Origin of the sequence: Psychrobacillus sp. FSL H8-0510, from assembly GCF_038008345.1 — a bacterium.
Taxonomy (GTDB): Bacteria; Bacillota; Bacilli; order Bacillales_A; family Planococcaceae; genus Psychrobacillus; species Psychrobacillus psychrotolerans.
Genome location: NZ_JBBOYZ010000001.1, coordinates 980,414 through 1,038,084 on the forward strand (window position 1 = coordinate 980,414; position 57,671 = coordinate 1,038,084).

Genomic DNA, 57,671 nt, shown 5'->3' on the forward strand with positions numbered 1-57,671 from the left:
GAACAAATAGACATATTATCAAACGATGAAATAGGAGAAGTATCAAAAGCGATGAATGAGATGAGAGCTAATCTTATTAACATCGTAAAAACGATCAAACTTACTGCAGAAAATCTAAGTGCCAATAGCGTAAAGCTAAAGGGATATTCTAAGAATACGGTCGATAGTACAAATACCGTTAAACTAGCTATCCATGAAACTGGTGGAAGCATGCGCAATCAAAAAGAAGCTTCTATCGGTATCCGCTCCTTTCTAGAGGAATTCTCCCATACTTTTGATGAAGTAACAGAGAAGGTTATTAAGTTAAACGGGGATTCAGCTATTGCTGTACAAATGGCGGATGAAAGTGCATTGGCATTGAGAAAAACGGCTGTAGAGTCTGCAAGGTTACGAAACTTATTTAAAGAAGCAGATCAAGAAAGAAAGCTACTTCAAGAAAGAACAGAGGAAATCGCTAGAATGACCACAATTGTACAGGCGATTTCAAAACAAACAAACCTATTGGCACTGAATGCTGGCATAGAGGCTGCTAGATCAGGTGAAGATGGTAAAGGATTTGCTGTTGTAGCTGCAGAAGTGAAGAAATTGGCAGATGAAGTATCTGGTACAGCAAATACTATACGTCAAATATCCAATTCGATTACTCAACAAGGTACTCAAATGGCAAATGTGTTTGTCGAAGGAATGGAAACTTCCAAAAATAATGCTGCAACGTTTAAAATGTTACATCAAAAGATGGATAAAATAGTTTCCTACATAAGAGATTCCAAGTATCAAAACGACCATATGAAAGATTCTATGTTAACTATTGAAAAAGAAAAGAATACTTCTGAGAAACTCATTTTTGCATTAATAGAATCGATAGAATCTAACACAGTACAAATGGAACTAACAGATGACATGCTTCTAGCTAATGTTCAAAATATCGAAAAGCTATCTAAATTGATAAATGATGTGAATGAGCAGGCAATTATTTTGGAGAATTCAAGCACAAGATTTGTAATATAAACTCTACCTAACAAGTAATATTTTTTATACTTGTTAGGTTTTTTATATGCAAACCCTTGGAGAATATAGCTTTTCTTTGTAACACAATTGTTACATAACTGTAAAATTAAAAAGGTTTAAAGAATGGTAACATGAGTTTAGAGAAATAATCAGAAAATTTAAGACCTTGGGGGAACACGATGAATTTGAAATCTATGTCGCAAAAATTCACGGCTATGTTACTATTATCTGTTCTCTTAGTAACAGCACCATTCGCAGTAAATACGCAAGCCGCAAGTTCTGTTAACTCATCTGAATTAGTCGCAACAGCTAAAGATTTAATTGGAACAAAATATCGTGGTGGCGGTACAACAAAAGCAGGTTTTGATTGTTCAGGATTCGTAAGTTATGTGTATAAAGATTTAGGAGTAAGCCTTCCGAGAACATCTTCTGGAATGTACGCTTCGGGTTCTAAGGTAGGTAAAAGTGATTTAGCTTCTGGTGACCTAGTATTCTTTAATACAGCTGGTAAAGGTGTATCGCATGTTGGTATATATATTGGAGACGGAAAATTTATCCACTCATCCTCTTCAAAAGGTGTGAAAATCGATAAGTTAAGTGATCCTCATTATTGGGGAGACCGCTATGTAGGAGCTAAACGAATTGCGGATGTAACAGTAGCGATAAATAAATAAAACATATACATGTCTGTTCTATCGTATAATTTACGGTAGAACTTTTTTGTTTCTGAAAATAGTGTAAATTATCTCATATCATTTGATAATTCTTTCCTCATTATGCATAATGAAGAAATATAAAATTTAAAAATATCGGAAGGAGAGGTGGATTTGAAGTATAATCGCAATGAATATTTTCGTTATACATTTGAAGAACCCTGTGACGCAACCTTTCGTCTAATCAAGCAAAACGAAGGCAATGTTGGTGTGGAGTTATCAAACAAAGGTGCCTGCAAAATCATAGACATAAGTCCGAATGGCTTGAAGTTGTTTAGCGATTTATTTATCTCCATAGATCAATTACATCATGTGGAATTGAATTTCACGTTAGATACAAATCCTATTTCCATGGTTGGGGAATTTGTATGGTCCCACCGAAAAGCATGGGGCCATGAGTATGGTGTTAAGTTGGTTGGAGATAGTGAAAGTGAACAAATGATTATTGGAGAGCTAAAAAAACGTAGACGGAAAGAAATGGAACTTAAAAAGTAAAAAATATTACAAGTTTCGACAAAAAATAAATAAAAACTTTAAAATAAGAAGGATATTTTAAAGGTGGTGTTGAAATATATATATAGAGTTAAATTAAAGGAGGAGTTTTCATGCTAAACTTTAACATTCGTGGAGAAAATATTGAGGTGACTCCTGCAATACGTGAGTACGTTGAAGGTAAGATTGATAAAGTAGACCGTTACTTCAACGAAGAGATTCAAGCGACTGCAAACGTTAACTTAAAAGTGTATAACGACAAACAAACAAAAGTGGAAGTAACAATTCCTATGAAAAACTTAACACTACGAGCAGAAGAACGTAATGCAGATATGTATGCTGCAGTGGACTTAATCGTAGATAAACTAGAACGTCAAATTAGAAAATATAAAACAAAAGTAAATCGCAAGTTCCGTGAGCGTGAAGGTGTAGCTACATTTTTTGCTACAATCGATCCACCTGAAGGAGTAACTGATCATTCCGAAGAGGATGAATATAATATCGTCCGTACAAAACAGTTCGACTTAAAACCAATGGACCAAGAAGAAGCGGTATTGCAAATGAACATGCTTGGTCATAACTTCTTCATCTTTACAGATGCTGAGTCTAATGGTACTCATATCGTTTATAAACGCAGAGATGGAAAATACGGCTTAATCGAAACTAACTAAGCCTTTAAAGACTTATATCCAACTCTCCTCGTAATTGCGAGGAGAGTTTTTTGATTTAATAATGGACCTTATTTGCGTGCCTTTAGAACGAATGGTAAAATGTAGAGTAAGATATTAAATGGGAAGTGAAAATAGATGCTGGGTGTATTAAACAAAGTGTTCGATTTGAATAAACGTGAACTAAAACGCTTAGAAAAAATTGCGGATAAAGTAGAAGCATTAGAAAGTACAATGGAAGCCTTAACTGATGATGAACTTCGTGGGAAAACAGACGAGTTCCGCGGACGTTATGCAAAAGGAGAAAGCATAGATAGTTTATTGCCAGAAGCATTTGCAGTAGCACGTGAAGGATCTAGACGTGTACTTGGAATGTTCCCTTTCCGTGTTCAAATTATGGGAGCAGCTGCTCTAAACGAAGGTAATATTGCGGAAATGAAGACTGGGGAAGGTAAAACACTAACTTCTACATTATCCATTTATTTAAATGCAATCACTGGTCTTGGAGCGCATGTTGTTACGGTCAATGAATACTTATCTAGTCGTGATGCTGCGGAGATGGGAAAATTATATAATTTCCTAGGTTTAAGTGTGGGATTAAATTTAAATTCCATGTCCAAAGAAGAAAAACGTGAAGCTTATGCTGCGGATGTTACGTATTCGACGAATAATGAGCTTGGATTCGATTATTTAAGAGATAATATGGTGTTATACAAAGAAGATAAAGTGCAACGTCCACTTCACTACGCTGTAATTGATGAAGTTGACTCGATCTTAATCGATGAAGCTAGAACGCCTTTAATCATTTCTGGACAAGCCAATAAAGCAGCACTTCTTTATAAACAAGCAAATGCATTTGTACGTACCTTAACAAAAGAAGTAGATTATTCTTATGAAGAATCTACAAAAGGTGTAACACTAACGGATACAGGTGTTGAAAAAGTAGAAAAAGCTTTCAATATAGATAACTTATTTGACTTGACTCATGTGCGTTTAAACCATGCAATTAATCAATCACTTAAAGCCCACGCTTCTATGCATTTGGATGTCGACTATGTCGTTCAAGAAGGGGACATTGTAATCGTCGATTCGTTTACGGGTCGTCTGATGAAAGGTCGTCGTTACAGTGATGGTCTTCATCAAGCGATTGAAGCAAAAGAAGGCTTAGAAGTTCAAAATGAGTCAATGACAATGGCTACAATTACGTTCCAAAACTTTTTCCGTATGTACGATAAGCTATCAGGTATGACAGGTACGGCAAAAACGGAGGAAGAAGAGTTCCGTAACATATACAATATGAACGTTATTGCGATACCAACAAATCGTCCAATAGCAAGGGATGACCGTGCAGATTTAATCTATGCTTCTATGAATGGTAAATACGAAGCAGCAGCGGCTGATATTGCAGAACGCAATAAAAATGGTCAACCAGTTCTAATAGGTACTGTTGCCATTGAAACCTCTGAAATTATTTCTAAATTGTTAACTAAACATGGCATTAAGCATAATGTATTAAATGCCAAAAATCATGAACATGAAGCAGAAATTATTGCGACTGCGGGACATTTAGGTTCTGTAACGATTGCAACAAATATGGCTGGTCGTGGTACAGATATTAAATTAGGTGACGGTGTCATTGAAGTTGGTGGATTAGCGGTTATTGGTACAGAACGACATGAATCTCGTCGTATAGATAACCAATTACGTGGACGTTCTGGTCGTCAAGGTGACCCAGGGGTAACACAGTTCTACCTATCGATGGAAGATGAGTTAATGCGCAGATTTGGTTCCGATAATATGCGTGCCATGATGTCTAAGCTTGGTATGGATGACTCACAGCCAATTCAATCTAAAATGGTATCTCGTGCTGTGGAATCAGCACAAAAACGTGTAGAAGGAAATAACTTCGATTCACGTAAGCGTTTATTACAATATGATGATGTACTACGTCAACAACGTGAAATCATTTATAAAGAACGTAATGAAGTACTTGAAACAGAGAATATGCGTGTACTAGTGGAGTCGATGCTATTTGGCGCAATTGAACGTTTAGTTTCTACTCATACAAGCTCTGAGAATAAGGCAGACTGGAGCTTAAAAGGAATTGAAGATTATGTTCAAGCGAATTTGTTGCCAGAAGGTGTCATTACACAATCAGAATTAGAAAGTTTATCTTCTGAAGAAATGATCGAAAAAATCAAACAAGAAGTTATAAGTTTCTACGATGCGAAAGAAGAAGAAATGACTGCCGAACGTATGCGCGAGTTTGAAAAGGTAGTATTACTTCGTTCTATTGACTCTAAGTGGATCGATCATATCGATGCAATGGATCAACTTCGCCAAGGAATTCATTTGCGTGCATATGGGCAAACGGATCCACTTCGCGAATACCAAAGTGAAGGATTCGCTATGTTCGAAGCAATGGTCGATTCCATCCAGGAAGACGTTGCAAAATACGCGATGAAAGCAGAAATTCGCAATAACTTAGAACGTGAAGAAGTAGCAAAAGGGCAAGCTGTAAATCCAAAAGAAGACAGCGGCCCAGTGAAGAAAAAACCTATGCGTAAAGAAGTTTCTGTCGGACGAAACGACCTATGTCCATGTGGTAGCGGTGAAAAGTTCAAAAACTGTCACGGTGCAGTAAAATAAATATAAATAGCGCAAGACGCCTGTAACCCTCGACCGGACTTGGAAAACTTTATCTTAATCGTAAAGCGACTCGAGAGGTTGGCGTCTGTAGCAAGCCACTAAGAAATGCAGAATACGTTCACATGTCGTTACTATGTTATTGTAACGACAAAGTTTGAACTATAACTAGACACCAGAAAGTCGGAGGAATACAAATGATAGAAATTGCAACAGTACGTAATGAACTAGATAGAACTTCAGGAAAGTTAAAAGACTTTAGGGGGTCTCTTTGACTTAGAAAACAAAGAGGTTCGTATTCAAGAATTAGAGGAGCTAATGACATTTCCTGATTTTTGGGATGATGCACAAGGAGCTCAAAAAGTAATAAATGAAACTAATGCTCTAAAAACAATAGTAGAAGAATATCGTTCTCTTGAATCTACGCAAGAAGATTTGGAAATGACTTTGGAATTGATCAAAGAAATGCCAGATGAAGAGTTGCAAGAAGATCTTGGGAAAGAACTCAATGAGTTTACAAACAAGCTGAGTGACTTTGAATTACAAATGTTACTTAGTGAAGAATACGACAAGCATAATGCAATTTTAGAATTGCATCCAGGTGCAGGTGGTACTGAGTCTCAAGATTGGGGTTCTATATTGCTTCGTATGTACCAACGATGGGCAGATAAACGCGGCTTTAAAGTAGAAACGATTGATTATTTACCTGGAGATGAAGCTGGTATTAAATCGGTAACTCTACTCATTAAAGGACATAATGCATATGGCTATCTAAAAGCGGAGAAAGGCGTTCATCGTCTTGTACGTATTTCACCTTTCGACTCATCAGGGCGCCGTCATACTTCATTTGTATCCTGCGAAGTAATGCCAGAGTTTACAGATGAAATTGAAATTGATATTCGGACAGAAGATTTGAAAGTTGACACTTATCGTGCAACTGGCGCTGGTGGACAGCATATTAATACAACTGACTCAGCTGTTCGTATTACGCATTTACCAACAAATACGGTTGTTACTTGTCAGTCAGAGCGTTCGCAGATAAAAAACCGTGAGCATGCGATGAAATTATTAAAATCAAAATTATATCAATTGAAGATCGAAGAACAAGAAGCACAGTTATTAGAAATCCGTGGGGAACAAAAAGAAATCGGATGGGGAAGTCAAATACGTTCGTACGTATTCCACCCATACTCCATGGTAAAAGACCACCGTACAAATGAAGAAAGCGGTAATGTTCATGCCGTTGTAGACGGTGAAATTGATCCGTTTATTCACGCTTATCTACGTTCGAAAATAAACTAATAGACGTTTTAGAAACCGATGTTATAATTATATAGCATCGGTTTTTTAATTTTCAGAATATAAAAGACAGGGGAAAGAGTAATGAATATTAATGAGTTGAAAAATGAAGACTTACAAAGAAAAAATGTCATTTTATTTTTAGCTTATGCATTAGCAGCAGGTTTAGGATTACTTGTACAAATTATTATTCAACAAGCAGTAGTTGTCATTATTTCAATTGGAATTCCATTTGTCATATCCGTAATTATGTTTATTATCGCTCGAAAGTCGATATATTTCGCTCGTATATTCCCGTATTTTGTCATACTAGCGGGGGCTATTACAGCCGTCAGCATGAGTTATTTCAATGAAGTAAGCATCGCTACAATCGTTTTAGCACTTTTCATTCTAATTCTAAGCAGTTTACATTCAAAGCAGAGTATTTTTGTATACGGTTACATTTTATGTGTGTTCGCAATGATATTAAATGTAATGTGGGATGATTCAGGTATATTTGAAGGACGAACTGTGAATATTTTCTTCATTCAGTTCATAATGGCACTAGGTATCTTCTTACAAGTAAGGCAAAGTAAGAATCTATTCACGAAAGTTGAAAAACTTTTAGAAGATGCTAAAGTTAAATCTGATGAAGAAACATTTCTACATCAAAAACTGGAAACTGCAGTGTCTGTCATTACATCTAATTTGGAGCAAATTCGTACGAATACATTTAATACAAACAATGCACAGGCAGAAATGCTTGTTGCGGTAGGGGAAGTAAGTATTGGTTCTCAAAAACAAGCAGATCATGTAGTGGATATTGTTAAATCTACTGAGGCCACTTCTGATTCAGTAAAAGAAATGGCTGGACATTTACATGAAATCGTCAAACAAGCTGAATTTGCAGAACAGAATGCTTCGGACGGTTCTATAGTGATGGAAAAGATGAAAAATGAAATTGATGAATTCACCGTATTTTTTGTGGAACTCAATAAAACATTTAACGGTCTTTCCGAAAAAATTAATGAAACAAATAATTTTGCGAGTGATATTCGTCAAATAACAGCACAAACTAATCTTCTAGCCTTGAACGCATCTATAGAAGCAGCTAGAGCTGGAGAACTTGGAAAAGGGTTTGCCGTTGTGGCAGAAGAAATCCGAAAGCTTGCTGGTGTCACTGATCAGTCTCTAGAAAAAATAGATGATAATTTAAACCAATTAAACAAATACAATCAAGAAGCTCTTAAAAAGTTAGAAAATGGAGTAAATCAAATTTATGCACAAGTTTCAACAGCCGATAAATCAAATAAATCATTTAATAAACTTCATGAAACAATGAAGAAACTGCAAAACGAGTTAGCTAAGTTCTTAAAGGATGTAGATATTATCTCCAATAATACAGAATCCATTAATATTAGTACGAGTGAATTTGCGGCTATTATTGAAGAAAGTACCGCGACTGTAGAAGAATTCAATGCAACACTTGTGCAAATAACAGAAGATCAGCAGGCAATTGCCAACTATATCGATGAAACATATAAAGAAGCCCAAAGCATTAATACAAAATAGTTACTTAAAGAGTGTGTCTTAGGACATGCTCTTTTTAAATACAAAGTATATAAAATATAGAGTAAACACTCCAGTTTTGTTCATAGAATACTGATTTCCATTTCAGGCGGATGCTTTCCGCGGGGTCTCGACTTTCTCGCTTATATGCTGGAGTCGCCACCTTGCACTCCAATCAGTAAGTGAGTAGTCATTAACTATTAATTAGAAAATGAGCTTATCTAAACACCATAAAAGGTAAGGTTACAGTAACTAACATATTTGCCTAGAATGTTAGTTATCGATTTATATGCATACTGTCCGAAGGCAGTCAATTTAATAGTTACTTATTTTAATAAAAACACAAATATGGTGAACTTTGTTGATTGGTGCGGAGGGAGTACTCCAGCGGTAGCATGAGTTGAAAGCCTCACAGGAACGCTTAAGAGGAACTAAGGCTAAGAACGCCACTTCGTGTGGCAACGCCTTCGTGACCAACATCCTGTTGGCCTGAGGAGATTGAAGCCGTGCCCGCGGAAAGCGTCCGCCCAGAGCAGAAATCAACTTTATAAATATATTTTTAATCACTTATCCATGAACTTGAAACAATTGTATGTATAACTCACTGTTTTGGAGAGATAACATCTATATAAGACAATCCACAACTCTCCTTTTCATCCACTTCACCTCGTCAACACGCTATCTTGTTGAAGTTCACAAATTACTTTTCACTTGTTATACTAGTGCAGGCAAACAAAGAATGTGGATGAAAGAGGAATGAAATGGAAACTAATATTAATCGTAGACAATATAAAGAACCACACCCCATTATTAAAAATTCCAAGGATTATGTTTATGTAATCATTGGTGCAGCTATTATTGCGATTGCATTCAACGTTTTTTTGTTACCGAACCAAGTAGCTTCTGGTGGAGTTAGCGGAATTAGTACAATCTTAAAAGGAGTCTTTGGTTGGGCGCCTGGACTTGTGCAATATGCATTTAATATTCCATTGTTTATAGCAGGACTTATATTTTTAGGCGCAAAATTTGGTATTAAATCGTTTGTCGGTACATTAGTGCTACCAGCAGTTGTACTATTGACGGCTGCCTGGGAACCATGGACGATGAATCCATTACTTGGTGCATTGTTTGGTGGAATTAGTGTTGGTTTAGGTTTGGGTATCGTTTTTAGAGGTGGCGCATCTACAGGCGGAACTGATTTAGCAGCACAAATTATTACGAAGTATACGGGATTCTCTCTTGGGACAAGTGTGCTGTTAATAGATGGATTGATCGTACTTAGTGCAGCTTTTGTTTTTGATATTGAAAGGGCCCTTTATGCGTTAATAGCATTATTTGTTACCACTAAAACGATTGATCTCGTGCAACTAGGTTTTAGTCAATCAAAAATGATTTATATTATTACGAATAAACAGGATGAAATTAGAGATGCTATATATACCGAGATTGATCGCGGTGTAACGAAACTTCCAGCTTATGGTGGGTATACGAATGTGGAAAGACCAATTTTAATGGTCGTGGCTTATCAGACAGAGTTCACAAAGTTGAAACATATCATTAAAACTATTGACCCTGCTGCTTTTGTCATAGTTTCGGATGCCTATGAAGTACTGGGAGAAGGTTTCAAAAGATCATAAGTAAGGTATAATGAGTATGCAGATTAAATTTAACTTAGGGAGGTAATAACATGAATAAGAAACTCTTAGCTTTAATATTTGGAGCAGGATTAGTACTTGCTGCATGTGGTGGCGGAGATGATAAAGCTGATAAAGATACATCAACAGACTCTGGCACTACAACTACTGAAACAGCTTCAGTTGACGCAGAAAAAATTGTTAGCGCAAAATGTATTAGCTGTCATGGTCAAAACTTAGAGGGACAAGGTAACTTCCCGGCCCTTAATAATGTAGGTTCACGCCTATCACAAGATGAAATTTTAAATGTAATTGAAAACGGTAGAGGCGCAATGCCAGGAGGTATTATTTCTGGAGATGACGCAACTGCAGTAGCAGAGTGGTTAGCTGCTAAGAAATAATCTTTGAAAGTTAACAAACGAAATCAGCTGCTCTTTGAGTAGCTGTTTTTTTATTGAAATAAAAGAAGGAATCTTCTCACATAATGTAGAATATGGGGTAGTGGGTACAAGGTATGTAAGTGAAATTTACTAGTTAGGATAAAACGTAGATTCGACTTTAGACAATTCCCCCTATAATTACCTATAAAATGAAATCTAATTGTAACAAATAAAAGCGTATCTAATGTTATAATAGGCGTGTTGCATTTTATGACGAATCTAAATAGGTGGTTTATTAATGATAGAAATGATAAATGTCTACAAGAAATACCCAAATGGTATTGTTGCCGCAAACGGTATTGATGTAAAGATTGAACAAGGTGACTTTGTCTATGTAGTTGGACCAAGTGGAGCAGGAAAAACGACATTCATCAAAATGATGTATCGAGAAGAACGCCCAACCTCAGGAGATATTTTAATAAATGGTATCAATTTAGCTACTCTAAAAAATAGTAAAGTTCCACTTTTAAGACGCCAAATCGGTGTAGTGTTCCAAGATTTTAAATTATTACCACGTTTGAGTGTTTATGAAAATGTGGCGTTTGCATTAGAAGTTATAGAAGAAACACCAAAAGTGATACGACAAAAAGTTATGGATGTATTAGAACTGGTAGGGTTGAAAGGCAAAGCAAGAATGTTCCCAACGGAGCTTTCAGGTGGAGAACAACAACGTGTGTCAATTGCAAGATCCATCGTCAATAGACCCAAACTTGTTATAGCAGATGAACCTACAGGAAACTTAGACCCAGAAACCTCATGGGAAATTATGAATATATTTAAAGAAATTAATGCTCGAGGAACAACAATTATTATGGCAACTCATAATAGAGAAATTGTTAATACTATTAGACACCGTGTTATTGCAGTTGAGGGTGGATTAATCACTCGAGACGAATACGGAGGAGAATACGGTTATGAAGGGTAGAACATTAGCAAGACACTTTAGAGAAAGCTTAAAGAGCATCAGTCGTAACGGATGGATGACATTTGCTTCGGTTAGTGCGGTAACAGTTACATTATTACTTGTCGGCGTTTTCGTCATGATTATGATGAACTTGAACAAAGTAGCAGATGACTTGGAGAAAGACGTAGAGATTAAGGTCTATGTCGAATTAACAGCAGATGAAGCAGCTATTACAAAGCTAGAACAAGATATTAAAGACACAACTGGAATTGAAGAAGTTACATATTCTCCAAAAGGAGAAGAGTTAAGTAAGTTAGTAGTTGATTTTGGAGAAGATTTACGATTATTTGAACAACAGAATCCACTACATGATGTGTTTTATGCTAAAGCTACCAACCCTCAGGAAACAGAAAAAGTGGCAGCAAAATTAGATCGTCTCGATAATACGTTTGAAGTTAAGTATGGGGAAGGTAAAATAGAAAAACTATTCTCCTTCTTGAACACAGGGAGAAATGTTGGATTAGTGCTAATCTTGGCATTACTATTTACAGCAATGTTCCTAATATCTAACACCATTCGTATCACAATTGTTGCAAGAAGAAGAGATATCGAAATTATGAAACTAGTAGGAGCAACGAATTGGTTTATTCGTATTCCATTCATCTTAGAAGGTATGTGGCTAGGGATTTTAGGAGCTATCATTCCTATAACATTAGTTACAGTACTCTACTCTAATATCTATAAATTGTTAGAGCCAAAATTAGAATCAGGAAACTTATTTAAACTGCTCGAATTTTCGCCATTTATTTATCAAGTAAACGCATTAATATTATTAATGGGTGTACTTATTGGTATCTGGGGAAGTTTCATGTCGGTTCGTAAATTTTTACGGGTATAATTGGTAAATTGAAGGGAGCAAGATAGGTTTTGAGAAAACAGTCTAAATGGATGCTAAGAATTATGGCTATAGCTACTACTGGGGCGCTTTTAATAACGACTCCTAGCGCTTTAGCGAATACTCTAGATGATTTAAAACAGGAACAAAAACAATTAGAGCAAAAGAAAAATAATATTGACTCAACTATCAAACATACAGAAGGTAAGATCGATCAAAATGTATCGAAAATAGATCAAATTATGGCTCAAATTAAAGAGTTAGATACTAAGATTATTAATACAGAATCACAGATTTCGGAAGTATTAAACCAAATAAAATTAACAACTACTGAAATTGAAAAGTTACAAGCTTCTATTAAAGAGCTTGAAAGAAAAATTGAAGAACGCGATCAACTACTAAAAGAGCGTATTCGTGCTGTTCAAGTAAGCGGAGGATCTGTAAGTTACCTAGATGTTTTATTAGGGGCAAATAGTTTCATCGATTTTATCGACCGTTTTTCTGCTGTCAACACGCTGATGGATGCAGATCGTACTATCTTAGAAGAGCAAGCAAATGATAAAAAACAATTAGAAGAACAACAGGCAAGTTTAAACAAAAAATTGCAACAGCAAGAAGATAGCAAAAATGAGCTTTTAAGTTTAAAGGCCTCCCTGGATGGACAAAAAGCTTCTAAAGGTAATTTAGTAGACCAACTAGAGGTAGAACAAGCAAAATTACATGAAGAAAAAGAAGTTTTAGAAACGGAATATGACGAAATTCTAAACTTAAGTCAAGAAACACAAAACAAAATAGTTTCTGAACAAAAAAGATTAGCAGAAGTTGCAAGAAAAGCAGCTGAAGAAAAGAAACGTAAAGAAGCAGCAGAAAGACAACGTCAGCAAGCAGCTAGTGGTGGTGGCGGTGGTGGTGGTTCTTCAATAGCCATTCCAAATGTCTCTGCTGGGGCATGGACAAAACCAGCATCAGGTCGATACACTTCTGGATATGGTAGTAGAACACACCCAATTTCAGGAGGAATAAAAACTCACTACGGTATTGATATTGCGAACAGTACAGGTACACCAGTACTATCTGCTGCTGATGGAGTTATTTCTTATGCTTCTCCACTGAGCACATACGGGAATGTAATCATGGTGACACATTCTATTGATGGCCAGACATTTACTTCTTTATATGCGCATTTAAGTAGTATTAAAGTTGGTGTTGGACAAGTTGTATCAAAAGGTCAGATTATTGGAGCGATAGGTACTACCGGTAATTCTACTGGACCTCATTTACATTTTGAGATTCATATTGGAAACTGGGAAGGTATGGCCAAAAACTCTGTTAACCCACTGAGATATATTTCATTATAATAGTAACCAACGCTTTTCCATTCGTGGAGAAGCGTTTTTTTATTGTAGATTTCATAATAGAATTCAAGATAGCTTATGGAAAGGTACTACTATGATTTACGTTCCGTGCGTACGCTTTCCGCGGGCGGTCCGTGAGCCTCATGCAGAGTCTCACCTGGACACGCTGTTGCCGTGGAGTCGCCGAACAGCACTTCAATCAATAAGTTAGTAGGTATAAACTTTAAAACTCAATTGATTTAGTAGTATAAAAACGATGAATTGGAAATTTTAAGATTGAAGGAAAAACACTAGCTAGATTATTCAGCAAATAACCGATAGTAGTAAGTAACAAAAGGCAGTTACTACTGTGATTTCCGTTCTGTGCGGACGCTTACCGTGGGCGGTCCGTGATCCTCTTGCGGAGTCTCACCTGGACACGCTGTTGCCGCAGGAGTCGCCGCACTGCACTGCACTTCAATCAATAAGGGAGTAGTGTTAACTTTGAAATTGAATCGATTTTAGTAGTATAAAACGATGAATTGGAAATTTTAATATAGATGGAAAAAACACTAGCTAGATTATTCAGCAAATAACCGATAGTAGTAAGTAACAAAAGGCAGCTACTACTGTGATTTACGTTCCGTGCGTACGCTTTCCGCGGGCGGTCCGTGAGCCTCTTGCAGAGTCTCACCTGGACACGCTGTTGCCGCAGGAGTCGCCGTACAGCACTTCAATCAATAAGTGAGTGGGTGTTAACTTTGAAATTGAATCGATTTTAGTAGTATAAAAACGATGAATTGGAAAAGGTTAATTAAGAGAAAATGATTCAGATCTATAGAAATTAAATCCAGTATCATCAGTGGTACTTAGGATGTGCGGCCAGCACGCATCCGTTTAGAGAACATTTTCATTAGCATAAATATCATTTACTCATTCAGGAACGTTAAATACAAGCGGAACTGATTCAAATACTCCCACAATTCACTAGATACTGGCGTTCACAATGGGTTTACACACCCTGCATACTCGCGAAACGGAAAAAATTGTCATAAATTAGCAAGAATGATTACTTTCTAATGATTTGTCTCTTTAGAATAATCTTCTCTATGTCATCAGCAGAAACTAGGAGGTGCGCCTTCCAAGCTGCATGAGCGCGAAGAATGAAACTTCCCAAAGGATGAAGGAGCTGAAAGCGACCATCCTAGAAGGCTCATGCGTAGCTGCGACCAGCGTACATCCGTTTAGAAGACATTTCATTAATCATTTACTCACTCAGGAACGTTAAATACAAGCGGACCTGACACAAATACACGCACAATTCACTCGATACTGGCGTTCACAATGGGTTTACTCACCCTGCATACTTATTTACTCGCGAAACGGAAAAAATTCTCTAACAGCGGAACATAATTACTTTCTATTGTTATATTGTCCCTTTAGAATATATTCTCTATGTCATCAGCAGAAACTAGGATGTGCGCCTTCCAAGCCGCATGAGCGCGAAGAATGAGACTTCCTAAAGGATGAAGGAGCTGAAAGCGACCATCCTGGAAGGCTCATGCGTAGCGTGCGGCCAGCGCCCATCCGTTTAGAAGACATTTTATTAATCACTTACTCACTCAGGAACGTTAAATACAAGCGGACCTGATTCAAATACCCGCATAATTCACTAGATACTGGCGGTCACAATGGATTTACTCACTCTGCAAACTTATTTACTCGCGAAACGGAAAAAATCCCCATAAATTAGCGAAGAATGATTAATTTCTAATGATTTGTCGTTTTAGTATATCTTCTCTAATGTCATCAGCAGAAACTAGGATGTGCGCCTTCCAAGCCGCATGAGCGCGAAGAATGAGACTTCCTAAAGGATGAAGGAGCTGAAAGCAATCATCCTAGAAGGCTCATGCTTAGCGTGTGGCTAGCGCACATCCGTTTAGAAAATATTTCATAAGCTTACTTTTCACTACATAGTCACAATTGCAACTCTTTTAATTCGTATTTTAGGCAACGGATAACATATAATAAGGGCAGAGAAATATATCGTTCCAAGTAGGAGGTATTATATGAAAAAGAAAATAATTGCGCTAGTAGTTATTGCTGCTCTAATAGCAATAGCCACAATATCGTTTGTTAGAGGTAATATCGATGAACAAGAAGCATTTGCAGGGGAGCAGTTGGGCACAGATTTGGCAAACAATCCTGCCAACGAAGGTTTAGGTCAAGGGAATGTGGCACCTAACTTTACACTTACGACATTAGCTGGCGAGGAAGTTACGCTCTCAGATTATAAAGGGAAGAAAATTGTTTTAAATTTGTGGGCAACTTGGTGTGGACCATGTAAAGCAGAAATGCCACATATGCAAAACTATTACGAAGATATGGCAGAGAAAGAAAATGTAGAAATTTTAGCTGTCAATTTGACAAGTAGCGATGTTGGAATCGATAAAGTGAAAGCCTTCCAAGATGATTATGCACTTAGCTTTCCTATACTTTTAGATGAAGATGGAGTAGTTGGAGAAACCTATCAAGCGATTACAATACCAACGACGTATATGATCGATACGACAGGGACCATCCAAAATAAGATTGTTGGTCCAATGGATGAGCAAATGTTAGCAGACTATATAAGTAATTTAAAATAAGAATCGATTTTTGGGGCAAGTATTAAACTCCTCTTTTCACACATATATTAGTGGAAAAGTAGGAGGTTGAACTTGCGCAAAAGTCGATTTTTTCTTTATGGATTGCTAGTCGTTGTTGTTTTAGGTATCGGGTATATGTGGTTGATGAAACCATCAGCTACAGAACAAAAAGATGTAAGCAATAGTCAAGTCATTGATGAAGCGTTTCAATTGATCAAAAAAGAAGCAGTATTCTCCAAAAATGACAGTCTGCTCGTTGAAGGAGCCATTCGTGGTATGGCTGAGGCATTAGAGGATCCGCATAGTACGTATTTAACTATGGAAGAAGCAGCGAATCAAGAAGCATCACTAGCAGAGGAAAGGGTTGGAATTGGAGCGGAGATTATGCTTTCGGCAGGAAAGTTTGTCGTAGTAGCACCTTTAAAAGATTCACCTGCTTTTAAAGCTGGCTTAAAGCCTCAGGATGAAATCGTTCGAGTAAATGAAGAAAGAGTAGAAGGAAAGTCAATGACGCAGTTAATGCAGTTATTAAGCGGTAAAAAAGGTACTAGTATCAAAATGACTGTATATCGGTCTAGTGAGAATCGCCATGTCGAATTACATATGAAACGGGACACGATTGCGATGCATACGGTTTCCAGTGATGTTTATGAAGTAGATGATTATTCACTAGGCATTGTCAATATTTCATTATTTGGAGAGAAGACTGGAGAAGAATGGGAGAAACAAACGAAAGCTTTAGTAGAACGAGGAATAGATGGACTTGTAATTGATGTTCGAGGAAATCCGGGTGGCTATTTATATAGTGTTTCGACAATAATCGGTACTTTACTACCGAATGGTTCCACTTTTGCTTATATGCAAGATGCCAAAGGGGTTTTGGAAATGCTAAATACTGAAAAAAAAGACAATCAGTATTTAAACAAGCTCCCGGTGGTGTTGCTACAAAATGGCGGTAGTGCTTCAGCAAGTGAAGTATTAGCTGGGGCTTTAAAGGATAATAAGCGTGCAATGATTGTTGGCGAAAAAAGTTTTGGTAAGGGGACAGTGCAAGAAACACACCCACTTCAAAATGGAGGGAAGCTTAAAATCTCCACTCATAAATGGCTTACTCCGAAACAAGAGTGGATCCATCACAAAGGAATTCAAGCAGATTTACAGGTCGAGCCAGATGAATTATATATGATGGATATAAAATACTATCAAGGGAATTTTCATGTGGGAGACTTCGGGGAGGAAGTAAAGTATGTTCAACAAGTATTAGGGGCAATTGGTTATAATATCAGTCGTCAGGATGGATATTTTGATGAAGATACACAGGATGCTATTGAAAAGTATCGACAAGAGAGAAGCCTAGACGAGTATAACGAGATTGATGATGTATTATTTCAGTCATTATCAAAAACTATTCTAGATTATAAAACTAGTAGAGAAAACGATAAACAGTTCCAAATGGGAGTAAGTTATTTACTTCACGATATCAAATAACAAAGTATATACGAAAATCCTATACGCAAAGCCCTCTACGTTTGTTACAATAATAGGAAGTATAGTTGTAAGTGAGGGGATGCGTATGGTGCAAGAAGTATTAATCGAATTGGTTAAAGGAATTGGACGTTTTTTCCTCCATCCAGCAGTATATGTTACGCTTCTCTTCTCGATATTAATCGGATACGTTCGCGTTAAAAGAGAAAGAAGACAATTTCGCACGAGGCTACTATGGGGATGGACCGAGGCAAAAGGGTTCTTGCTAGATGGTATCATTTGGGCACTTATTTTATCAGTTATTAGCGTAGCTATCGGATTAGTTATTCCTAATTCATGGCTATTGATATATAGCATGTGGATGCTATTATTTATACTATTGTTTACGTATCAGTTTGGTTCTGCTATTTATACAATTGCATTAGGTACGGCAACTGCCTATGCTATGTATACATTTAACTGGAGTTTAGACGTATTTACTTGGACTGTTTCTGGACTCGATGTTCTTCAGGCAGGAATTGTGCCAGTTGCTATAATTGCTGGATTGTTACTCATTGTAGAGGGCGTCCTTATTCAAAAGCATGGGTCAGCTCAAGCTTCACCAAAACTGGTTACTACTCATAGAGGTATCGAAGCGATTGTATATCATGTGAAAAAATTATGGTTATTACCTATACTACTGGTGATTCCGGGGGATGTTATTCCTACGTATTTACCTTATTGGCCACAGTTTACACTAGGAGAAACTGCTTTTTCTTTCGTTGTATTTCCATTTGTAATTGGTTTCCAACAAAAATCTCAACATTCTCTACCGATTCATTTTTTTGCTGGGTACGGTAAAATTGTTTGGCAACTAGGAATTGTTATTACAATAATTGCAGCGATCGGTTATTTTGAGCCATTAGTAAGTGCAATTGCTATACTAATAGGTGTCATCGCGAGATTGCTAATAACTATTATAAAATACCAACAAGAAAAAACAGGGAACTATGCTGTATCGCCACAATCGAATGGTGTTATGATTGCAGGTGTGCTTTCTGGATCTCCTGCCGAGAAAATGGGTCTTTTAATAGGAGAACGTATTGTTAAAGTGAACGGACAGAAAGTTGAAAACGAACAGGAATTATATGAAGCAGTTCAAATAAATGCTGCTCATTGTCGCCTAGAAGTGCTGGATTCAAACGGAGAATTACGTCTTCGTCAGCACATACTATTTAGACATGATCATTATCGACTAGGTCTAATCTTAGTTAGATAGGAGAAGCTATGGAATCACTATCAATCACAACTCAAATAATATTGGCTATTTTTGCTCCGGGATTAATGGTCGTGTTATTTACACGTATCACTTTCAATCATTATGTTGCGCTAGTATTAACCGTAGCATTATTCGCAGCATCGGTCTACGCAGGCTATACACATAGATGGTGGATTTATGTGATTGACGCTGCATCCCTTACATTAGGATTTTGGTATAGTACCAATATGAAAACTAGTAATAATAAAGAAAATCCGCCTCTGTAAAGAGAGCGGATTTTTTGTTCTAAAAACTATGTACAAACAAACGGATTAAAATATCAAGCTATATACGGCTAAAACTCCAATTGTTCCAAGAACTACAATCATCACATTTGAAAATAGAAAAGCTAAACTAAACGCTACGGCCGCTCCTATTAAACCAAATAAAAGATTGTCTTGTTGGACGTATAAAATAGCTGGGAATATTAAAGCTCCTAATACTGCATAAGGAATATTACGCAATACCCCCGATACGACTGGAGGCAATTCTTTCCCTTCTAAAAAGGTAAGAGGAAATGCCCTTGGAATATATGTCACCAGTGCCATTCCAAGCAAAGTCCACCAATACCACATCCCCATTTTGTTAAGCCCCTTTCGGTAAGTTTTTCCCTCTTTTTGCATAAATGATTTCAATTAAAATAGAAGATACCAATGTAGCAACTAAGATGGACCAACCAGTTGATAATAGCCCGGTCCAATAAAAGAAACCGTTAATTACGGCAGCTACAAGCGCAAGCATTACCACTTTACGATTTCCACGCATGGATGGAACAAGCAATCCAACAAACATCGCATACAAAGCAATGGACATTGCTGCTTGTAAAAATGCAGGGAGATTTGCGCCAATGACATGTCCAACTGCGGTAAATATAACCCAGCTGCTATATGCAATTACAGCTACGCCAAAAGCAAAGGGGGTAGCTATTTTACTTTCTTTTTGTGTAGCTAATACTGAAAAACTCTCATCTGTAATGCCAAAAGCATAAATCCCTTTGACCCATCTTTTTTCACTTTGCATCTTTTCATTCAGTGCAGCCGTCATTAAGAAGTGACGAATATTAACGACAAATGTATTTAAAACGATTAAAATAGGGTCAACCCCTTTTGAAATAAGTGTGAGGGACATATATTGAGCCGCTCCTGCATAAACAAAAATACTCATCGCGGTTGCTTCCCAAATAGAAAGTCCGGTCGTTTTTGCTAGCAAGCCAAATGTCAGTGCAACTGGAAAGTAGCCGATCGCTATACTGACTCCAGCTTTCAAACCCGAAAAAAACGAATTTTTATTCACAAAATGTTCACCACCTAAATGTATAATCATCAAATTATACTATAATTAGAGAGTTTTATGTACAGCAAAAATGGGAATAGTATAAATATACATATTTGGAGGAGAGCCAAATGCCGGAATGGTTTTCATTAGAAACTTTAACTAACTTAACACATGATTATCGAGCACTTGGACCGCTAATTGGTATCTTATTACCTTTTTTGGAAGCCTTTCTTCCATTTTTACCTTTAGTCGTTTTCATAGTAGCAAACGTCAATGCCTATGGATTATTGTTTGGATTTTTAATATCCTGGATAGGGTCTGTAGCTGGTTCCTATGCAGTATTCCTAGTCATCCGAAAATATGGACGAGCTCGCGCATTAGGTTTTATTACAAGACATATTAAAATTCAAAAATTAATAAAATGGGTAGAGCGAAATGGATTTGGACCACTCTTTTTACTCGTTTGTTTTCCATTTACACCTTCTGCTCTAGTTAATATTGTTGCAGGTCTTTCAGATATGAAGAAAAACACATATTTCTGGACACTGGCATTAGGTAAACTCATTATGATTTTCGTTGTTAGTTTTATTGGATCTGACATCAAAGCATTAATCACTCAACCAATTAGAACCGCTATTGTTATTTTTGTCATTGCAATCCTATGGTTTGTAGGTAAGGCAATTGAAAAGAGATTAAATAAAAAAGTAGAGGCTGATTTTAGATTGATCAGCAGCGAACGAAAAAACAAAAGAGGAGAAAGTCTTGAATAATGTGAAAAAAGAAATATGGGAATGGTTGGCAGCACTTGTAATAGGTATTTTAATCGTGACACTTGTCAAAGCATTCCTTGTGACAAATTATGAAGTAGCGGGCCAGTCAATGATGCCCACATTAAACGATAAAGATAAGGTAATAGTTAGTAAAATGACAGAAGTTAAACGCATGGATATTGTGATCTTCCATGGTGATCAGCAAGAAGATTATGTAAAACGTGTAATTGGTCTGCCAGGTGATACGATTACCTATGAGAATGATGAGTTGTTTATAAACAATAATAAAGTAAAAGAACCTTATTTGCAGTCTTATAGTGCTTTCAATAATCCAAATGAGAACTTTACAGGTGATTTTGAATTAGAGGAACTAACAGGAAGTCAAAGGGTTCCGTCTGGAAAGTTATTTGTTCTAGGCGATAATCGTATTTCTAGCATGGATAGTCGATATTTCTATTTTGTAGATACTGAAGAAATTGTTGGTACGGTAAAAGCACGCTACTGGCCAATATCACAAGCTACATCCCAATTTTATTCCGAATAATTTCCCTCTCTGTAGTATGTTTTGTACAATAGAGATAGGAGATTATTCGGTTTTTTAATATTCCACAAAATATTGAATAACTCTAGCATTCACAAAAATTATATTCAGCATACTAAGCAAATTAATAGATTGTTCCTAGAAGGATATGGGCTTTACGCTACATATGAACCTTCAGGAAGTCGTTAAAGCTCCTTCATCCAGGATTATTTATCCGTCCTGAGAGAAAATGAGTACCGAGAGCAAGTAACGAATAGCAAGTGCGAGTAACCGGTAAAAAGATTGAGATTCCATCATTATTTTAGAACCTATAAGATATTAACTCACTAGAAAGGAGATTGAAATCCAATGTCGCTACGAATAGTCAGTGGCCGATCAGGCTCTGGAAAAACAACTTTTATCCACGAAGAAATAATCACAGCTCTACAAAAAGCTCCTATAGGAGACCCAATATTCTACATAGTACCTGACCAGATGTCCTTTTCCAGTGAATATGACCTTGCAGCCGAATCCGGACTACCTGGGCTAATTAGAGCACAAGTAACGACATTTAAACGACTAGCATGGCGCGTTCTCCAAGAAACAGGAGGAATAGCTAAAGAAGAAATAAGTGGCTTCGGTTACCGAATGCTCATTCGTAGCCTACTTGAAAACCACAAAGACGAATTTACACTATTTAAACGAGCAGCAACCAAAAGAGGATTCACCGATCAAATTGAAGTGCTACTAAAAGAGTTTAGTAGATACTGTATGGATTATTCCACAATGGCAAATGCCCTAAACAATTTAGAAAATGTAAATGCACCCAAAACACTTATTGATAAATCCTCTGATATCATGCTGATGCTTGAAAAGGTAGAGCAAAAATTAGGCGTTAGCTACATTGACGGAGAAGGATACTTAACCTTATTAGCAAATAAAATAAAAGACTCTAACCTCCTTGCAAATACAGATTTATATATAGATGGGTTTACTTCATTTACGCCGAGAGAATTAGAGATTATCGAGCAATTAATGAAACAAGTAAAACGTATTACCGTTGCCCTTCCTATGGAATCATTACAGGATGCAGTAGATGAACAATCTCTTTTTTATCAGCCTGCTAATACATGTGCAAGATTATTAGAAATAGCGCAGATGGAAAAGGTGGAAATTGAAGAGACTGTACATCAATCTGAACAGAAACGATTTAGGTCACCAGAAATTGCTCATATAGAGGCAAATCTTGATAAGCTTCCTCCTTTGCAAGCAAAATCAGCAGGAAATATTCACATAACGGAAGCTGCCAATCGTCGTGCGGAGATGCATGCTATAGCAAGACACATACGTGAGCTCATGCAACAAAAAAGTATTCGGTTTAACGAAATGGCTATTTTGCATAGAGATGCTGATACATACGAAGGTTTAATCGAGACTATTTTTCCACAGTATGATATACCGTTTTTCATAAGTAAAAAGAAACCGATGTTACATCACCCGCTCATTGAACTTAGTCGAACTATTCTTGAGATAATCCGAACAGACTGGAAGTATGAACCAGTTTTTCGTGCAGTGAAGACGGATTTGTTTTTCCCATTAGATGCTTCTAAAAAAACTTGGAGAGAGCGTGCCGATCGTTTAGAAAATTTTGTGTTGGCATTCGGAATTTATGGAGATAGATGGCTAGATGAGAGACGCTGGGTTTATAAAAAATATCGAGGCTTAGAGTTTTATTCCAAAGTCCAAACAGATGAAGAGAAGAGTATTCAAGCTGATATGCATACAATGAGAGATTTAATCGTCAAACCAATAAAACTTCTTTCCGATCAGCTGAAACAAAGTAGAACTGGTAAGGATTTTGCAATAGCTATTTATACATTTATAGAGGCACTTAACGTATATGAAAAGTTACAAAGCTTAAAGCAAGCGGAAGAAGAAAATGGCCAATTGCTTCTAGCTTCCGAACATGAACAAGTGTGGAACGAATGGGTAAATGTAATAGACCAATTTGTCTTGATGTTTGGTGAAAAGGAAATGTCCTTGGAGGAAGTAGCGAAAATTTTAGACGAGGGTTACGACCAACTTGCTTTTTCGGGCATTCCGCCGACGATTGATCAAGTAATAGTTGGAAATGTAGATATTATTCGGCTCACAAATATTAAAGCAGCATTTGTAGTAGGTGTTAACGATGGAGCATATCCAAAACGGATGGACCATGAAGGGTTATTAACAGATACTGAGCGTGAATGGTTCACGCAAATTGGCTTTGAACTAGCACCTACATCGAAAATGCGTTTAATGGATGAAAACTATTTAATATACAAAGCACTCGTAACCGCATCTCATTTCCTATACGTATCGTATCCGATGGCAGATAACGAAGGGAAAGCACTGTTGCCTTCCTTGTATATAAAAAAACTTCATCAGATGGTAAGCGACTTACCGGTCGAAATAGCTGTTGTGGATCCAAGTGATATGCTCTCGGATGAATTAGACTTAACTTCCATTAGTCATCCACGCCCTACATTACCTTATGTGGTTATGCAACTTCGAGGAGCACTAGCAACAGGTAAGTTAACTGAAGTGTGGCAGTCCGTTTATCAATATTATTTAGAGGATCCATATTGGTCCAAATTATTGAAGAGAATTACAAAGCCATTAATCCATGGCAATAAAACCGAAAGATTAAATGAAGAAATGACTGCTGCTTTATACGGAGAAACAATGATTTCTAGTGTGTCTCGGGTAGAGAAATACTATAGTTGTCCGTTTGCGCATTATGCATCCTATGGCCTAAAGTTAGAAGAACGTGCGGAGTATAGATTAGAAGCACCACAAATGGGAGACTTATTCCATGCGGCGTTAAAATGGATTGCGGATGAAACGAAGCGTATAGATATACAATGGTCTGATTTAACCCGCCCGCAATGCCACCAGCTTGCTAGACAAGCGGTCGATTATATTGTGCCTGTTTTTGTCCACCAATTGTTATTAAGTACAAACCGCTATCGATACATTCAACGAAAATTGGAACAAATCGTTGCTAATACGTTAATCGCTTTAAGTAGACATTCTAAAGGATCGGGCTTTGTCCCGATAGCTATAGAAGCAGGGTTTGGTCCTGGAGAGGTATTACCAGCTTTAGAAATTCCACTGAAGCGGAACCGGAAAATGCAATTGCGCGGTCGAATTGACCGTGTTGATGCAGCTAATATTAACGGCAATATGTTTGTTCGGATTGTCGATTATAAATCTTCTAAAAAAGGGATTGATTTGAATGAGGTATACCATGGTATTTCTCTTCAAATGTTAACTTATTTAGATGTCGCTGTTGAAAATGCTGATGTGTGGCTACATGAAGATGCTGATCCAGCAGGAGTTTTATATGTGCATATGCATAATCCATTTATCCAATCACAAAAAGAAATGGAAGAGGAAGAACTTGAGGATGCTATTTATAAATCATATAAAATGAATGGCCTTCTACTTGATGATCCAGAAGTAATTATGGAAATGGACGATCAGATCTCAGGATTTTCAAAGGTTATTCCCGTACGCATGAACAAAGACGGTAACTTATCGAGATCATCGTCCAAAGTAGTAGAACCGGAGCAAATGAGATTACTGCAGTCCTTTGTTCGTAAAAAGCATGAACAAGCCGGAAACGGGATGAATGCTGGCGATACTCGAGTATTACCCTATCGAATAAAAGATAAAATGCCATGTAATTATTGCTCGTTCCGTAGTGTTTGCCAATTTGATCCCGCGGATCCCGCACAACAAGTACGTGCATTGAAAGTGGAGCAGCCTGAAATAATAGCTGAAAAAATACGTGAGGAGATGAGTCCACATGAACATTCCTAATATGCCAGCAGAGTTAACATGGACACCTGCACAATGGAAGGCTATCTGGGCAACAGGTGCTGATGTACTTGTATCCGCTGCTGCAGGCTCGGGAAAAACCGCTGTTCTCATCGACCGACTCATACAAAAAGTCATTGCAAAAGAACAGCCGATCAATGTCGATGAGTTATTGGTTGTTACTTTTACTAATGCTTCGGCAGCAGAAATGCGTCATCGTATGGGAGAGGCCCTTGAAAAGGCTATTGCAAATGATCCAACATCGAATCACTTACGAAAGCAACTAAGTCTATTAAACAAAGCCCAAATTTCTACATTGCATTCATTTTGTTTAAATATTGTTCGACAATACGCTTATATGCTTACGATAGATCCAGGATTCCGTATTGCAAATGAAACAGAAGCTGCTATTATGCGTGACGATATGTTAGCAGAAGTGCTAGAAGAAGCTTATCATGTCGACAATCCAGAGCCTATGTATCGATTATCGGACAGTTTCACATCCGATCGTGATGATCAATCCATCGAAGTGATGATTGAAAAGCTCTATTCTTATTCACGCGTTCATCCCGAGCCAGAGAAATGGTTACTGGCAATTCCTGAAGCATATAATCTTTCGGAAGACATGACGATTGATGAGTTATCATTTATTGGCTCATTGAAACTTGCGATCATACATCATTTAGAAGAGGCAATCGCCGTAACTGAAGAGATTCGTCGACTTGCAAACGAACCAAATGGGCCAGCACCTCTTGCAGATACTGCGGTAATCGACCAGCAAATGATTCAAGAGGCAGTAGACTTGATGAAGAATAGCTCTTGGCAAAGTGTTTTTCATTATTTCCAGGGCATTAAATGGGGAAGAGCGGCAGCGATAAAAAAAGACTCTTGCGATGAAGGGTTGAAAAACCAAGCGACTAACAAACGTACGAAAGTGAAGAAAATCATCAATGACTTAAAGGATAATTATTTCACTCGAACACCTGAAAGATTGTTAGAGGAAATGCGTTTAATGGCCCCACAGCTGCAAAAACTAGTGGAATTGACTATAGCATATGGGGAACGTTATACCACAGCTAAAAATGAAAAAGGTCTAGTCGACTTTTCAGACTTGGAACATTACGCATTAGATATTCTATCGGAGCAGGGTGAAAATGGTGAACTCATTCCTTCCGAAATAGCGAAGGAATATAAGGCTCGTTTTAAAGAAGTGCTTGTGGATGAATATCAGGATACAAATTTACTACAAGAAACCATTTTACAATTTGTGAAAAGTGGAGATGAAAATACTGGTAATATGTTCATGGTAGGGGATGTAAAGCAATCCATTTATCGTTTCCGTTTAGCGGAGCCAATGCTATTTTTAGGGAAATATCTCGCTTTCAACGATCTTCCAATCGATTCTGGTATCAAAATCGATTTAAATGCCAATTTCCGTAGTAGAAAAGAAGTATTGCATGCAACGAACTATATTTTCAGTCAAATAATGGGTGAACAAGTTGGGGAAATCCAATACGATGAAGCAGCTTCGTTAAAAGCTGGAGCACCATATGAAGAAATCGAAACTCCTGTTGAACTGGCACTGTTATATGAAGTGGAAGACGGTAGTGCTGAACCAAATGAAGATGACGAAGAAACAATCGAAGTAATGGCAGAAGAAGAACTTAAAAAGTCACAAGCTGAAGCACGGTATATTATTTCAAAAATAGACGAACTGATTCAATCCGAAGCAACTGTCTACGATCCATGGAAAAAAACTCATCGCCCCGTCCGGTATAGCGATATGGTCATATTAATGCGGTCGATGACATGGTCAGGAGAGGTTACAGAGCAATTTAAAGAAGCGGGTATTCCACTATATGCAGAACTTTCGAAAGGATATTTTGAAGCAATTGAAGTGCTGATCATGCTACATACGTTGCGTACAATAGATAATCCTTATCAAGATATATCACTTGCATCTGTTCTTAGGTCGCCGTTTGTTGGTCTTACAGAATCTGAGCTTGCACTTATCCGATTATCTGCTCCAAAAGAGCCTTTCTACGATGCGATGAAAACCTTTGTGTCTACCGGAGGAGCTGGACTATCGTCTGATACTGCTGAGAAGCTACAAAGATTTTTACTTCAATATGAAGATTGGCGCGATTTAAGTAGGAGAGGCTCACTTGCCGATTTAATATGGCAGATTTACCTAGATACGCATTACTATGAAATAGTAGGTGCGATGCCAAATGGTAAGCAAAGACAAGCAAACCTTCGTATTCTACACGACCGTGCAATCGATTATGAGAAAACTTCTTTTCGTGGGCTGTTCCGCTTTTTACGTTTTATCGATCGTATGCGTAAACGAGGGGATGACTTAGGGGCTGCACGTTCTATAGGAGAAAAGGAAAATGTTGTTCGTTTAATGACTATTCATTCTTCTAAAGGATTGGAATTTCCAGTTGTGTTCTTAGCGGGAATGGGTAGACCCTTTAACCAAATGGATTTTAATGAAGCTTATTTATTTGACCAATCTTTTGGACTTGCAGTAAAAGCAATTGATCCTGACAAGCGAATTTCTTACACTTCATTGCCATTTTTGTCTATGAAGGAACAAAAGCAAATGGAATTGAAAGCTGAGGAAATGCGAGTTTTATATGTAGCAATGACACGTGCGAAAGAGCAATTATTCCTCATTGGGTCTATAAAAGATTTAGCAAAAACGTTAGAAAAATGGGTCGATGCCCAAAATGTTTTGAGTGAAGAAATGTTACCGGGTTATATGCGTGCGAAAGCAAAAGGGTATTTAGACTGGATTGGTCCAGCTTTAGCAAGACATACAAATTTCAGGCAGCTATCGGAAGTAAATGAAGCAAATCTCGTAGATAGCGAATCAAAATGGAAGATTGTTGCTAAATGTGTAGATGATTTAAAGCACGCTGTACAAGAGGAAGAAAAAGAGGCTGTTTTACTTGAGCAGCTAATAGATCCATCAAAAAGTATCTATTCACAGGAAATTAAGGTCCGTTTTGATACACCATATGTCCATGAAATTTCTACTCATAAACGTTCAAAGCAAACAGTTAGTGAGATGAAGAAAATTCAGCAGCTTATGGAACAATCGGACGATGACTATTTTAAAATGTCTGGGCCTACTAGTCTAAATAAGGTTGCGAAGCGTCCTTTCTTCCTTCAGCAGGAAACAGCTTTGACAGGTGCAGAAGCAGGTACTGCGGTCCATGCATTTATGCAAAATGTCGATCTTCAGGAACAAAAAAATGAAGAGCAGGTTCTCCTTTTTGCAGAAAGGCTGGAAGAACGTGAAATTTTAACTAAAGCTGAACGAGCTGCTATAAAACCTAAGCAAATGGTTTCCTTCTTCCAGTCTGAAATGGCAGAACGTCTACGAAATGCGAAAGAAATTATGCGAGAATTTCCTTTTACGTATGCATTAGAGGACGCAGATGGAGATAAACAGATTATCCAAGGGGTCGTAGATTGCTTGTTTTTGGAAGAGGATGGTCGTTGGGTTTTATTGGACTATAAAACAGATAAAGTAAAGCATTTAGTTAAGGACGACTCCATATTACAAAAAGAGATGCAACAACGTTATCAGCTGCAATTGTCTCTTTATACACAGGCAATTGAGGCAATATTACAAGTAGAGATAAAAGAAAAAGTACTATACTTATTTGACGTAAATAGAACAGTGTCATTTTAGGGGGAAAAAGCTTGTCTATTAAACCAACAGGAGTCAATGAACGAATTATTTCGATAGATGTCATGAGAGGTTTTGCTCTACTCGGCATATTTGTCGTTAATATGCTATTTTTCCACTCTCCATATATTTATATAAATCCGTATACTTGGTTTCAAAACCCAAGTGATTTTGAAACGTTTAAAATGATTGACATTTTTGTACAAGGAAGTGTATATCCACTGTTTTCCATGTTATTTGGTTACGGTTTGGCTATGCAATTTCTGAAGTCTACGGCTAACGGCGGTCCATTTGCCAAATTTGCCGTTCGACGATTGACTATATTGTTAATAATCGGATGTATTCATGCGTTTCTTATTTGGGCCGGTGATATTTTGATAACTTATGCCCTAGCAGGATTTGTATTAATACTGATGATTAGATTAAAGCCAATTTGGTTACTACTCATTAGTATCTTCTTATTCTTAATACCAAATGGATTACTTTATGGTTTATTATATTTAGGATCTTTGTTAGAGCCAAATGCCACTATTATTTATACTGGCATTCAGGAAATTGAAGCATCTATTGTTGCATATGGCCAAGGATCATGGGGCGATATTTTCTCTCAACGATTAGCAGACTGGTTATATATGAGTGGAAATGGACTCATCGTCATTTCGATGCTATTTACTATCGTTCCCTTCCTACTACTAGGTGCAGCAGCAGCAAAATGGAAGCTTATCGAAAGAGCAAGAGAATTAAAAGTATATTGGATGATTACAGTGTTAGTAATGTTAATAGTCGGTACTGTTATTAAATGGCTTCCATATTTACTAGAAGCAAACTTATTTACTATGGGTATCCAAGATACTTTTGGAGGACCACTTCAAGCAATAGCCTACGCAGGTATAATTGCATTAGTTTGCTCGATTCCTTTCGCAGCAAAAATACTTTCACCAATTTCAAAGGTTGGTAGAATGTCGATGACGACCTATTTAATGCAATCTATTATTGCGACTACTATTTTTTATGCTTATGGATTCGGATTATACGGGAAAATCGATTTAAGCACAGGAACGTGGATGGCTATAGGGATTTATGCTTTTCAAGTAGTCTTTGCAGAGATTTGGTTTACGAAATTTAAGCAAGGTCCGGTAGAAATGTTATGGAGAAAACTGACTTATTTGAATAATTAGTCGAAAATAGATGAAAATGAAGTTAATTTGTAATAGACTAAGAGATAGATTAAAACTTTTAAGGGAGTGTCCATCAAATGAAACTGTTATCATACCGTTTAAACGATAAAATTTACTTCGGACCAAAAGTAAAAAAAGAAGAGGCAGTATGGGATGTATTACACATTCAGGAGACGCTCCAAGTATTACCCAAATTTCCCACTACGATTATAGATGGAGTAGGTTTAGGGATGGATTTTCTCGAACAAATCCGTAAATTAGTAGAAGCGGCATCAAAGGCTGAACAGCCAAATAACTTCAAACGTTCCTTTACAGAAATAGAGTGGCTTTCACCAATTCCAAGAACACCAAAAAATATTATGGCAATTGGTAAAAACTATGCAGATCATGCAAAAGAAATGGGTGGAACGGCAAGTCAATTTGTTGTATTTACGAAATCTCCCACTTCCATTGCAGCAGATGAGCAAACTCTATCATTACACGCAGATATTACAAATTCCTTCGATTACGAAGGCGAGCTAGCTATTGTAATCGGTAAACAAGGAAAAAATATTCCAGAAAAATTAGCTTATGATTATATATTCGGTTACACAATTGCCAATGACTTAACTGCGCGTGATCTACAAACGAAGCATCAGCAATATTTCTTAGGGAAAAGTCTTGAAGGGTCATGTCCTATGGGGCCTTATGTAGTAACGAAGGATGAGTTACCAAATCCACAGGAGCTAGTTGTTGTGACTAAGGTAAATGATGAGATTCGTCAAAATGGTAAAACTTCCGATATGGTGTTTTCAGTGGAACAAATTATTGCCGAGATTTCTAAGTCTGTTACCCTCGAGCCAGGTGATGTTATATTAACTGGAACACCGGCTGGGGTCGGCAAGGGATTTAATCCACCACGTTACTTAAAATCAGGAGATGTAGTAAAAATATCTATTGAAGGAATAGGTACATTAGTGAACAAATTCGAGTAACATGGTACACTAAATAGGATAGTAGTAAACTACAAGTATATTGAGGTGGAAAAAATGGATTTTCTAGCAAGAACAGATTTACACATTACCACTTGGGTAGTCGCACTAATCCTATTTTTTGTAGCATTAGCGATTGCTAAACCTAAAGTAGTTCATATGATTTTACGTTTGTTCTACATCCTAATCATCATTTCTGGGGTTGCTTTGTTCATCAAGGGCATGGACTTTGGTGAAGGAATGCTTTACGGATTTAAGTTCCTAGCAGGCATATTAGTAATTGGAATGATGGAAATGACTTTAGTGAAAAAGGCAAAAGGGAAACCGTACACAACTTTCTTAGTGTTAGTATTTGTTTTCTTCTTGATCGCACTTTTCCTTGGGTTCAAATTACCAATGGGTATCAACTTTTTAGCATAGGTTTTGGGAAGCTTTCACTTAGTGAAAGCTTCTTTTCATTTTATTGATATTGTGCTATTTTGAGAGAATAAGAGAGGGGGAGCTTTAGGTGGGAATAACATTGCTAATATTAGTCATTGTTCTAATGCTTGTTTTTGTAGGTGCGTCAGTTGTCATTGCAAATCTACAAAAAAACAATACTGATTCTCCTGGTGAACTCCAATCACATATCCTTCAAGAATTTCATAAAATTGAGAAACCACCAGAGTGATTGGTGGTTTTGTTTTTTATAAAAGTGTACTGCGGACAAGGGAATTGGAAAAAGGAACAGATGGTGTTTTCAGCCTATCAACATCTCAAAAAGTCACTCGGTAGTCGTAATGTAAAACATTGTTATAAAGCACTAGAAATACTTTTAGTATAGCTGTCACAGTTTGGACGAAATATAATAGATATTTAATGCTTTAATGGCGAAACAATAGCGATTAAAACAGAGCTTTGTTAAAATGAAATGTATATGCGTCAAAGGAGGATTTACCTTGAAGTTTACAAAATGGATTATAACTGGATTGCTGATGAGTAGTCTTTGCCTTACAACAACTCAGGTGAGCAGTGCAGAAACGAATAACTCTATACATAACGAAAGTATTTATGATCTATATGTAGATCGTTACTTCAATAAATTAGGAACGAATGATTATGAGGTCAATCCCAAAGATCCCAATGCATTCGCAGGTGGGGACTTTCTAGGTGTTTTAGAAAAGATGACACATATTAAAGATATGGGTTTCACTACAATCTCTATTGGTCCTGTTTTTTCTACTGAATCTTATGATGGAAAGCGAATCTTGGACTTTGAAGAACTAGAGAGACACTTTGGGACAACGGAAGAATTTAACGAGTTATTAGATGAATCACACAAAAAAGATATGAAGATTATGGTTGAATTTCCTCTAAATAACTTTAGTGACCAACATATTTGGTCAACCGACAACAAAAAGAGTGATTGGGTACTATCAACAGAAAATGGTCAGATGCAATTGGATTTGACTAATAATGATGTACAACAGGCTCTTATTGATACCATCGTAAAATTTGCAGAAACCTACAAAATTGATGGAGTTAAATTGTCAGAGTTGGAGGGAGCGCCAACTGCATTTATTAATGATTTAATCGCTGCTGTAAAAGAAGTTCGTGATCCTATGTATGTCATCGCACTCGAAGAGTCAGAAGCGAATTTTGACTTGGACTATTCAGAACAGCAAATGATAGATTTCCGGGATACTTTCAAAAATACAGATTTACCTTCAGAGTCTATTTCTTCCACAAATGAAGATAGCCTTGTAATGGTGGATAATTTGTTAACAGAGAGAATTACGTATCATAGTGCAGTGGAAAATATGTTCCCGCCTACTCGCATTAAGATGGCAATCGGTACAATTCTTACATTACCGGGAGTGCCGTATATGACATATGGTACGGAAATAGCGATGAATGGTCAAAAACCACAAGATAGCCACCAAATCATGAATTTCCGGGTAGATGAAGAGTTAATTGAATACTTAAAGGATATGGCCTCTATTCGCACAAAGTCTGAAGCAATGCGAACTGGTAAAATGGAATTATTAGAAAACAAAGATGGTTATGCAGTATACAAACGTTCTTCGGATGAAGAAACATTTTATGTGGTAGTGAATAATACAAGTGAGACCAAAAGAATAGATCTTTCTAGTGATGAAATCGGTGAAGATAAAGAACTGCTTGGATTATTTGAATCGGATATAGTCCGTGCTACCGATGATGGTTCTTACCGTTTAGTATTAGATAGAGAGATTGTCGAAGTATATCAAGTTAAAGATGATACAGGACTAAATAGTGCTTATATCGCTGCAATGGTCATTGCTTATCTACTGTTTATGTTATTTTTGATCATTGTTTGGCGTAAAGGGAAACAACGCCGAGTAGATGAAGAAAAAAGTAAATAACTAAAAAAACTGTCCACCTGTATTTACGGGTGAACAGTTTTTTTGTGGGACTGCGAAAAACTATTTTTTACTAGGGAAATTATGAAGAGGTGGAGATACCAACCACCCTTTACTTTTGTTTAAGCGTAGAATTTTTGCACCAATTTGAGTTTTAGCTATATGAAATTGTCCGTAAAGCATAGCAATATCTTCGCGGATACTTTCACCCATTACTTTGCTACATGCTACTAGTCCAGCAGCTGAATCCATGGCTAATGCCGCTCCAATTTCAGGGTCATTAAATCGTGCACCAACCGGAATATCTTCAAGTCGAGCATCTGCGCGAGCAGGGGGTGCAGGTGGTAAACCAACGGAATTTACTTTTAATATCTTCTCAATTTGTTTATTTTCTTCTTCCATAGCTTTATAGCACTCTTCTATCAACTGTTTTAGTTCATCATCACCTGCATGATTATAAAAAGTTTGATATGCGGCGATTAACCCGTTATTAATTACTAAGTTTGACCACAGAGCATATACTTCACCGTAATGTAAAGGTTCTTCTTTTGGATTACCACTCAAAATTCCCATTGTCTCACTCCTAGTTTATATTTTCACAGAATTTCTCCATGTAAATGGTAGTATGTGAAGTAAATGAGAAAGTATTCTCCAAAAAAAATAAGATCTACATAAACTATAGATCTTACTTTAACTTTTATGGTCGTTTATTTAAGAAAAACAGTCCCATTGTTCCTGGACCAACGTGCGCACCAATAGTTGAACCGATGGAATATATTTCAATATTCTTCGGATTGAATCTTTCTACAATCATTTGCTTTAAATCTAGTACTGTCGCTTCATCATCACTATGACAAAGAGCGATTGTCTGTTCACTTATAGTATCTCCTCGTTCATCCATCATATCAAGCATACGCTTCAACACTTTTTTACGTCCACGGATTTTCTCTAAAGGCACGAGCTTGCCATCTTCTACGTGGAGCAGTGGTTTAATATTAAGTAACCCTCCAACAAATGCGCTCGCTTTAGAAACTCTCCCACCACGTGCTAAATAATCTAAATCCTCCACGGTAAATAAATGTTCCATATGCTCGGCATGAAAATGTGCTTTTTCAATAATTTGAGCCGCATCCATTCCTTCATCACGCAGTCTAACTACTTCTTTAACGACCAAACCATATCCTAGTGATGCACATTGAGTATCGATAATCGTCAGTTTTAAATCTGGATACGTTTCTAATAATTGTTCCCGCATCATCATAGCTGTGCTGTAGGTTCCGGAAAGAGCCGATGAAAATGCAATATATAATCCTTCTTCTCCTGACTTTGCAAGATCTTCAAATAAGCGCAAAAATAATTCAGGTGAAACTTGTGAAGTTTTTGGATGCTTCCCTGCACGTATTGCAGCATAAACTTCCGAAGAATCAATACTAATAATATCCTCGTATTCATCTTCCTCAATATGAACTCTAAGTGGTGCTAAAAGAACGTTATTTTCTTCAAAAAAACTCTTAGGTAAATCTGAAGCACTATCAGCAAATATTCTCATTTCCCATCCTCCTGTAACTCTGTTTATTTGTATTAATTTCATAATTACTTGTTTCAAATATAATATAACTTTTGCGTGGCATCATATTTTTAATCATTTTTAGAAATTGTTGATTTTGGTTGTTGGAGGGTAAAGCGTCCGCCTGGAGTGAAAAACAGCAGAATCTATTTAGTTAAGTTTAATCTTTCTATTAGGAATTCTGCAATACCATCTTCATTATTCGTTAAAGTTACTTCATTGGCGATGGATTGAAGGGGACTAATTGCATTACCCATAGCTACTCCAACACCAGCATATTCTATCATTTCTAAATCATTATCTTCATCACCAAACGCAATAATACGTTCCTTTGGTATGTTTAAGAACTTGGATACTTGGGAGAGTCCAACCGCCTTATTTAAACCATGGCGTACAATTTCAATAACATCCCAAGGTGCACCCCAACGACGATGATCGATTACTTCCGCGTGAACATCTCTTAAATGCTGGCGTACTAAATCGACCGAGTCTTCTTCTGCGTGGATTAGTAAACTAGTTGGGTCTGTTTTCAAAAGGCTGCGTAAATCTCCGGTAGTTACCTGTGGATTCCCTAATGAAAATGCTGAGAGTATTTTTTCATCGTGATAATGTAAATATACATCATCTAATACCTCCGCGAGCATATTTTTGATGGAATAACCTTCTACCGCTTCAACTACTTGTTTGACAACCTTTAAATCTATCGGTGTATGTACAGTTTTCCATGAGGATCTTCCAGGATGATGAACAAATGCTCCGTTAAAGTTAACAATTGGTGTACTCAAACCGAGCTCTTTATAATACATTTCACTGGATCTATAAGGTCTACCAGTGGCAATCATTACTTCATGTCCCTCATTTTTTGCCTGCTGAAGTATATTTTTAGTTTTTGATGAAATTACTTTTTCATCGGTCAATAAAGTACCATCTAAATCTAACACGATTAAATGTGGTTTCATAAAAAAACTCCCTTCTATCTTACTTTAAAGTGTATCGTTTTCAATGAATAACGTCAAAATGTAAAATCAGCCTCTTTGAACTCTTAAGATTACTTTGGTAGAATAATGATAGAAGAAAGGCGGGATAGCAATGATAGTTACTACCGAGGCATGGGGAAACATTCCGTTATTACATATTTTTAAAGAAGAAACAAAAAAGGATGCTCCAATTGTCATCTTTTTACACGGATTTGAAAGTGGAAAAGAGCATAACCTACATTACGCTTACCAACTTGTACAACAAGGCTGTCGCGTCATTTTACCAGATGCACATCTACATGGAGAACGAGATGAAAAATTAGATGAAGTAGAAATAAGTCTTCGTTTTTGGGAAATTGTTTTAACTTCTATCGAAGAAGTTGGGCATATTAAGCTTGAGTTAGAAAAACGTGGCTATTTCACAGGTCAAAAAATTGGTATAGGTGGAACGTCAATGGGTGGTATTACTACTCTAGGCTGTTTAACAGTCTATCCATGGATTGACGCTGCTGCTATTATGATGGGTACGCCTGGTTATGTAGAACTTGCGAAAGGACAAATTGCTTCCGTTGAACAAAAAGGATTCAAAGTACCATTGAATGCGGTTGAACGAAAAAATATGTTCGACACATTAGCTACTTTTGACGCATCAAACTATCCTGATAATCTTATTGAAACGCCATTATTCTTCTGGCATGGAGAAAAGGATCCTGTAGTACCATATGAACCAACTGCCCAATTTATCGCTTCGCTTAGAAAGCGATATGATAAAAAGAACATAGTCTTGATGAACGAGAAGTCAGCTGGACATGCAGTATCACGAAAAGGATTGCTAGCTTCTATGCAGTGGCTTGCGGATAGTTTGGCATAAACTGTTGAGTTTGATATGATTGATATATAGCCTGTTAAGCGGGATAAAATAGAGGAGGTTTTCAATATGAGTCAAGATGAAGAACAAGACATGAAGGATAGTATGATGGCCGCTCTGGAAAATGTTATCGACCCTGAACTAGGCATAGATATTGTCAATTTAGGTTTAGTATATGATGTGCAATTAGCAGATGAAGATATTGCAAAAGTTACCATGACATTAACATCAATCGGTTGTCCAATGGGTCCACAGATTGTAGATCAAGTAAAAACAGCACTTAGTGAACTACCTGAAGTAAAAGGAACAGATGTGAATGTTGTCTTCAATCCACCATGGTCAAAAGACAATATGTCCCGCTACGCTAAAATAGCACTAGGAATTAGATAATAAAATACATCGAGTAAAAAGTCGAATCATAGTAGATTCGACTTTTTATTATTAAGCTCCACAATAGTGCCCTGAGTTAAACACGATTCCACCTAAGTTTCACCTTTCAAAATCCAAACAAAAAAGCCGCTGAATTAGCTCAGCAGCTAGTCAATTCGACAAATATGCAATGGACAGTTATCACACTCAACTTCTGTGCGTAAAAAAGGTAGATTATGAATTGTAATCATACCATTATCTAACGATAGAACCCTTTTTTTCTTTAAGTCATTTAAAATCCGATTTACAACTTCTCTGCTAGTAGCACAAAAGTTGGCCAACTCTTGATTGGTCAATGCGCGATCTATTAGTATACCACCATCCTCTTGTTTTACCCCATACGTATTTGTTAATCGTATTAATGTGGACAATAACGCACCTTTTTTCCCATGGAGCAATAAATCTCTTAAGCGAGTTTCGTTTTTTAAATTATGCACTTGTAGGATTTGAAGCCATTCTTTCATAAGAGTAGAATCATCCGATAAGTATTTTTCCAATGTAGAACGAGATAATACTAATAAGTGGGTAGGTTCTATTGCATTTGCCGAAACGGAATGATACAAAACTTCGCAAAAAATAGAAGTTTCTCCTATAATCGTATTATTTCCAGTAATTCTCAAAGTTAATATTTTTCCGCTTTCTGTATCCTTACTTATGCGAATGGTACCTGTTTTTACAAGAAAAACATCTTCTGACCTTTCACCTTCTAAAAAAATGGATTGATCTTTATCTACTTTTAAGTTGACTCCATATTGTTCGAATAGTGCATGTATACCTTGTGAATTGGAACTTTGTTCATTCATAATTATTACTTCCTTTCCGATATTCACATTTGTTTTCATATGTGCACTTTCATATATAATAGCATATTTAGGTAATTTACTTAACCAAATATCATGCCATATTTCTTTACAAAGGTTATAGGAAAAACGTATACTTATATTAGTCAAAGAAGGTCAAACTATTTCGCGAGGAGAGGTTTGTAAAATGCAAATGAAACAGCAAGATGAAAAAAGTCCTTTAGAAACGTACGGTAGAAATCTAGTAAATGCAGTCAAAGAGGGGAAAATGGATCCTGTTATTGGGCGTGATCAGGAAATAAGGGATGTTATTCGAATCCTATCGAGAAAAACGAAAAATAATCCTGTATTAATAGGCGAACCAGGGGTAGGGAAAACGGCCATTGTAGAAGGACTAGCCCAGCGAATTGTACGTAAGGATGTACCAGAAGGCTTGAAAGAGAAACAGATTTTTGAGCTTGATATGAGTTCGTTAATCGCTGGTGCAAAATATCGCGGAGAATTTGAAGAACGCCTTCAAGCCGTTTTAAAGCAAGTGAAAGATAGCGAAGGACAAATTATTTTATTCATCGATGAAATTCATACGATAGTTGGCGCAGGGAAATCTGATGGTGCAATGGATGCCGGTAATATGTTGAAACCAATGTTAGCGCGCGGGGAATTGCATTGTATTGGAGCTACAACACTCGATGAATATCGAATGTATATCGAGAAGGACCCAGCACTGGAAAGACGCTTCCAACAAGTAATGGTCAGAGAACCTTCTATAGAAGATACAGTTTCTATTTTACGCGGACTGAAAGAACGCTATGAACTACATCACGGGGTGCGAATCCATGACCGAGCAATTGTAGCAGCGGCAGAGCTTTCAAATCGCTATATAACAGAACGGTTTTTGCCTGACAAAGCAATCGATTTAGTTGATGAGGCTTGCGCGATGATTCGGACAGAAATCGATTCAATGCCGCAGGAACTCGACGAAGTTACAAGAAAAATGATGCAGCTTCAAATTGAAGAACAAGCGTTAATGAAAGAAAAGGATGCCGCAAGTCAAAAAAGACTAGAGCAATTGCGTAAGGATTTAAAAGAATTAGAGACTTCAACAAGTGAAATGCGAACAAAATGGCAGCTAGAAAAAGAGGCTATTCAAGTAATTCAACAAAAACGAGAAGTACTGGATCTCTATCGCCGAGAATTAGAAGAGGCGGAAAATCAATACGATTTAAACTTAGCAGCAGAGCTTCGCCATGGTAAAATTCCCACACTAGAAAAAGAGCTTCAAGTGTATGAAAACCAAGTAAATGAAGATACAGAAACTCGTCTATTACGAGAAGAGGTAACAGCAGACGAAATTGCCTCTATTGTTTCAAGATGGACTGGTATTCCTGTAACAAAGCTGGTAGAGGGAGAAAGAGAAAAGCTTTTACGCTTGAATGAAACATTAGGAGAGCGAGTAGTTGGACAAGATCAAGCTGTTCAGTTAGTGACAGAGGCGGTTTGGCGTGCAAGAGCAGGTATTAAAGATCCTCATAAACCAATTGGCTCTTTCTTATTTTTAGGACCTACGGGAGTTGGTAAAACGGAACTTGCTAAATCATTAGCGGCAAATTTATTTGACTCTGAGGAGCATTTTATACGTATTGATATGTCGGAATATATGGAAAAGCACAGTGTTTCTCGTTTGGTTGGAGCACCTCCAGGATATATCGGGTATGAAGAAGGTGGTCAATTAACAGAGGCTGTTCGTAGAAATCCGTATTCAGTCGTGTTGCTCGATGAAATAGAAAAAGCACATCCAGATGTCGCAAATATTTTATTGCAATTGATGGATGATGGACGAATAACAGATAGCCAAGGTAGAATTGTAAACTTTACAAATACAATTGTCATCTTAACTTCTAATATTGGCTCAGGGTACTTAGCAAATACAACTGGGGAAGTATCGGAACAAGATGAAAGCCTTGTGATGAGTGCATTACGTGAACATTTTAAACCAGAATTATTAAATCGCTTAGATGATATTATTATGTTCCATTCCTTAACCACGCATCATTTCATAAAGATTACAGAAAAATATGTGAAACAACTTCAAAGTCGTTTGCATGAACAAGAAATTGAGTTGCAAGTAGATGATTCAGTGATACGGTGGATTGTTGAGGAAGGTACAGATGCAGCATTTGGTGCAAGACCATTGAGACGATATATTCAACGTTACTTAGAAACGGCAGTAGCTAAACTTCTAATCGGTGGTACTGTTCTACCTGGCAGTAAGGTAGTTGCTAAAATGGAAGAGGATGAGCTGAAAATCATGATGGAAAGTTAATAAAATCATAAAATTTAGGAAGAACTACAAGAAAACCAGACAAAAAGACGCGCGGTCCTCAAAAAACAGAAACGTAGATATGCCGTTGATTTCCTCTGCGAGCGGACGCTTTCCGCGGGTACGGCTTCAGCCGCTCTGCGCTCCAATCAACTAGACACACTTTATATAAAAGTATAATTGGATTTAAAACCACTTAAATATACTAGTTCTATCTTAAAATAAGTAATGATGAATAGACTCAAATAAAAGAAAACCGAATCGCCCCTACATGATAAAATAGTATTCCTAACTAGGCAGACGGTTTTATCACTTTATTAACTTTGATTACTCTTATTATCTTAGGGATATACTTTGCCCTATCTCAGAGTGAAGACTACACTTTATATTGCTTGAAGTGGAAGGTGGCGACTCTTAGCGGGAGAGCTTGAGCTGAAGAACCAGCAGGAGCTTGCGAAGAGGAGGCTGAAGCCAAGCCTGCGGAAAAGCGTCCACCTGAAATCGAAATCAGTAGCATTATTCATCTTAAAAGTCCCGTAAAACCAGTGTTCATGTTGCATTTTTATATACTTTCTTTTCTATCACTAAAAAAAAAGCCTCCCGTGTTGAACTGCACCCCAATTGTTAGACACAATCTAACAATTGGAGGTGCAGTTTTTCTATGACAAAATATAGTTCTGAATTAAAATTACAGGCAGTTTTAACGTATCTAAAAGGAACAGCTTCCTTTAAAACAATAGCTGATCAGTTTCATATTAGCATAAGCCCATTAAAGGTTTGGGTAGTCCAGTATAAAGTAAATGGAGTAGATGCTTTTAATTCTACCTATACAAATTATGATTTGAACTTTAAAATGGACGTACTAAACTATATAAATGATTTTGGAGTAACTCCTAATGAAGCAGCTGCGATTTTTAACATCCCGTCTCCATCAACGGTACATAAATGGGTTAAATTGTATAACTCAACTGGTATTGACGCTCTGAAATCAATGAAAAAGGGGCGTCCAACCATGAAAAAAGAGTCAAATAAACAGTCAAAACGAATTCAAGTTGAAGGATCATTCGAAGCTCTTGAAGCACGTATTAAGCAACTTGAAATGGAAAACGAGTATTTAAAAAAGTTGAATGCCTTAGTTCAAAGCAAGGAAAAATCACCAAACAAGACAAAACACAAATAGTCTTTGAATTAAGGCATAAATATCTGGTGAAGGAGCTCGTTGAGCTCGCTGGTATTCCACGAAGTACCTATTATGATTTAGTGAAGCGAATGAATCGTCCAGATTCAGATGCAGAGTTAAAAGCTGAGATTAAAGTGATTTATGAAGAGCATGAAGGTCGTTACGGTTACCGTCGTATTCGCGATGAGTTAGCGAACCGTGGGCAAAAAGTAAATCACAAGAAGGTTCAACGCATTATGAAAGAGTTAGGTTTAAAGTGTGTTGTACGTATGAAAAAATATAGATCTTATAAAGGTACTGTTGGTAAGATCGCACCAAATATTTTAGATCGTAATTTTATTGCAAATGCCCCCAATCAGAAATGGGTAACCGATATTACGGAGTTTAAGTTACTTGGTGAAAAGCTTTACTTATCTCCTGTTTTAGATTTATTTAACGGAGAAATTATTACGTATACAATAGACACTAGACCAACGTATTCGCTTGTTTCAGAAATGTTAGAGAAAGCTTTAGAACACTTATCTGATGACCACCAACTACTGATACATTCAGACCAAGGTTGGCATTATCAAATGAAGCAATATCGTCACGCGTTAGAATGTAGGGGTATTGTACAAAGTATGTCCCGTAAAGGAAACTGTTACGACAACTCTGTGATGGAGAATTTCTTTGGCATTATGAAATCGGAATTCCTCTACTTAAAGGATTTTGAAAGTGTGGAGCATTTTAAAATCGAATTAGAAAAGTATATTATTTATTACAACACGAAACGGATGAAGGCAAAATTAAAAATGAGTCCGGTGCAATACCGAACCCATTTTTACCAAATTGCTTAATGAAATAACTGTGTCTAACTTTTAGGGGTCACTTCATGTGGGAAGGTTTTTTTAGTGATGTGCTTTAGCTGTTGGTTCCTCAGGAATGATAGCTGCGATAATTAGAACCATAATTGCAACTGGAATGGACATGATAATACCATTCATGAACACAAATTCAACGTTTTGCACGGAACTTACTACATAATTTAACATTGTAACTAAAACTACTGACCAAAATACTGTCATTATATATTGCATGTAATTTCACCTCAGGCGCTAATTTTATATATATATCATAACATAGCATAGCATATTACAAAAGAATATTTGGCAAAAGGAACTCTGTTGTTGAAAAATGTACATATATTCGTTATTATTAATACCAGGTACTAATAATAGATTATAAGAAAAGAGGAACTTTCATGAATGCGGGAATAATTGGTTTAGGAACATATTCACCTGAGCATGTTTTGACAAATGAAGACCTTGAGAAAAGAATGGATACATCTGATGAATGGATAAGAACAATGACTGGTATAGAAGAACGTAGAATTGCTGGAGAAGAAGAAAATACATCTCATATGGCTGTGAAAGCTGCAAAAGAAGCTATAAAAGACGCAGGAATAACAGCTGATCAAATTGGATTGATACTTGTAGCGACGGTAACACCAGACCGTCCTTTTCCAAGTGTTTCAACAATGATACAGGAACAAATTGGCGCAACAAATGCTGCTGCAATGGACTTGTCGGCTGCTTGTGCAGGTTTTATGTATGGACTTGTTACAGCGAAGCAATTTGTGGAGTCTGATACATATTCCCACGTACTTGTTGTGGGAGTAGAAAAACTCTCTAAAATTACTAATTGGGAAGATAGAAATACAGCAGTATTATTCGGAGATGGTGCTGGTGCTGCGGTAATTAGTAAAGTGTCAGAAGGACGAGGAATTTTATCTTTTGAACTCGGTGCTGATGGTAGTGGTGGGAAGCATTTATCACAAGAAGGTCCTCATCTTCACATGAATGGACGAGAAGTTTTTAAATTTGCAGTAAGACAAATGGGCGAATCTGCGATTAATGTAATAGAAAAAGCTGGTCTAAACAAAGAAGAAGTGGATATGCTCATTCCACATCAAGCCAATATCCGTATAATGGAATCGTCCAGAGAAAGACTAGGATTACCAATTGAAAAGATGTCTAAAACAATCCATAAATACGGTAATACATCTTCGGCTTCTATCCCATTGTCGTTATATGATGAAGTGATAAATGGCAAAGTAAAAGATGATGATATTATTGTGATGGTTGGCTTTGGTGGAGGATTAACTTGGGGTGCAATTGCATTAAAATGGGGAAAATAAGCGAACAATTTGGAAGGATGAATCTTACATGATGAAACGCAGAGTAGTAGTTACGGGTTTAGGAGCTGTTACACCACTAGGTAATAATATAGAAACAACTTGGTCGGGTATTAAAGAAGGAAAATCTGGTGTAGGTATGCTGACAAGATTAGATGCATCACAGTTTGCTGCTAAGGTTGCTGCTGAAGTAAAAGACTTTGATATTGAAAAATATATTGAAAGAAAAGAAGCACGAAAAATGGATCGCTTTACCCATTACGCATTAGCTGCTTCTATTATGGCTGTCGAAGATGCCAACCTGACAATAACAGAAGAAATTGGTCTTCGTACAGGAGTATGGATTGGTTCTGGTATAGGGGGAATGGAGACTTATGAAGCACAATTCCGTATCTTTTTAGAAAAAGGAGCACGCCGAGTAAGTCCATTTTTTGTACCAATGATGATTCCAGATATGGCAGCAGGGCAAGTATCCATTCATTTTGGCGCGAAGGCTATTAATTCTTGTTCGGTAACAGCTTGTGCATCTGGCACAAACTCAATTGGAGATGCATTTAAGGTGATTGAACGTGGGGATGCAGACGTGATGATTACAGGCGGAGCAGAATCACCTATTACTCATATGTCTGTAGCAGGATTTGTATCAAATACTGCCCTTACGTTAAATACAGATCCTGAGAAAGCATCTCGTCCATTCGATGCAAATCGCGATGGATTTGTAATTGGAGAAGGCGCTGGGATTATTATTTTAGAGGAATATGAACATGCCGTTGCACGTGGAGCTAAAATTTATGCGGAAATTATCGGATATGGCTCAACTGGAGATGCACATCATATTACAGCACCAGCACCAGGAGGCGAAGGTGCAGCTCGTGCGATGAAACAAGCACTTGACGATGCTACAATTTCACCAGAACAAGTAGATTATATTAATGCGCATGGAACGAGTACACCATACAACGACCATTTTGAAACAATGGCAGTGAAAACTGTGTTTGGAGAACATGCATATAAACTTGCTATGAGTTCTACCAAGTCTATGACAGGCCATCTTTTAGGTGCTGCAGGTGGGGTTGAAGCAATCTTCACTGTATTAGCATTAAAAGAGGGAATATTACCACCGACAATGAATTTAGACACTCCAGATCCAGAATGTGATTTAGACTATGTGCCAAATGCTGCAAGAAAAGAAGACATCGAATATGCTATGAGTAATTCATTAGGTTTCGGTGGACATAATGCAAGTATTTTATTCAAAAAAATATAAAATTATTCTCTCAAAGCATTTCCAAGGTTTATTTGGAAATGCTTTTTTTGAATTCTATAATTCATCGCTTTAAAGTGTTGATTAGTCAGTGTTTTAATACACAAAACAACTTTTTTGTAAGAGAAAATGTTGAAATATGTCGAATATATTAATATTCCAATAAAATATTTTAATTATTTATATATGCTTCAATCCTATGTTATAACTAGCTTTTTAGATTATTTAAATTTTCTCAAAGTATCCAATTAATCAAATAATGAAAAAATAATATTGCGATTGTAATAGAACTGTAATAGAATTTAACCAGAAGGTAATAATAAACAGAAAATTTAAACATTGAATGAGCAAGTAGACTTCTAAAATAATAGTTTAGTAGAGCGATTACTGAAAGGAGCAATATGTTGAACAACTTAGATCAGCTTTTAACCATAAACGACTTACATACAGGTTTTCGCATAAAAGATACATATTACGATGCGGTTGATGGTGTATCCCTAACCTTAAGAAGAAATGAAATACTTGCAGTAGTGGGCGAGTCAGGTTGCGGAAAATCTACATTAGCCACTTCTATTATTGGACTATATGACCATAACAAGACACGAGTTCAAGGAGAAATTCTATATAATGGGGAAAACCTAGCCCTGTTGAAAGAGGATAAGTTAAATGATGTCCGTGGAGAAGAAATAGGAATGATTTTCCAAGATCCGTTATCAGCTTTAAACCCATTAATGAGAATTGGTGAGCAGATTGAAGAAGGTCTTGTGTATCATACTAAAATGTCAAAACAAGAGCGCAATACGCGTGTATTAGAATTACTAAAACAAGTAGGAATCCCGAATCCAGATCGAATTGCTAAACAGTTTCCCCACCAACTTTCAGGCGGGATGAGACAACGTGTAATTATTGCAATTGCTATTTCTTGTAAACCAAATATTATTATTGCTGATGAACCGACAACTGCATTAGATGTTACAATTCAAGCTCAGATTCTGGATCTGTTGAAAGAACTTCAAAATGAAACAGGAGCAGGTATTGTATTAATCACACATGATTTAGGTGTAGTAGCTGAAACGGCTGACCGTGTTGTAGTTATGTATGCTGGGCAAATTATTGAAGAAGCACCTGTAGATGAGTTGTTTGCAAATCCTAGACATCCATATACACGTTCACTACTAAATTCTATTCCACAGATGAATAGTGAGAATGAAAAGCTACAAGTAATACAAGGAATGGTACCATCGTTAGTAAAATTACCAAGAGTAGGATGTAGATTTGCAGATCGTATCCCTTGGATTCCTGCTGAAGCACATGAAGAAAATCCGACATTGCATGAAGTATCTCCAGGTCATCTCGTTAGATGTACATGCTGGCAGCATTTTCACTTTGAAAGTGAAAAAGGAGGTAATCCCCTATGAGTTTCATGCAAATTAATGACCTAAAGGTGCATTACCCTATTCGTGGAGGATTTTTCAATACAGTTGTAGATAATGTGCACGCTGTAGATGGAATAAATCTTGAATTTGAAAAAGGAAAAGCATATGGACTAGTAGGAGAATCAGGTTGTGGAAAATCTACAACTGGCAAATCTATTATCGGTCTAGAGAAAATTACATCTGGAAACATTATTTATGAAGGCGTGGATGTTACAAACAAAGTAAGAAGTAGAAATTCCGCCTATAACCGCGATATCCAAATGATTTTCCAGGATGCACACTCTAGTTTGAATCCGCGTAAAAGAGTAGAGGATATCATCGCAGAACCTATTCGTAATTTCTTGAAACTTTCTCCTGGTGAAGAAAGAAAAAGAATCAATGAATTACTGGCGATTGTTGGGATGAGTGAGGAAGCAAGAATCAAATATCCCCATGAATTTTCAGGTGGACAAAAACAACGTATAGGTATTGCAAGAGCAATTGCAAGTAATCCTAAACTAATTATTGCTGATGAACCAGTATCGGCACTCGATTTATCCGTTCAGGCACAGGTTTTAAACTTCTTAAAAGATATTCAAGAGGAGTTTGGATTGAGTTTCTTATTTATATCCCACGATCTGGGAGTAGTAAAACATATGTGTGATAATATCTCGATTATGTATAAAGGACGTTTTGTAGAGTCTGGTAATCGAAATGATATTTATACAAATCCTCAACATATATACACGAAAAGATTACTGTCTGCAATACCGGAAGTAAATCCGACAAATCGCGAAGAGCGAAAGAATATTCGAAGAGCTGTAGAAGTAGATTATTTAACGAATCACCATAATTATTATGATGAGAATGGAAGAGTTTTTGATTTACAAACAATCTCCAATACACATCAAGTGGCAATGAGTGCTCAGAACAAAGGGGGCATGTAATATGTGGAAAACAATAATTAGGCGTATTCTCGTAATGATTCCACAATTATTTGTACTTAGTCTTTTAATATTTATTATGGCGAAGTTTATGCCTGGGGACCCTTTTACAGGATTAATCACTCCAGAAACAGATCCTGCTAGAGTAGAAGAACTTCGTATTAAAGCTGGTTTCTATGACCCATGGTATGTTCAATATGTGAACTGGATTGGGAATGCTTTTCAAGGAGACTTTGGACGTAGCTACACCTTTAACGTCCCTGTTGCTGATTTAATCGGAGAGCGTGCGTTGAATACATTATGGTTATCTTTGTTAAGTGTATTTTTATTATATTTAATTGCCATTCCACTAGGAGTTATAGCTGGTAGATTCCATGACTCTCTCCTAGATAAAACGATTGTATTGTATAGCTTTATAGTTTTTGCCATACCAACATTTGTATTAGGATTGATCAATCTGTTCTTCTTCGGATATGAATTAGGTTGGTTCCCTACTAGTGGGACCGTAGATATTAAATACGAGTCTGGAACAGCTGGCTTTATATGGAGTAAGTTCTATCATATTTTATTACCAGCGATTACGTATGCCTTACTTGCGACTACTGGGATTATTCAGTACCTACGTTCCGAAATTATTGATTCTAAGTCGTTAGATTATGTACGGACTGCGAAAAGTAAAGGTATTCCGATCAATAAAGTATACTCTCGTCATATATTACGTAACTCGTTGTTACCGATTGCAGCCTTTTTAGGGTTTACAATTACAGGACTTCTAACTGGATCTATCTTTATTGAAACTATTTTTGGATATCATGGTATGGGACAATTGTTCATTCACGCAATTAATGGGCGTGATTATAGTGTAATTACAGCACTTGTAATGCTTTTTGGATTCTTAACATTATTAGGAAGTCTATTATCCGATATCATCATGAGCATCGTTGACCCTCGAATTAGGATTGACTAAAAAATAATGGATAAGGAGAGTCCAAATAATGAAAAATACGGAAGCTATTGAAGCATCAAAAGAGATGAAAGTAAGCTCTCCCCCGACTGGTTTTCAAGTTATTGCGCGGGAGTTCATGAAAGATAAATTAGCAATGTTCTCATTAATATCGTTAATTGTAGTTATTGGAAGCATATATATATGGGCATGGCAAATTGACCAAACTCAGCTTATGCGAATAAGCTTGCGTGACAAGCTAGCAGAACCAGGTGAAAAATTCTGGTTAGGAGCCGATAAAGGTGGGCGGGATATCCTTGGCCAATTAGTAGTAGGTGCGCGTAACTCATTGACAATTGCAATATCAGTTACATTATTAACAGGGTTTATCGGTGTAGTCATTGGTTTAGTGACAGGCTATTTTGGAGGATGGATTGATAATATCTTTATGCGTATTATTGATTTCTTCATTACTATACCTTCTCTTATGATTATCATTGTATTTGTAACTATCGTACCAAAATATAATATTCTCATATTCATTTTAATAATGAGTGTATTCTTATGGGTAGGTACTGCGCGGGTTATTCGAAGTAAAGCTCTTTCTGAAAGTAGGAGAGACTATATAAATGCATCGAAAACATTAGGCACAGGTAATTTTGTTATTATTTTCAAAGAAATGATGCCGAATTTAAGCTCTCTATTAATCGTGGAGATGACACTAAATTTTGCTGGAAATGTCGGATTGGAAACTGGACTATCGTTTTTAGGTTTTGGTTTACCGCCGTCTACACCAAGTTTAGGAACACTTGTAAGCTATGCAACAGATCCATTCATAATGGAAAATGCCTGGTGGAACTGGTTGCCAGCAGCATTACTAATCTTATTACTTATGTTAGCGATCAATTATGTTGGTCAGGCAATTCGAAGATCTGCTGATGCACGTCAACGACTTGGTTAAAAATAGTTATTAGACGCTAGAGCGTTTGATATATAAAAAGAGAATAAAAAGGAGGAAAAAGAATGAATAAGAAACTTTTAGCTTTACTTGCATTACTTTTGACAATGATGCTAGTTCTTGCCGCGTGTAATTCAGATGAAGACACTTCAAAACCTGCTGATGAGCCGGATAAGACAGAAGACGGTGGAGAAAAGGAAGATGATGGTGCAGAGGAAAATGCTGAAGAGCCTGCCTCAGACGATTTATTCTCTGTAGTACTTGATAACGAAGGCGAAGCTATTAAAGGAGGAACTTTACAAGTTGCATTAGTAAATGATTCTCCATTCCAAGGTATTTTCTCTTATACTCTATATGAAGATGCTTATGATGCTGAAATAATGGATTTCGCAACTAATGTACTGTTTGACACTGATGGAGATTTCCTAATTTCTGATGGTGGTATTGCTACATTAGAAGTTGACGATACTAACAATAAAGCAACTGTTAAGATTAAAGACGGAGTTAAATGGTCAGATGGAGAGCCTCTTAAAATTGAGGATTTAATCCAACCTTACTTAATTATTGGCCATCCTGATTATGCAGGAGTTCGTTATGATTCAGACTTCCAAAATATCGTTGGTGCTGTAGAATATCATGATGGAAAAGCAGATACAATTTCAGGTTTGAAAAAAGTGGATGAAACTACTTTAGAAATTTCATTCAACAAAGTTTCTCCAGCAATCTACTCAGGTGGAGATGGACTATGGTTTTATGCTGAACCAAGTCATATCGTAAAAGATATTCCTGTTGCTGAATTACTTGAAAGTGATGCTGTACGTAAAAACCCAGTTACTCTAGGGGCATTCAAATTCGACAAAATCGTTCCTGGTGAGACTGTACAATTTGTACGCAATGACAACTACTGGAAAGGTCAAGCGAAACTGGATGGGGTAGTGATCAAAACAGTTCCAACTGCATCAGCTGCTAAAGCATTAGAAACTGGTGAATACGATATGGCTCTTTCTTTCCCAACAAGCGCTTATGAAAATGTAAAAGATCTTGAAAATATTACGCTTCTTGGTCGTCAAGAATTGTACTACTCTTATGTAGGATTCAAACTTGGGAAATATGACTATGATGCAAGTGTTGCAATTACAAATGAAGAAGAAGCAAAAATGGGTGACAAAGTACTACGTCAAGCAATGGGTTACGCTTTAGACATCGAGCAAGTTAATGAAGTATTCTACTTCGACTTACGTGAGCGTGCTAATTCTCTAATTCCACCAGTATTTAAATCATTCCATGATTCTTCTATTGAAGGATATAACTATGATCCTGAAAAAGCTAAAAAATTATTAGACGAAGCTGGATATAAAGATACTGATGGCGATGGTCTACGTGAAGATAAAAATGGAGAAAAACTTTCTATTAAATTAGCAGCTATGGCTGGTGATGAAACACAAGAACAAGTAATCTCTTACTACCTACAAAACTGGGGTGAGGTTGGCTTAGACGTACAATTAGCTACAGGTCGTCTAATCGAATTCAACACATTCTATGATAAAGTTCAAGCAGATGATCCAGAAATCGATGTATTTATGGGTGCATGGGGTACAGGTACAAACCCATCTCCAGCAGGTTTATACTCTAAAACAGCTGTTTATAACTTCAGCCGTTACACATCTGAAGACCTTGAAGGATTGTTAACTGCAATCGATTCTCCTGAAGCAATTGACGGAGAGTTCCGTGCTAAGAAGTTCCGTGAATGGCAAGAATATATGCAAGATGTTTCTGCTGTAATTCCTATGCAATTCCGTTATGAATTACGCCCAATCAATGATCGTGTGAAAAACTGGGACTTCGGTTATGACACTGATTTCGATTATATCGATGTTGAACTAGTGGCTGATACTCCAGTTAAATAAATATTTTTTTAAAAAACCGCTCTTAAACGAAAGTTTAAGAGCGGTTTTTCATATGGTCTTATAAGGATGTGATACTAATAAGATTATTAATATTTTTAGTCAGTTATGGAATAGCAGTAATTAGCTGCTCACATTTAGTGCTTTATTTGAACTTTTTATCGCTAGGCTACTCTTGGAGATCCGTCCTCATGTATATGATGGTGTCGACGGATTTTATACTTTTATGTGTGTCTATACTAGCAATTACTTTAGTCGTCTTCTTCCGAGACCCATTGCAGCTTCCATCTTGACTAAAGTTTCATTTGCAAGAGCCTGGGCTTTCTCTGCTCCTAAGTCTAGAATTTCATCCAGCTCAGTAGAATTGAGTAACTGCTCATATCTTTGTTGAATAGGGGTAAGATGCGCAATAATGACTTCGGCCACGGAAGCTTTGAAATCTCCATATCCCTTACCTTCATATTTTTGTACAAGTGTTGGGATGGATACGTCTGTTAAAGCGGATTCAATTGTTAAGAGATTAGAAACTCCGGGTTTGTTTTCAGGATCGAAAGCAACGATACCTTCAGAATCTGTAACAGAGCTTTTAATTTTCTTTTCAATTTCCTTTGGACTATCCAAAAGTCTTATCGTAGCTTTAAGATTGGAATCTGATTTACTCATTTTCTTCAGTGGGTCTTGTAAGGATTTAATACGAGCTCCATTTTTGGGTAATTGAATTTGCGGAACGGTCAATACTTCACCATAACGTTTGTTGAATCTTTCAGCTAAGTCTCTCGTTAACTCGACATGTTGAGTTTGATCATCACCAACAGGTACAATATCCGTTTGGTATAAAAGTATATCCGCTGCCATCAATGGTGGATAAGTTAACAATGCTGCTGAAACAGCATCTTTACCAGTAGATTTATCTTTGAACTGAGTCATTCTTTCCAATTCACCAATATACGAAATACATTGCATAATCCAGCCAGCTTGTGTGTGAGCAGGAACTTCAGACTGTATAAATAAGGTGGATTTCTCCGGATCAATACCGACAGCAATATATAATGCTGCTAATGAGCGAATATGATCACTTAGTTCTTTCGGGTCCTGCGCAATTGTAATAGCATGCTGATCTACTATACAAAACACACAATCATAATCATGTTGTAATGCAGTGAATTGTCGGAAGGCACCAATGTAATTCCCCAGTGTGATAATTCCTGTTGGTTGTACGCCTGAAAAGATCTTCTTCATTTTTACTATCTCCTTTTGTATTGAAAAATAAAAAAAACATCACGCATCCCTATAAAAGGGACGAATGATGTTAAATCCGTGGTACCACCCAGCTTGCTAAAATAATTAGCCACTCTTGTTTCGTAACGTGAACGGGACGGTATATGCTACTTTACTTTCACATATACTGCTCAGAAGCCCATTCCATCTACCGTATGATCTGTTCACAGCGACCACAGACTCTCTTAGCATACGTCAGTAAATGTACTTTTCTTCTTCAAAGCTAAATTATTTAGTTTTGATTATTATATATAGAAGAAACACAAAAATCAAGGGTTCTTAATTAGCTGAAATAGATAAACAAAGCAATACTCATACAAAGTAAACTCGAGAGACCTAATGCAATTATTGGTTTATAGGGAAATGAAAAAACTTCAGACGGCAAACGCATCTGTTTTGCTTCTTTTCTCATATATCTCGGTGTAAATATCTTGCGTGTACTTGCAGTAAAGAAATCAAAAAAACCACCTGAAACCACATAAGTCATTAAACCAATAAATGTTATTGTTCCTCCGACAAAAAAGGACATGTTTATGTAAGATACGAGCTGGATATTTTTATAAACCAATAGCATTAATATAAAAATAATTACCTGACTACCCAAAAAATAAATTAACCTATTCTTCATATTTCACCTCATCATTTGTAAATTATAAAATAGACACTGAAAATATGCAAAAAATTGATTATTTAAATTACCAAAAATAAGCAATTTCTTTTCCAAAGATTCACAATTGTTAGGACAATGTAATGATATTGTTACACTATTGTAAAAATATAAAAAAAAAGCCTGTACAAGCTCGAAAGAAAATGTATAATAAATATTGTAATGAATTTTTCTGAATATTTAAGGAGGTTAATTTTATGAAGAATAACAAGCTTGTATGGCTTTTAAGCCTACTGTTAGTTGTTGCATTATTCCTAGCTGCTTGTGGTGGCGATGATAAGGAAACTAAAGATGATACAACTACAGACAAAGACGATAAAGACGCAACAACTGAAGAAACAGAAGTAGCAGCAGATGAGGAACAAGTTCTTAACTTGATCATGACTGCTGAAATTCCAACAATGGACTCAGCTCTAGTAACTGACGCAGTTGGTTTTGACCTACTTAACAACGTGAACGAAGGTTTATACCGTTTGAATCAAGAAAATATTGCTGTTCCTGCAATCTCTGATGGGGAACCAACAGTTTCTGAAGATGGATTAGTTTATACTTTCAAATTACGTGATTCTAAATGGTCTGACGGTACTCCAGTAACTGCTAATGACTTTGAATATTCATGGAAGCGTGCTATGAACCCAGATACTGCATCTGAATACGGTCCATATATGATGGGTGGAGTTATCAAAAACGCTACTGCAATCTCTGAAGGAAAAATGGATTACACTGAGTTAGGTGTTAAAGCGCTTGATGAAAAAACTTTAGAAGTTTCGCTTGATAAACCAACTCCTTACTTCTTATCACTTATGTCATTTGGAACATTCTTACCACAAAGTGAAGCATTCGTTACTTCGCAAGGTGAAAACTACGCGAAAAACTCTGAATCACTTTTATACAACGGACCGTTTACACTTGCTAATTGGGACGGAACAGGTTTATCTTGGCAACTTCTTAAAAACGAAGAGTACTGGGATAAAGAAACTGTGAAACTAACAGAAATTAACTATGATGTAGTTAAAGAGCCAGGTACTGGCGTTAACTTATATACAGAAGGTCAAAAAGACCGTGCACCACTTACAGGTGATTTTGCGATGCAATACGGTGCTGACCCAGATTTAATCCATGAGTCAGAAACATCTGTATTCTATTTCAAATACAATCAAGAACGTCTTGGAGAAAAAACTCCACTTGCTAACGTAAATATTCGTGAAGCAATCACAAAAGCGTTTGACAAACAAGATTTAGTAGATGTAGTTTTAGCGAATGGTTCTGTACCTGCTAACTACTTAGTACCAAAAGACTTCACTTTCGACGAAAATGGTACTGACTTCCGTGATGTTAACGGAGACATGGCTGTATTTAATGTTGAAGAAGCAAAAGCTGCGTTTGAAACAGGTTTATCTGAATTAGGTGTTTCTGAGTTAACTCTAGAAATCTTAAATGGAGATACAGAATCTGCGAAGAAAACTGGTGAATACCTTAAAAATCAATTAGAAACAAACTTACCAGGTTTAACTGTACAATTAAAAGAAGTTCCATTTAATGTTCGTTTAGATCTTGATACAAACCAAGACTACGATATTCAAATTGCTGGATGGGGACCTGATTATCAAGATCCTTACACATTCATGAACTTATGGTTAACTGGTGGCGGTAACAACCAAATGTCATATGCAAACCCTGAATATGACAAATTAGTAAACTCGGCTGTAAATGAATTAGCACTAGATCCAGAAGCTCGTTGGCAAGCACTTGCTGATGCTGAAAAACTTCTTATTGATGAAGATTTTGGAATCGGACCAATGTACCAACGTGGATTAATGTTCCTTCAAAAACCATATGTTAAAGGTATTGTTGCCCACCCATTCGGTGGAGACTATAGCTACAAATGGGCTTACATCGAAGGTAAAAACTAATAGTTTAGTAAATCTTTAAAATCACATAGTTTGAGAGTATATGGTTTCCTAATGCGGACCATATACTCTCTTTTTAAATGAATCAGAATTCACCAAATATTTTATATTTTTATTCTTTTTGACAACAGGTAGTTGTATCTGTTTATATATTATTTAGTAATTAATCTATTAAAATATTTTTTGTAGGAGGTGCAAAGATGACAAAATACATTATTCGTCGTGTGTTTTATATGTTTATAACATTTTTCCTGATAGCAACAGCTACATTCTTCTTGATGAAGGCGCTCCCAGGATCCCCGATTAGCTCTGCTCCTAAACTATCTCCTTCACAACTTGCGATAGTTGAAGCCAATTATGGGTTAGATAAACCAGTCCCGGTACAGTATGCAAAGTATATGTTAAATTTGGTCCAAGGTGATTTAGGAAACTCGTTCCAATTTAAAAACGCAAGTGTAACAGAATTGATTATTAATCGTCTTGGACCTTCAGTATTACTAGGAACCCAAGGGTTAGTACTTGGTGTAGTACTCGGTATACTTTTAGGAATGATTGCAGCCTTAAGACAAAATACAATATGGGATTATGGTAGTACGTTAATAGCTATCATTGGTATTTCAATTCCCTCTTTCGTTTTTGCAACATTCCTCCAATATTGGTTTGGTGTTAAATGGGGACTATTCCCTGTTGCCTTATGGAAAGACGGTTGGATGTCGAGTGTGCTTCCATCTCTTGCACTAGCAATGGGACCACTTGCAACAGCTTCTCGTTTTATTCGAACAGAGATGATTGAAGTATTAAGTTCAGATTACATCACTTTAGCTAAATCTAAAGGAGCAAGTGGATTTGAAGTTGCATTTAAACATGCTTTCCGTAATGCATTAATCCCACTTGTAACAGTATTAGGTCCTCTAGCTGCAGGATTACTAACTGGATCACTTGTAATTGAACAAATTTTTGCGATTCCTGGAATCGGAGAACAATTTGTAAAAGCAATTTTATCAAATGACTTCTCAATCATTATGGGTACAACACTGTTCTTCTCTGCGTTCTTAATAGTCGTAATATTCGTAGTTGATATTCTTTACGGAATCATTGACCCTCGTATTCGTTTGTCAGGAGGTAATAATTAATGAGTCAAGAAATAAAAAAATTACCTGCTGAGTCGTTTGAAAGAGTTCAATTAGATAGTAGTCATGCGGAAAGAATTTCGAAACCAAGTTTAAGTTTCTGGCAAGATGCTTGGTTGCGTATCCGCAAAAACAAAGCAGCTATCGTTAGTATGTTTATATTGGCTTTTATCATCATCATGGCGTTTGTCGGACCGATGGTTAGTCCACATGATGCTGAAACTCAAACATTGAAACATGCAAATCTACCACCGAAAGTTCCAGGACTTGAAAACCTTGGTATATTCGATGGGGTTGGTAACTTAGCTGGTAAAGAAGTAGATTTATACGAAATGAAAAAAGTTGATACGTATTATTGGTTCGGTACAGATGGCCTAGGCCGCGATATGTTCTCACGTGTTTGGGAAGGTACGCAAATCTCCTTATTAATTGCTTTTGCTGCTGCTTTAATTGATATGGTTATTGGTGTAGCATATGGAGGGATTTCTGGTTACTACGGTGGTCGTGTCGATGATATATTACAACGAATCGTGGAAATCTTATATGGAATTCCGACGTTAGTTGTCGTGATACTAATGCTTCTATTTATGGAACCAGGCATAACTGCGATCATTATCGCAATCACCTTAACAGGGTGGATCGGTATGTCCCGAATTGTTCGTGGTCAAGTACTGAAATTCAAAAACCAAGAATTTGTACTGGCGTCAAGAACACTAGGCGCAACTAATAGTCGAATTATTACTAAGCACATTTTACCTAATATCATGGGTATTATCATTATTAATACTATGTTTACTATTCCGAGTGCGATTTTCTTTGAAGCTTTCTTAAGTTTCATAGGATTAGGACTTCAAGCACCTAACGCGTCTTTAGGTACACTTATTAATGATGGTTATAAGTTAATTCAGTTCCAACCGCATATTTTATTGTATCCGTCTCTTATCTTAAGTCTATTAATGATTGCATTTAATTTACTTGGTGATGGTTTGCGTGATGCATTTGATCCGAAGATGAAAGACTAAAGGAGGAAAGCGAATATGGAAAAGATATTAGAAGTTAAAAACCTAGAGCTTTCCTTCCATACATTTGCTGGTGAAGTAAAGGCCATTCGTGGCGTTAACTTCGACTTAAAAAAAGGGGAAACACTGGCGATTGTAGGAGAGTCTGGCTCTGGTAAATCAGTTACAACAAAAGCAATTATGCGTTTGTTACCTGAATCTAGTTCAGAATTTAAAAATGGTCAAATCTTATTTAACGGAAAAGATTTAACTAAGCTA

The 57,671-nt window shown here is 36.8% G+C and carries 49 protein-coding genes and 1 other annotated feature (2 of these 50 running past the window's edge); of the genes, 40 read left to right on the forward strand and 9 right to left on the reverse strand.

The window, feature by feature from the left end; all coding sequences use genetic code 11:
- From MHI40_RS04710 to MHI40_RS04785, 16 genes are all read left to right on the forward strand, one after another.
- Window positions 1–1,008 carry the 3' portion of a methyl-accepting chemotaxis protein gene (locus tag MHI40_RS04710; protein WP_340761739.1) on the forward strand. The gene continues 681 nt to the left of window position 1, outside the view, so 1,008 of the gene's 1,689 nt are visible here — the last part of the coding sequence; its start codon lies beyond the left edge, outside the window; it ends in the stop codon at window positions 1,006–1,008.
- Window positions 1,009–1,187: 179 nt separating this feature from the next.
- Window positions 1,188–1,682 (forward strand): C40 family peptidase, encoded by a 495-nt coding sequence (locus MHI40_RS04715; RefSeq protein ID WP_340761740.1) that lies wholly within the window; start codon window positions 1,188–1,190, stop codon window positions 1,680–1,682.
- Window positions 1,683–1,835: 153 nt separating this feature from the next.
- The gene (locus tag MHI40_RS04720; protein ID WP_340761741.1) at window positions 1,836–2,216 is read left to right on the forward strand and encodes a PilZ domain-containing protein; all 381 of its coding nucleotides are present in this window, start codon (window positions 1,836–1,838) and stop codon (window positions 2,214–2,216) included.
- Between the two features lie 110 nt (window positions 2,217–2,326).
- A complete protein-coding gene (hpf, locus tag MHI40_RS04725) occupies window positions 2,327–2,884 on the forward strand; it encodes a ribosome hibernation-promoting factor, HPF/YfiA family (RefSeq protein ID WP_340761742.1) in 558 nt (185 codons plus the stop codon).
- A gap of 135 nt (window positions 2,885–3,019) precedes the next feature.
- Complete coding sequence (gene secA, locus MHI40_RS04730) at window positions 3,020–5,530, forward strand: preprotein translocase subunit SecA (protein WP_340761743.1); 2,511 nt, start codon at window positions 3,020–3,022, stop codon at window positions 5,528–5,530.
- A 194-nt stretch (window positions 5,531–5,724) separates the two neighbouring features.
- Window positions 5,725–6,829, forward strand: a protein-coding gene (gene prfB, locus MHI40_RS04735; RefSeq protein WP_407691709.1) for a peptide chain release factor 2 whose coding sequence is annotated in 2 segments (ribosomal slippage) — window positions 5,725–5,790 and window positions 5,792–6,829 — 1,104 coding nt in all. Because the reading frame shifts where the segments join, the coding sequence is not laid out codon by codon here.
- An 81-nt stretch (window positions 6,830–6,910) separates the two neighbouring features.
- Window positions 6,911–8,377, forward strand: a complete 1,467-nt coding sequence (locus MHI40_RS04740) for a methyl-accepting chemotaxis protein (RefSeq protein ID WP_340761744.1) — start codon at window positions 6,911–6,913, stop codon at window positions 8,375–8,377.
- Window positions 8,378–9,135: 758 nt separating this feature from the next.
- Window positions 9,136–10,011 (forward strand): YitT family protein, encoded by an 876-nt coding sequence (locus MHI40_RS04745; RefSeq protein ID WP_093537314.1) that lies wholly within the window; start codon window positions 9,136–9,138, stop codon window positions 10,009–10,011.
- Between the two features lie 50 nt (window positions 10,012–10,061).
- Window positions 10,062–10,409, forward strand: coding sequence for a cytochrome c551 (cccB, locus tag MHI40_RS04750; protein WP_093537315.1), 348 nt, complete (start codon window positions 10,062–10,064; stop codon window positions 10,407–10,409).
- 277 nt (window positions 10,410–10,686) lie between these two features.
- The gene (gene ftsE, locus MHI40_RS04755) at window positions 10,687–11,373 is read left to right on the forward strand and encodes a cell division ATP-binding protein FtsE (protein WP_093537316.1); all 687 of its coding nucleotides are present in this window, start codon (window positions 10,687–10,689) and stop codon (window positions 11,371–11,373) included.
- Window positions 11,363–12,250 carry a permease-like cell division protein FtsX gene (ftsX, locus tag MHI40_RS04760; RefSeq protein ID WP_093537317.1) on the forward strand — a complete coding sequence of 296 codons (888 nt, stop codon included), beginning with the start codon at window positions 11,363–11,365 and terminating at the stop codon, window positions 12,248–12,250. Before ftsE ends, ftsX begins: the two co-directional genes overlap by 11 nt.
- 29 nt (window positions 12,251–12,279) lie before the next feature.
- Window positions 12,280–13,605 (forward strand): murein hydrolase activator EnvC family protein, encoded by a 1,326-nt coding sequence (locus tag MHI40_RS04765; RefSeq protein WP_340761745.1) that lies wholly within the window; start codon window positions 12,280–12,282, stop codon window positions 13,603–13,605.
- Between the two features lie 2,045 nt (window positions 13,606–15,650).
- Window positions 15,651–16,229 (forward strand): peroxiredoxin family protein, encoded by a 579-nt coding sequence (locus MHI40_RS04770; protein ID WP_340761747.1) that lies wholly within the window; start codon window positions 15,651–15,653, stop codon window positions 16,227–16,229.
- A gap of 72 nt (window positions 16,230–16,301) precedes the next feature.
- Window positions 16,302–17,717 (forward strand): S41 family peptidase, encoded by a 1,416-nt coding sequence (locus MHI40_RS04775; RefSeq protein WP_093537320.1) that lies wholly within the window; start codon window positions 16,302–16,304, stop codon window positions 17,715–17,717.
- 85 nt (window positions 17,718–17,802) lie between these two features.
- Window positions 17,803–18,972, forward strand: coding sequence for a PDZ domain-containing protein (locus tag MHI40_RS04780; protein WP_340761748.1), 1,170 nt, complete (start codon window positions 17,803–17,805; stop codon window positions 18,970–18,972).
- A gap of 8 nt (window positions 18,973–18,980) precedes the next feature.
- Window positions 18,981–19,238 (forward strand): CsbA family protein, encoded by a 258-nt coding sequence (locus MHI40_RS04785; protein WP_093537322.1) that lies wholly within the window; start codon window positions 18,981–18,983, stop codon window positions 19,236–19,238.
- A gap of 45 nt (window positions 19,239–19,283) precedes the next feature.
- Here the strand turns inward: MHI40_RS04785 and MHI40_RS04790 are convergent, their stop codons facing one another.
- Complete coding sequence (locus MHI40_RS04790) at window positions 19,284–19,592, reverse strand: AzlD domain-containing protein (protein ID WP_093537323.1); 309 nt, start codon at window positions 19,590–19,592, stop codon at window positions 19,284–19,286.
- 4 nt (window positions 19,593–19,596) lie between these two features.
- Window positions 19,597–20,304, reverse strand: a complete 708-nt coding sequence (locus tag MHI40_RS04795) for an AzlC family ABC transporter permease (RefSeq protein WP_340761749.1) — start codon at window positions 20,302–20,304, stop codon at window positions 19,597–19,599.
- A 110-nt stretch (window positions 20,305–20,414) separates the two neighbouring features.
- On the opposite strand from MHI40_RS04795, the gene MHI40_RS04800 reads away from it, so the two are divergent.
- From MHI40_RS04800 to MHI40_RS04840, 9 genes are all read left to right on the forward strand, one after another.
- Window positions 20,415–21,056, forward strand: coding sequence for a TVP38/TMEM64 family protein (locus MHI40_RS04800; protein ID WP_340761750.1), 642 nt, complete (start codon window positions 20,415–20,417; stop codon window positions 21,054–21,056).
- Between the two features lies 1 nt (window position 21,057).
- Window positions 21,058–21,600: a signal peptidase I gene (gene lepB / locus MHI40_RS04805; RefSeq protein WP_340764390.1), complete on the forward strand. Its 543-nt coding sequence runs from the start codon at window positions 21,058–21,060 to the stop codon at window positions 21,598–21,600.
- Window positions 21,601–21,945: 345 nt separating this feature from the next.
- Window positions 21,946–25,440 (forward strand): helicase-exonuclease AddAB subunit AddB, encoded by a 3,495-nt coding sequence (addB, locus tag MHI40_RS04810; protein ID WP_340761751.1) that lies wholly within the window; start codon window positions 21,946–21,948, stop codon window positions 25,438–25,440.
- Window positions 25,427–29,140 carry a helicase-exonuclease AddAB subunit AddA gene (gene addA, locus MHI40_RS04815; protein ID WP_340761752.1) on the forward strand — a complete coding sequence of 1,238 codons (3,714 nt, stop codon included), beginning with the start codon at window positions 25,427–25,429 and terminating at the stop codon, window positions 29,138–29,140. The genes addB and addA overlap by 14 nt, the downstream gene beginning before the upstream one ends.
- Window positions 29,141–29,151: 11 nt before the next feature.
- Window positions 29,152–30,315: a DUF418 domain-containing protein gene (locus MHI40_RS04820; protein ID WP_340761753.1), complete on the forward strand. Its 1,164-nt coding sequence runs from the start codon at window positions 29,152–29,154 to the stop codon at window positions 30,313–30,315.
- 77 nt (window positions 30,316–30,392) lie between these two features.
- A complete protein-coding gene (locus MHI40_RS04825) occupies window positions 30,393–31,289 on the forward strand; it encodes a fumarylacetoacetate hydrolase family protein (RefSeq protein WP_093537329.1) in 897 nt (298 codons plus the stop codon).
- A 54-nt stretch (window positions 31,290–31,343) separates the two neighbouring features.
- Window positions 31,344–31,706 carry a YisL family protein gene (locus MHI40_RS04830; protein WP_093537330.1) on the forward strand — a complete coding sequence of 121 codons (363 nt, stop codon included), beginning with the start codon at window positions 31,344–31,346 and terminating at the stop codon, window positions 31,704–31,706.
- A gap of 88 nt (window positions 31,707–31,794) precedes the next feature.
- A complete protein-coding gene (locus MHI40_RS04835; RefSeq protein ID WP_175496271.1) occupies window positions 31,795–31,956 on the forward strand; it encodes a hypothetical protein in 162 nt (53 codons plus the stop codon).
- A 268-nt stretch (window positions 31,957–32,224) separates the two neighbouring features.
- Window positions 32,225–33,670 (forward strand): alpha-amylase family glycosyl hydrolase, encoded by a 1,446-nt coding sequence (locus MHI40_RS04840; RefSeq protein ID WP_340761754.1) that lies wholly within the window; start codon window positions 32,225–32,227, stop codon window positions 33,668–33,670.
- A gap of 60 nt (window positions 33,671–33,730) precedes the next feature.
- Here the strand turns inward: MHI40_RS04840 and MHI40_RS04845 are convergent, their stop codons facing one another.
- The 3 genes from MHI40_RS04845 to MHI40_RS04855 all read right to left on the reverse strand — a co-directional run bounded on the left by MHI40_RS04845 (window position 33,731) and on the right by MHI40_RS04855 (window position 36,193).
- Window positions 33,731–34,240 carry a DUF3231 family protein gene (locus MHI40_RS04845; protein ID WP_093537332.1) on the reverse strand — a complete coding sequence of 170 codons (510 nt, stop codon included), beginning with the start codon at window positions 34,238–34,240 and terminating at the stop codon, window positions 33,731–33,733.
- A 124-nt stretch (window positions 34,241–34,364) separates the two neighbouring features.
- Entirely contained in the window at window positions 34,365–35,216 is an 852-nt protein-coding gene (locus MHI40_RS04850; protein ID WP_340761756.1) for a DegV family protein, read from the reverse strand.
- A 164-nt stretch (window positions 35,217–35,380) separates the two neighbouring features.
- A complete protein-coding gene (locus MHI40_RS04855) occupies window positions 35,381–36,193 on the reverse strand; it encodes a Cof-type HAD-IIB family hydrolase (protein WP_340761757.1) in 813 nt (270 codons plus the stop codon).
- A gap of 130 nt (window positions 36,194–36,323) precedes the next feature.
- Here MHI40_RS04855 and MHI40_RS04860 point away from each other — a divergent pair, with 130 nt between their 5' ends.
- Window positions 36,324–37,082: a prolyl oligopeptidase family serine peptidase gene (locus MHI40_RS04860; RefSeq protein WP_340761758.1), complete on the forward strand. Its 759-nt coding sequence runs from the start codon at window positions 36,324–36,326 to the stop codon at window positions 37,080–37,082.
- Between the two features lie 66 nt (window positions 37,083–37,148).
- A complete protein-coding gene (locus MHI40_RS04865; RefSeq protein WP_093537336.1) occupies window positions 37,149–37,469 on the forward strand; it encodes a metal-sulfur cluster assembly factor in 321 nt (106 codons plus the stop codon).
- A gap of 146 nt (window positions 37,470–37,615) precedes the next feature.
- On the opposite strand, the gene MHI40_RS04870 is transcribed toward MHI40_RS04865, so the two are convergent.
- Window positions 37,616–38,458: a Crp/Fnr family transcriptional regulator gene (locus MHI40_RS04870; RefSeq protein ID WP_340761759.1), complete on the reverse strand. Its 843-nt coding sequence runs from the start codon at window positions 38,456–38,458 to the stop codon at window positions 37,616–37,618.
- 37 nt (window positions 38,459–38,495) lie between these two features.
- Between MHI40_RS04870 and MHI40_RS04875 the strand changes: the two genes are divergently transcribed.
- Entirely contained in the window at window positions 38,496–40,631 is a 2,136-nt protein-coding gene (locus MHI40_RS04875) for an ATP-dependent Clp protease ATP-binding subunit (protein WP_340761761.1), read from the forward strand.
- A 658-nt stretch (window positions 40,632–41,289) separates the two neighbouring features.
- Window positions 41,290–42,644 (forward strand): IS3 family transposase gene (locus MHI40_RS04880; protein ID WP_340761762.1). Its coding sequence is split into 2 segments (ribosomal slippage): window positions 41,290–41,743 and window positions 41,743–42,644, totalling 1,356 coding nucleotides; the frame shifts between segments, so codons are not numbered across the junction.
- Between the two features lie 51 nt (window positions 42,645–42,695).
- Here the strand turns inward: MHI40_RS04880 and MHI40_RS04885 are convergent.
- Window positions 42,696–42,884, reverse strand: a complete 189-nt coding sequence (locus MHI40_RS04885; RefSeq protein ID WP_340761764.1) for a YjzD family protein — start codon at window positions 42,882–42,884, stop codon at window positions 42,696–42,698.
- 164 nt (window positions 42,885–43,048) lie between these two features.
- On the opposite strand from MHI40_RS04885, the gene MHI40_RS04890 reads away from it, so the two are divergent.
- From MHI40_RS04890 to MHI40_RS04920, 7 genes are all read left to right on the forward strand, one after another.
- A complete protein-coding gene (locus MHI40_RS04890) occupies window positions 43,049–43,984 on the forward strand; it encodes a beta-ketoacyl-ACP synthase III (RefSeq protein WP_340761765.1) in 936 nt (311 codons plus the stop codon).
- A 28-nt stretch (window positions 43,985–44,012) separates the two neighbouring features.
- Window positions 44,013–45,248 carry a beta-ketoacyl-ACP synthase II gene (gene fabF / locus MHI40_RS04895; protein WP_340761767.1) on the forward strand — a complete coding sequence of 412 codons (1,236 nt, stop codon included), beginning with the start codon at window positions 44,013–44,015 and terminating at the stop codon, window positions 45,246–45,248.
- A gap of 398 nt (window positions 45,249–45,646) precedes the next feature.
- Entirely contained in the window at window positions 45,647–46,663 is a 1,017-nt protein-coding gene (locus MHI40_RS04900) for an oligopeptide/dipeptide ABC transporter ATP-binding protein (protein WP_093535615.1), read from the forward strand.
- Window positions 46,660–47,607, forward strand: a complete 948-nt coding sequence (locus tag MHI40_RS04905) for an ATP-binding cassette domain-containing protein (RefSeq protein WP_093535613.1) — start codon at window positions 46,660–46,662, stop codon at window positions 47,605–47,607. The genes MHI40_RS04900 and MHI40_RS04905 overlap by 4 nt, the downstream gene beginning before the upstream one ends.
- 1 nt (window position 47,608) lies before the next feature.
- Entirely contained in the window at window positions 47,609–48,571 is a 963-nt protein-coding gene (gene opp4B, locus MHI40_RS04910) for an oligopeptide ABC transporter permease (RefSeq protein ID WP_093535611.1), read from the forward strand.
- A 28-nt stretch (window positions 48,572–48,599) separates the two neighbouring features.
- Window positions 48,600–49,508: an ABC transporter permease gene (locus MHI40_RS04915; RefSeq protein WP_093535609.1), complete on the forward strand. Its 909-nt coding sequence runs from the start codon at window positions 48,600–48,602 to the stop codon at window positions 49,506–49,508.
- 62 nt (window positions 49,509–49,570) lie between these two features.
- Window positions 49,571–51,412, forward strand: a complete 1,842-nt coding sequence (locus MHI40_RS04920) for an oligopeptide ABC transporter substrate-binding protein (protein WP_340761768.1) — start codon at window positions 49,571–49,573, stop codon at window positions 51,410–51,412.
- Between the two features lie 243 nt (window positions 51,413–51,655).
- Here MHI40_RS04920 and trpS read toward each other — a convergent pair whose 3' ends face one another.
- Both trpS and MHI40_RS04930 read right to left on the reverse strand, forming a co-directional pair.
- Complete coding sequence (trpS, locus tag MHI40_RS04925) at window positions 51,656–52,648, reverse strand: tryptophan--tRNA ligase (protein ID WP_340761769.1); 993 nt, start codon at window positions 52,646–52,648, stop codon at window positions 51,656–51,658.
- Between the two features lie 53 nt (window positions 52,649–52,701).
- Window positions 52,702–52,917, reverse strand: a binding site (T-box leader).
- A 53-nt stretch (window positions 52,918–52,970) separates the two neighbouring features.
- Window positions 52,971–53,315: a DUF3899 domain-containing protein gene (locus MHI40_RS04930; protein WP_340761770.1), complete on the reverse strand. Its 345-nt coding sequence runs from the start codon at window positions 53,313–53,315 to the stop codon at window positions 52,971–52,973.
- A 236-nt stretch (window positions 53,316–53,551) separates the two neighbouring features.
- On the opposite strand from MHI40_RS04930, the gene MHI40_RS04935 reads away from it, so the two are divergent.
- The 4 genes from MHI40_RS04935 to MHI40_RS04950 form a co-directional block, all read left to right on the forward strand.
- Window positions 53,552–55,267, forward strand: a complete 1,716-nt coding sequence (locus MHI40_RS04935; RefSeq protein ID WP_340761771.1) for a peptide ABC transporter substrate-binding protein — start codon at window positions 53,552–53,554, stop codon at window positions 55,265–55,267.
- A gap of 197 nt (window positions 55,268–55,464) precedes the next feature.
- A complete protein-coding gene (opp3b, locus tag MHI40_RS04940; protein ID WP_340761772.1) occupies window positions 55,465–56,397 on the forward strand; it encodes an oligopeptide ABC transporter permease in 933 nt (310 codons plus the stop codon).
- Window positions 56,397–57,416, forward strand: coding sequence for an oligopeptide ABC transporter permease (gene opp3C / locus MHI40_RS04945; protein WP_340761773.1), 1,020 nt, complete (start codon window positions 56,397–56,399; stop codon window positions 57,414–57,416). The genes opp3b and opp3C overlap by 1 nt, the downstream gene beginning before the upstream one ends.
- A gap of 15 nt (window positions 57,417–57,431) precedes the next feature.
- A protein-coding gene (locus tag MHI40_RS04950; RefSeq protein WP_340761774.1) for an ABC transporter ATP-binding protein crosses the window boundary here: on the forward strand, window positions 57,432–57,671 show its start. Its footprint extends 825 nt past the window's final position; 240 of the gene's 1,065 nt are visible here — the first part of the coding sequence; its start codon is at window positions 57,432–57,434; its stop codon lies beyond the right edge, outside the window.

Coding starts and splice junctions, on each gene's coding strand:
- MHI40_RS04790 (WP_093537323.1), bottom strand. CDS start 19,592: ATGGGGATGTGGTATTGGTGGACTTTGCTTGGAATGGCACTGGTGACA.
- MHI40_RS04935 (WP_340761771.1), top strand. CDS start 53,552: ATGAAGAATAACAAGCTTGTATGGCTTTTAAGCCTACTGTTAGTTGTT.
- MHI40_RS04845 (WP_093537332.1), bottom strand. CDS start 34,240: ATGGGAATTTTGAGTGGTAATCCAAAAGAAGAACCTTTACATTACGGT.
- MHI40_RS04930 (WP_340761770.1), bottom strand. CDS start 53,315: ATGAAGAATAGGTTAATTTATTTTTTGGGTAGTCAGGTAATTATTTTT.
- MHI40_RS04875 (WP_340761761.1), top strand. CDS start 38,496: ATGCAAATGAAACAGCAAGATGAAAAAAGTCCTTTAGAAACGTACGGT.
- MHI40_RS04855 (WP_340761757.1), bottom strand. CDS start 36,193: ATGAAACCACATTTAATCGTGTTAGATTTAGATGGTACTTTATTGACC.
- fabF (WP_340761767.1), top strand. CDS start 44,013: ATGATGAAACGCAGAGTAGTAGTTACGGGTTTAGGAGCTGTTACACCA.
- MHI40_RS04830 (WP_093537330.1), top strand. CDS start 31,344: ATGGATTTTCTAGCAAGAACAGATTTACACATTACCACTTGGGTAGTC.
- opp3b (WP_340761772.1), top strand. CDS start 55,465: ATGACAAAATACATTATTCGTCGTGTGTTTTATATGTTTATAACATTT.
- MHI40_RS04885 (WP_340761764.1), bottom strand. CDS start 42,884: ATGCAATATATAATGACAGTATTTTGGTCAGTAGTTTTAGTTACAATG.
- addA (WP_340761752.1), top strand. CDS start 25,427: ATGAACATTCCTAATATGCCAGCAGAGTTAACATGGACACCTGCACAA.
- hpf (WP_340761742.1), top strand. CDS start 2,327: ATGCTAAACTTTAACATTCGTGGAGAAAATATTGAGGTGACTCCTGCA.
- MHI40_RS04770 (WP_340761747.1), top strand. CDS start 15,651: ATGAAAAAGAAAATAATTGCGCTAGTAGTTATTGCTGCTCTAATAGCA.
- trpS (WP_340761769.1), bottom strand. CDS start 52,648: ATGAAGAAGATCTTTTCAGGCGTACAACCAACAGGAATTATCACACTG.
- cccB (WP_093537315.1), top strand. CDS start 10,062: ATGAATAAGAAACTCTTAGCTTTAATATTTGGAGCAGGATTAGTACTT.
- MHI40_RS04900 (WP_093535615.1), top strand. CDS start 45,647: ATGTTGAACAACTTAGATCAGCTTTTAACCATAAACGACTTACATACA.
- opp3C (WP_340761773.1), top strand. CDS start 56,397: ATGAGTCAAGAAATAAAAAAATTACCTGCTGAGTCGTTTGAAAGAGTT.
- addB (WP_340761751.1), top strand. CDS start 21,946: ATGTCGCTACGAATAGTCAGTGGCCGATCAGGCTCTGGAAAAACAACT.
- MHI40_RS04825 (WP_093537329.1), top strand. CDS start 30,393: ATGAAACTGTTATCATACCGTTTAAACGATAAAATTTACTTCGGACCA.
- MHI40_RS04800 (WP_340761750.1), top strand. CDS start 20,415: ATGCCGGAATGGTTTTCATTAGAAACTTTAACTAACTTAACACATGAT.
- MHI40_RS04715 (WP_340761740.1), top strand. CDS start 1,188: ATGAATTTGAAATCTATGTCGCAAAAATTCACGGCTATGTTACTATTA.
- MHI40_RS04780 (WP_340761748.1), top strand. CDS start 17,803: ATGGTGCAAGAAGTATTAATCGAATTGGTTAAAGGAATTGGACGTTTT.
- MHI40_RS04860 (WP_340761758.1), top strand. CDS start 36,324: ATGATAGTTACTACCGAGGCATGGGGAAACATTCCGTTATTACATATT.
- MHI40_RS04905 (WP_093535613.1), top strand. CDS start 46,660: ATGAGTTTCATGCAAATTAATGACCTAAAGGTGCATTACCCTATTCGT.
- opp4B (WP_093535611.1), top strand. CDS start 47,609: ATGTGGAAAACAATAATTAGGCGTATTCTCGTAATGATTCCACAATTA.
- MHI40_RS04740 (WP_340761744.1), top strand. CDS start 6,911: ATGAATATTAATGAGTTGAAAAATGAAGACTTACAAAGAAAAAATGTC.
- ftsX (WP_093537317.1), top strand. CDS start 11,363: ATGAAGGGTAGAACATTAGCAAGACACTTTAGAGAAAGCTTAAAGAGC.
- secA (WP_340761743.1), top strand. CDS start 3,020: ATGCTGGGTGTATTAAACAAAGTGTTCGATTTGAATAAACGTGAACTA.
- MHI40_RS04915 (WP_093535609.1), top strand. CDS start 48,600: ATGAAAAATACGGAAGCTATTGAAGCATCAAAAGAGATGAAAGTAAGC.
- MHI40_RS04745 (WP_093537314.1), top strand. CDS start 9,136: ATGGAAACTAATATTAATCGTAGACAATATAAAGAACCACACCCCATT.
- MHI40_RS04850 (WP_340761756.1), bottom strand. CDS start 35,216: ATGAGAATATTTGCTGATAGTGCTTCAGATTTACCTAAGAGTTTTTTT.
- ftsE (WP_093537316.1), top strand. CDS start 10,687: ATGATAGAAATGATAAATGTCTACAAGAAATACCCAAATGGTATTGTT.
- MHI40_RS04890 (WP_340761765.1), top strand. CDS start 43,049: ATGAATGCGGGAATAATTGGTTTAGGAACATATTCACCTGAGCATGTT.
- MHI40_RS04865 (WP_093537336.1), top strand. CDS start 37,149: ATGAGTCAAGATGAAGAACAAGACATGAAGGATAGTATGATGGCCGCT.
- MHI40_RS04785 (WP_093537322.1), top strand. CDS start 18,981: ATGGAATCACTATCAATCACAACTCAAATAATATTGGCTATTTTTGCT.
- MHI40_RS04920 (WP_340761768.1), top strand. CDS start 49,571: ATGAATAAGAAACTTTTAGCTTTACTTGCATTACTTTTGACAATGATG.